This window comes from Serratia bockelmannii (genome assembly GCF_008011855.1).
Lineage (GTDB): Bacteria > Pseudomonadota > Gammaproteobacteria > Enterobacterales > Enterobacteriaceae > Serratia > Serratia bockelmannii.
This window is the reverse complement of the sequence record NZ_VOUX01000006.1, coordinates 1-56143: the sequence shown is the minus strand read 5'-3', so window position 1 is coordinate 56143 and position 56143 is coordinate 1. Positions and strand designations below refer to the sequence as shown.

Annotated in this window: 58 protein-coding genes, 2 tRNA genes and 1 other RNA gene (1 of these 61 cut by a window edge); 32 read left to right on the top strand and 29 right to left on the bottom strand. The window is 58.6% G+C overall.

All coding sequences use genetic code 11. From position 1 onward, the window contains the following. The 5 genes from FOT55_RS10415 to FOT55_RS10395 all read left to right on the top strand — a co-directional run. Positions 1-281 carry the 3' end of a glutathione S-transferase gene (locus FOT55_RS10415; protein ID WP_025304792.1) on the top strand. Its footprint begins 325 nt before the window's first position, so 281 of the gene's 606 nt are visible here — the last part of the coding sequence; its start codon lies off the left edge, out of view; its stop codon occupies positions 279-281. Between the two features lie 69 nt (positions 282-350). Further along, positions 351-1745, top strand: coding sequence for an L-seryl-tRNA(Sec) selenium transferase (gene selA / locus FOT55_RS10410; protein WP_147823448.1), 1395 nt, complete (start codon positions 351-353; stop codon positions 1743-1745). Next, positions 1742-3583, top strand: a complete 1842-nt coding sequence (gene selB, locus FOT55_RS10405) for a selenocysteine-specific translation elongation factor (RefSeq protein ID WP_147823447.1) — start codon at positions 1742-1744, stop codon at positions 3581-3583. Before selA ends, selB begins: the two co-directional genes overlap by 4 nt. Before the next feature lie 82 nt (positions 3584-3665). Continuing rightward, positions 3666-3926, top strand: coding sequence for a CopG family ribbon-helix-helix protein (locus tag FOT55_RS10400; protein ID WP_047025978.1), 261 nt, complete (start codon positions 3666-3668; stop codon positions 3924-3926). Further along, positions 3926-4201, top strand: a complete 276-nt coding sequence (locus FOT55_RS10395) for a type II toxin-antitoxin system RelE/ParE family toxin (protein ID WP_033636570.1) — start codon at positions 3926-3928, stop codon at positions 4199-4201. Before FOT55_RS10400 ends, FOT55_RS10395 begins: the two co-directional genes overlap by 1 nt. 11 nt (positions 4202-4212) lie before the next feature. Here the strand turns inward: FOT55_RS10395 and FOT55_RS10390 are convergent, their stop codons facing one another. Next, a complete protein-coding gene (locus tag FOT55_RS10390; protein ID WP_043140784.1) occupies positions 4213-5124 on the bottom strand; it encodes a LysR family transcriptional regulator in 912 nt (303 codons plus the stop codon). 121 nt (positions 5125-5245) lie between these two features. On the opposite strand from FOT55_RS10390, the gene FOT55_RS10385 reads away from it, so the two are divergent. Beyond that, on the top strand, positions 5246-5872 hold the full coding sequence (locus FOT55_RS10385) for a LysE family translocator (RefSeq protein ID WP_147823446.1): 627 nt from the start codon (positions 5246-5248) through the stop codon (positions 5870-5872). A 55-nt stretch (positions 5873-5927) separates the two neighbouring features. On the opposite strand, the gene FOT55_RS10380 is transcribed toward FOT55_RS10385, so the two are convergent. Further along, entirely contained in the window at positions 5928-7175 is a 1248-nt protein-coding gene (locus FOT55_RS10380; RefSeq protein ID WP_147823445.1) for an MFS transporter, read from the bottom strand. 217 nt (positions 7176-7392) lie between these two features. On the opposite strand from FOT55_RS10380, the gene FOT55_RS10375 reads away from it, so the two are divergent. Then, a complete protein-coding gene (locus FOT55_RS10375; protein ID WP_141996941.1) occupies positions 7393-8385 on the top strand; it encodes an acyltransferase in 993 nt (330 codons plus the stop codon). Here FOT55_RS10375 and FOT55_RS10370 read toward each other — a convergent pair. The 3 genes from FOT55_RS10370 to FOT55_RS10360 all read right to left on the bottom strand — a co-directional run bounded on the left by FOT55_RS10370 (position 8380) and on the right by FOT55_RS10360 (position 11346). Next, positions 8380-9303: a GlxA family transcriptional regulator gene (locus tag FOT55_RS10370; RefSeq protein ID WP_141996943.1), complete on the bottom strand. Its 924-nt coding sequence runs from the start codon at positions 9301-9303 to the stop codon at positions 8380-8382. The two genes, FOT55_RS10375 and FOT55_RS10370, sit on opposite strands and share 6 nt — an antisense overlap. A gap of 2 nt (positions 9304-9305) precedes the next feature. Then, positions 9306-9857, bottom strand: a complete 552-nt coding sequence (locus tag FOT55_RS10365; protein ID WP_141996944.1) for an isochorismatase family protein — start codon at positions 9855-9857, stop codon at positions 9306-9308. A gap of 100 nt (positions 9858-9957) precedes the next feature. After that, on the bottom strand, positions 9958-11346 hold the full coding sequence (locus FOT55_RS10360; protein ID WP_147823444.1) for an amidohydrolase family protein: 1389 nt from the start codon (positions 11344-11346) through the stop codon (positions 9958-9960). A 207-nt stretch (positions 11347-11553) separates the two neighbouring features. On the opposite strand from FOT55_RS10360, the gene FOT55_RS10355 reads away from it, so the two are divergent. Then, complete coding sequence (locus FOT55_RS10355) at positions 11554-12174, top strand: nucleotidyltransferase domain-containing protein (protein ID WP_147823468.1); 621 nt, start codon at positions 11554-11556, stop codon at positions 12172-12174. Then, entirely contained in the window at positions 12125-12565 is a 441-nt protein-coding gene (locus tag FOT55_RS10350; protein WP_127146958.1) for a DNA-binding protein, read from the top strand. The genes FOT55_RS10355 and FOT55_RS10350 overlap by 50 nt, the downstream gene beginning before the upstream one ends. 6 nt (positions 12566-12571) lie before the next feature. Here the strand turns inward: FOT55_RS10350 and FOT55_RS10345 are convergent, their stop codons facing one another. After that, positions 12572-13426: a LysR family transcriptional regulator gene (locus FOT55_RS10345; protein ID WP_060434874.1), complete on the bottom strand. Its 855-nt coding sequence runs from the start codon at positions 13424-13426 to the stop codon at positions 12572-12574. A gap of 126 nt (positions 13427-13552) precedes the next feature. Here FOT55_RS10345 and FOT55_RS10340 point away from each other — a divergent pair, with 126 nt between their 5' ends. The 3 genes from FOT55_RS10340 (at position 13553) to FOT55_RS10330 (ending at position 16363) form a co-directional block, all read left to right on the top strand. Beyond that, positions 13553-14752, top strand: a complete 1200-nt coding sequence (locus tag FOT55_RS10340; RefSeq protein WP_141971772.1) for a cyanate transporter — start codon at positions 13553-13555, stop codon at positions 14750-14752. A gap of 75 nt (positions 14753-14827) precedes the next feature. Then, positions 14828-16171 (top strand): esterase-like activity of phytase family protein, encoded by a 1344-nt coding sequence (locus FOT55_RS10335; RefSeq protein ID WP_025304806.1) that lies wholly within the window; start codon positions 14828-14830, stop codon positions 16169-16171. Between the two features lie 97 nt (positions 16172-16268). After that, a tRNA-Sec gene (locus FOT55_RS10330) sits at positions 16269-16363 on the top strand. A gap of 147 nt (positions 16364-16510) precedes the next feature. Here FOT55_RS10330 and FOT55_RS10325 read toward each other — a convergent pair. Beyond that, positions 16511-16849 carry a colicin E1 family microcin immunity protein gene (locus FOT55_RS10325; RefSeq protein WP_033645080.1) on the bottom strand — a complete coding sequence of 113 codons (339 nt, stop codon included), beginning with the start codon at positions 16847-16849 and terminating at the stop codon, positions 16511-16513. Between the two features lie 198 nt (positions 16850-17047). Beyond that, entirely contained in the window at positions 17048-17950 is a 903-nt protein-coding gene (locus FOT55_RS10320; protein ID WP_016929547.1) for a LysR family transcriptional regulator, read from the bottom strand. Between the two features lie 140 nt (positions 17951-18090). Between FOT55_RS10320 and FOT55_RS10315 the strand changes: the two genes are divergently transcribed. The 5 genes from FOT55_RS10315 to FOT55_RS10295 are packed head-to-tail and all read left to right on the top strand — an operon-like array spanning position 18091 to position 23372. After that, positions 18091-19626 carry an MFS transporter gene (locus FOT55_RS10315; protein WP_016929546.1) on the top strand — a complete coding sequence of 512 codons (1536 nt, stop codon included), beginning with the start codon at positions 18091-18093 and terminating at the stop codon, positions 19624-19626. Positions 19627-19667: 41 nt separating this feature from the next. Further along, complete coding sequence (locus FOT55_RS10310; protein WP_060434858.1) at positions 19668-20711, top strand: HlyD family secretion protein; 1044 nt, start codon at positions 19668-19670, stop codon at positions 20709-20711. Continuing rightward, on the top strand, positions 20708-22153 hold the full coding sequence (locus FOT55_RS10305; RefSeq protein ID WP_025304816.1) for an efflux transporter outer membrane subunit: 1446 nt from the start codon (positions 20708-20710) through the stop codon (positions 22151-22153). Before FOT55_RS10310 ends, FOT55_RS10305 begins: the two co-directional genes overlap by 4 nt. Further along, positions 22134-22907, top strand: coding sequence for a siderophore-interacting protein (locus tag FOT55_RS10300; RefSeq protein WP_025304817.1), 774 nt, complete (start codon positions 22134-22136; stop codon positions 22905-22907). Before FOT55_RS10305 ends, FOT55_RS10300 begins: the two co-directional genes overlap by 20 nt. A gap of 21 nt (positions 22908-22928) precedes the next feature. Continuing rightward, on the top strand, positions 22929-23372 hold the full coding sequence (locus FOT55_RS10295; RefSeq protein ID WP_025304818.1) for a universal stress protein: 444 nt from the start codon (positions 22929-22931) through the stop codon (positions 23370-23372). Between the two features lie 14 nt (positions 23373-23386). Here FOT55_RS10295 and FOT55_RS10290 read toward each other — a convergent pair whose 3' ends face one another. The 17 genes from FOT55_RS10290 to FOT55_RS10210 form a co-directional block, all read right to left on the bottom strand. Next, positions 23387-24016: an OmpA family protein gene (locus FOT55_RS10290; RefSeq protein WP_060434853.1), complete on the bottom strand. Its 630-nt coding sequence runs from the start codon at positions 24014-24016 to the stop codon at positions 23387-23389. Continuing rightward, positions 24009-24434 carry a hypothetical protein gene (locus FOT55_RS10285; protein WP_147823443.1) on the bottom strand — a complete coding sequence of 142 codons (426 nt, stop codon included), beginning with the start codon at positions 24432-24434 and terminating at the stop codon, positions 24009-24011. Before FOT55_RS10285 ends, FOT55_RS10290 begins: the two co-directional genes overlap by 8 nt. A gap of 255 nt (positions 24435-24689) precedes the next feature. Then, positions 24690-25676 carry a hypothetical protein gene (locus tag FOT55_RS10280; RefSeq protein ID WP_147823442.1) on the bottom strand — a complete coding sequence of 329 codons (987 nt, stop codon included), beginning with the start codon at positions 25674-25676 and terminating at the stop codon, positions 24690-24692. 12 nt (positions 25677-25688) lie between these two features. Next, the gene (gene tadF, locus FOT55_RS10275; RefSeq protein ID WP_147823441.1) at positions 25689-26216 is read right to left on the bottom strand and encodes a tight adherence pilus pseudopilin TadF; all 528 of its coding nucleotides are present in this window, start codon (positions 26214-26216) and stop codon (positions 25689-25691) included. Then, on the bottom strand, positions 26200-26604 hold the full coding sequence (locus FOT55_RS10270) for a hypothetical protein (RefSeq protein ID WP_043140890.1): 405 nt from the start codon (positions 26602-26604) through the stop codon (positions 26200-26202). The genes tadF and FOT55_RS10270 overlap by 17 nt, the downstream gene beginning before the upstream one ends. A gap of 59 nt (positions 26605-26663) precedes the next feature. After that, positions 26664-27422: a tetratricopeptide repeat protein gene (locus FOT55_RS10265; protein ID WP_043140893.1), complete on the bottom strand. Its 759-nt coding sequence runs from the start codon at positions 27420-27422 to the stop codon at positions 26664-26666. Further along, positions 27422-28333 carry a type II secretion system F family protein gene (locus tag FOT55_RS10260; protein ID WP_043140897.1) on the bottom strand — a complete coding sequence of 304 codons (912 nt, stop codon included), beginning with the start codon at positions 28331-28333 and terminating at the stop codon, positions 27422-27424. Before FOT55_RS10260 ends, FOT55_RS10265 begins: the two co-directional genes overlap by 1 nt. Beyond that, positions 28330-29235: a type II secretion system F family protein gene (locus FOT55_RS10255; RefSeq protein WP_049205748.1), complete on the bottom strand. Its 906-nt coding sequence runs from the start codon at positions 29233-29235 to the stop codon at positions 28330-28332. Before FOT55_RS10255 ends, FOT55_RS10260 begins: the two co-directional genes overlap by 4 nt. Further along, a complete protein-coding gene (locus tag FOT55_RS10250; protein ID WP_043140903.1) occupies positions 29228-30481 on the bottom strand; it encodes a CpaF family protein in 1254 nt (417 codons plus the stop codon). The genes FOT55_RS10255 and FOT55_RS10250 overlap by 8 nt, the downstream gene beginning before the upstream one ends. A 4-nt stretch (positions 30482-30485) precedes the next feature. Beyond that, positions 30486-31628 carry a hypothetical protein gene (locus FOT55_RS10245; protein WP_147823440.1) on the bottom strand — a complete coding sequence of 381 codons (1143 nt, stop codon included), beginning with the start codon at positions 31626-31628 and terminating at the stop codon, positions 30486-30488. Continuing rightward, positions 31628-32092 (bottom strand): hypothetical protein, encoded by a 465-nt coding sequence (locus FOT55_RS10240; protein WP_043140909.1) that lies wholly within the window; start codon positions 32090-32092, stop codon positions 31628-31630. Before FOT55_RS10240 ends, FOT55_RS10245 begins: the two co-directional genes overlap by 1 nt. Continuing rightward, positions 32079-33350, bottom strand: coding sequence for a type II and III secretion system protein family protein (locus FOT55_RS10235; protein WP_142105465.1), 1272 nt, complete (start codon positions 33348-33350; stop codon positions 32079-32081). Before FOT55_RS10235 ends, FOT55_RS10240 begins: the two co-directional genes overlap by 14 nt. After that, positions 33331-34290 carry a hypothetical protein gene (locus FOT55_RS10230; protein WP_060448365.1) on the bottom strand — a complete coding sequence of 320 codons (960 nt, stop codon included), beginning with the start codon at positions 34288-34290 and terminating at the stop codon, positions 33331-33333. Before FOT55_RS10230 ends, FOT55_RS10235 begins: the two co-directional genes overlap by 20 nt. Before the next feature lie 12 nt (positions 34291-34302). After that, positions 34303-34746 carry a prepilin peptidase gene (locus tag FOT55_RS10225; protein WP_238476103.1) on the bottom strand — a complete coding sequence of 148 codons (444 nt, stop codon included), beginning with the start codon at positions 34744-34746 and terminating at the stop codon, positions 34303-34305. Between the two features lie 56 nt (positions 34747-34802). After that, positions 34803-35033, bottom strand: coding sequence for a Flp family type IVb pilin (locus FOT55_RS10220; RefSeq protein WP_049205753.1), 231 nt, complete (start codon positions 35031-35033; stop codon positions 34803-34805). Between the two features lie 145 nt (positions 35034-35178). After that, positions 35179-35691 (bottom strand): hypothetical protein, encoded by a 513-nt coding sequence (locus FOT55_RS10215; protein WP_147823438.1) that lies wholly within the window; start codon positions 35689-35691, stop codon positions 35179-35181. Further along, a complete protein-coding gene (locus FOT55_RS10210) occupies positions 35633-36358 on the bottom strand; it encodes a winged helix-turn-helix domain-containing protein (protein WP_049205755.1) in 726 nt (241 codons plus the stop codon). The genes FOT55_RS10215 and FOT55_RS10210 overlap by 59 nt, the downstream gene beginning before the upstream one ends. A 410-nt stretch (positions 36359-36768) precedes the next feature. Between FOT55_RS10210 and FOT55_RS10205 the strand changes: the two genes are divergently transcribed. Beyond that, positions 36769-37281 carry an Mpo1 family 2-hydroxy fatty acid dioxygenase gene (locus FOT55_RS10205; RefSeq protein WP_049205736.1) on the top strand — a complete coding sequence of 171 codons (513 nt, stop codon included), beginning with the start codon at positions 36769-36771 and terminating at the stop codon, positions 37279-37281. 1 nt (position 37282) lies between these two features. Further along, a complete protein-coding gene (locus FOT55_RS10200) occupies positions 37283-38026 on the top strand; it encodes a nucleotidyltransferase domain-containing protein (RefSeq protein ID WP_099816924.1) in 744 nt (247 codons plus the stop codon). A 31-nt stretch (positions 38027-38057) separates the two neighbouring features. Here FOT55_RS10200 and FOT55_RS10195 read toward each other — a convergent pair whose 3' ends face one another. After that, positions 38058-39158, bottom strand: coding sequence for an alkene reductase (locus tag FOT55_RS10195; RefSeq protein ID WP_043142322.1), 1101 nt, complete (start codon positions 39156-39158; stop codon positions 38058-38060). Between the two features lie 379 nt (positions 39159-39537). Here FOT55_RS10195 and FOT55_RS10190 point away from each other — a divergent pair, with 379 nt between their 5' ends. Next, a complete protein-coding gene (locus tag FOT55_RS10190) occupies positions 39538-40704 on the top strand; it encodes an MFS transporter (protein WP_025304822.1) in 1167 nt (388 codons plus the stop codon). Between the two features lie 33 nt (positions 40705-40737). Here FOT55_RS10190 and FOT55_RS10185 read toward each other — a convergent pair whose 3' ends face one another. Both FOT55_RS10185 and FOT55_RS10180 read right to left on the bottom strand, forming a co-directional pair. Then, a complete protein-coding gene (locus tag FOT55_RS10185) occupies positions 40738-41487 on the bottom strand; it encodes an NAD-dependent epimerase/dehydratase family protein (protein WP_043142321.1) in 750 nt (249 codons plus the stop codon). A 93-nt stretch (positions 41488-41580) separates the two neighbouring features. Next, positions 41581-42444 (bottom strand): LysR family transcriptional regulator, encoded by an 864-nt coding sequence (locus FOT55_RS10180; RefSeq protein WP_147823437.1) that lies wholly within the window; start codon positions 42442-42444, stop codon positions 41581-41583. Between the two features lie 114 nt (positions 42445-42558). Between FOT55_RS10180 and FOT55_RS10175 the strand changes: the two genes are divergently transcribed. From FOT55_RS10175 to FOT55_RS10160, 4 genes are all read left to right on the top strand, one after another. After that, positions 42559-43317 (top strand): SDR family NAD(P)-dependent oxidoreductase, encoded by a 759-nt coding sequence (locus FOT55_RS10175; RefSeq protein WP_043142316.1) that lies wholly within the window; start codon positions 42559-42561, stop codon positions 43315-43317. A gap of 260 nt (positions 43318-43577) precedes the next feature. Continuing rightward, a complete protein-coding gene (gene bglF / locus FOT55_RS10170) occupies positions 43578-45440 on the top strand; it encodes a PTS beta-glucoside transporter subunit IIABC (protein ID WP_141996987.1) in 1863 nt (620 codons plus the stop codon). Positions 45441-45454: 14 nt separating this feature from the next. Further along, the gene (locus tag FOT55_RS10165; RefSeq protein ID WP_060434833.1) at positions 45455-46858 is read left to right on the top strand and encodes a glycoside hydrolase family 1 protein; all 1404 of its coding nucleotides are present in this window, start codon (positions 45455-45457) and stop codon (positions 46856-46858) included. A 145-nt stretch (positions 46859-47003) separates the two neighbouring features. Next, positions 47004-48374, top strand: a complete 1371-nt coding sequence (locus FOT55_RS10160) for a carbohydrate porin (RefSeq protein WP_406883159.1) — start codon at positions 47004-47006, stop codon at positions 48372-48374. On the opposite strand, the gene FOT55_RS10155 is transcribed toward FOT55_RS10160, so the two are convergent. After that, positions 48375-48974, bottom strand: a complete 600-nt coding sequence (locus tag FOT55_RS10155) for an HD domain-containing protein (protein ID WP_025304829.1) — start codon at positions 48972-48974, stop codon at positions 48375-48377. A 96-nt stretch (positions 48975-49070) separates the two neighbouring features. On the opposite strand from FOT55_RS10155, the gene FOT55_RS10150 reads away from it, so the two are divergent. From FOT55_RS10150 to FOT55_RS10115, 8 genes are all read left to right on the top strand, one after another. Continuing rightward, positions 49071-49535, top strand: a complete 465-nt coding sequence (locus FOT55_RS10150; protein ID WP_025304830.1) for a MarR family winged helix-turn-helix transcriptional regulator — start codon at positions 49071-49073, stop codon at positions 49533-49535. A 160-nt stretch (positions 49536-49695) separates the two neighbouring features. Further along, positions 49696-50121: an organic hydroperoxide resistance protein gene (locus FOT55_RS10145; protein WP_004934114.1), complete on the top strand. Its 426-nt coding sequence runs from the start codon at positions 49696-49698 to the stop codon at positions 50119-50121. Between the two features lie 225 nt (positions 50122-50346). Further along, positions 50347-52041 carry a kdo(2)-lipid A phosphoethanolamine 7''-transferase gene (eptB, locus tag FOT55_RS10140; protein WP_060434831.1) on the top strand — a complete coding sequence of 565 codons (1695 nt, stop codon included), beginning with the start codon at positions 50347-50349 and terminating at the stop codon, positions 52039-52041. A gap of 123 nt (positions 52042-52164) precedes the next feature. Further along, positions 52165-52755: a transcriptional regulator UhpA gene (uhpA, locus tag FOT55_RS10135; protein ID WP_025304832.1), complete on the top strand. Its 591-nt coding sequence runs from the start codon at positions 52165-52167 to the stop codon at positions 52753-52755. Further along, a complete protein-coding gene (uhpB, locus tag FOT55_RS10130; protein WP_147823436.1) occupies positions 52752-54296 on the top strand; it encodes a signal transduction histidine-protein kinase/phosphatase UhpB in 1545 nt (514 codons plus the stop codon). Before uhpA ends, uhpB begins: the two co-directional genes overlap by 4 nt. Positions 54297-54391: 95 nt before the next feature. Then, positions 54392-55723 carry an MFS transporter gene (uhpC, locus tag FOT55_RS10125; protein WP_049209000.1) on the top strand — a complete coding sequence of 444 codons (1332 nt, stop codon included), beginning with the start codon at positions 54392-54394 and terminating at the stop codon, positions 55721-55723. Positions 55724-55843: 120 nt separating this feature from the next. Further along, positions 55844-55920: transfer RNA gene (locus FOT55_RS10120), tRNA-Pro, on the top strand. A 36-nt stretch (positions 55921-55956) separates the two neighbouring features. Further along, positions 55957-56085, top strand: a non-coding RNA gene (locus FOT55_RS10115) — RtT sRNA. The last annotated feature ends 58 nt before the right edge of the window (positions 56086-56143 follow it).

Below are 56143 nucleotides of genomic sequence, written 5' to 3'. Positions count from 1 at the left end.
GCGAAAGCCGGCGCGCGCCGGAAAAGCAGGACGAAAACTGGATGCTGCGCCAGCGTGACAAGCTGACGCAGGGCCTGGACGCATTGGAGGCGCTGGCGCAGGAAAAAACGTGGCTCAATGCCGAGCGGCTGACGCTGGCGGATATCGCCACCGGCTGCGCGTTGGGCTACCTCAATTTCCGCCACATTCTGCCCAACTGGTGCGTCCAACGTCCGGCGCTGGTCAAGCTGGCCGAACGCCTGTTCGCCCGCGAAAGTTTCGCCCGCACGGCACCGCCCTGAACGTTCTTTTCTCCCCGCCGCGGCGGGGTTTTGCTATGCCGATACGTCTAAATTGAAAACCGAGCGACCATGAGCACTGAATCCCACCTTCTTTACAGTCAACTGCCCGCCATCGACCGTCTGCTGCGTGAACCCGCGATTGAACCGCTGGTGGCTCAGCATGGCCAGACGCTGATCGGCGAACTGTTGCGCCGGCTGCAGGCCCAGGCGCGCGACGCTATCAAGCAACAGCAACATTTACCGGACTGGTGTGGCGACTGGCCGCAGGCGCTGCGGGCGGAACTGGCCCGGCAGCAACGCCCGGCTTTGCTGCCGGTGTTCAACCTCAGCGGCACCGTGCTGCACACCAACCTTGGGCGCGCCCTGCTGGCGCAGCCGGTGAAGGACGCGGTCAGCGCGGTGATGGGGGAGGCGGTGACGCTGGAGTACGATCTGGACGGTGCCGGGCGCGGTCATCGCGATCGGGCGGTGGCGAGTCTGCTGTGCCGGCTGACCGGCGCGGAGGACGCCTGCATCGTCAATAACAACGCGGCGGCGGTATTGCTGATGCTGGCGGCGATCGCCCCCGGCAAAGAGGTGGTGGTGTCGCGCGGCGAACTGGTGGAGATCGGCGGCGCGTTCCGCATACCCGACGTGATGCGCCAGGCGGGCTGCCAACTGGTGGAGGTCGGCACCACCAACCGCACCCATCTGAAAGATTACCGCCAGGCCATCAGCGAGCAGACCGGCCTGTTGATGAAAGTGCACACCAGCAACTACAGCATTCAGGGCTTTACCGCGGCGGTCGACGAGGCTGCACTGGCGCAGCTCGGGGCCGAACAGGGCGTGCCGACCGCCACCGATCTGGGCAGCGGCTCGCTGATCGATATGGCGCAGTACGGCCTGCCCGCCGAACCGATGCCGCAGCGGCTGCTGGCCGCCGGCGTCGATCTGGTGACGTTCTCCGGCGATAAGCTGCTGGGCGGCCCGCAGGCCGGTATCATCGTCGGCAAAAAGGCGCTGATCGCTCGCCTGCAGCAGCATCCGCTCAAGCGCGCGCTGCGCGTCGGCAAGCTGACGCTGGCGGCCCTGGAGGCCACGCTGCAGCTCTATCTGCAGCCGGAAAAACTGGCTGAGCAGCTGCCGACGCTGCGGTTGCTGACCCGCCCGCAGCAGGAGATGCAACAGGCGGCCGAGCGGCTGCTGGCGGCGCTGAGACCACGGTTCACCGCCGATTTCGACCTGCGCGCCGAACCGTGCTGGTCGCAGATTGGCAGTGGTTCGCTGCCGGTGGATCGCCTGCCCAGCTATGCGCTGACCTTCACGCCGCGCGACGGCCGCGGCGCCACGTTGGAAGCGTTGGCTGAGCGCTGGCGCCGCCTGCCGCAGCCGGTGATCGGCCGCCTCGGCGACGGCCGGCTGTGGCTGGATCTGCGCTGTCTGGAACAGGAAGGGGCGCTGATCGAGGCGCTGAGCGCATCATGATCATCGCCACAGCCGGCCATGTCGATCATGGCAAAACCACCCTGCTGCAGGCGATCTCCGGGATCAACGCGGATCGCCTGCCGGAAGAGAAGCGCCGCGGCATGACCATCGATCTGGGCTACGCCTACTGGCCGCAGCCGGACGGCCGGGTGCTGGGCTTTATCGACGTGCCCGGCCACGAGAAATTCCTCGCCAATATGCTGGCGGGCGTCGGCGGCATCGACCATGCGTTGCTGGTGGTGGCCTGCGACGACGGCGTGATGGCGCAGACCCGCGAGCATTTGGCGATCCTGCGCCTGAGCGGGCGCCCGGCGCTGACGGTGGCGCTGACCAAGGCCGATCGGGTGGACGCGGCGCGTGTCGACGAGGTGCGCAGTCAGGTGCGCGACGAGCTGGCGCGCCAGGGCTGGCCCGATGCGCCATTGTTTGTCACCGCGGCGGCGGCGGGCGAGGGCATCGACGCGCTGCGCGCGCATTTGCTGGCGCTGTCGCCCGGCGAGCATGCGCTGACGCGCCGTTTTCGTCTGGCGGTAGACCGTGCGTTCAGCGTCAAAGGGGCGGGGCTGGTGGTGACCGGCACTGCGCTCGGCGGCCGGGTGCAGGTTGGGGATACGCTGTGGCTGACCGGCGCCGACGCGCCGGTGCGGGTACGTGGCCTGCACGCCCAAAATCAGACCGTGGAACAGGCGCAGGCCGGGCAACGCATCGCGCTGAACATCAGCGGCGATGTCGATAAAGATCGGATCGTGCGCGGCGATTGGCTGCTGGCGCAGCGCCCGCCGGAGGCGGCGGAACGCATTCTGGTGGCGCTGGATACGGATCGGCCGATCCGCCATTGGCAGCCGCTGCATCTGCACCATGCCGCCAGCCACATCACCGGGCGCATTTCGCTGCTGAACGACGGACTGGCGGAACTGATCCTCGATCGCCCGCTGTGGCTGGCGGAAAACGATCGGCTGGTGCTGCGCGATATCGGCGCGCGGCAAACGCTGGGCGCGGCCCGGGTGCTCAGGCTGAATGCGCCCAAGCGCGGCAAGCGTCAGCCGGACTATCTGGCATGGCTGCAGGCCTTGGCGCAGGCGCAGGACGACGCGCGGGCGCTGGCGCTTGAGCTGCCGCACGGCGCGTTGTCGCTGGTGGCGTTCGCCTGGGCGCGTCAGTTGACCGACGACGGCCTGGCGGCACTGCTGGCGAACCGCGATCTGCTGATCGTCGGTGACCGAGCGCTGGCGCAGGAGCAGGTGCAACAGGCGGAGAGCCGCCTGCTACAGGTGCTGGCGGAGTACCACCAACAGCACGCCGACCAGCTGGGGTTAGGACGCGCCCGCCTGCGGCGCATGGCGCTGCCTCAGCAGCCGGAAGCGCTGGTGTTTATGATGATCGATCGGCTGCTGAAGGCCGGCGCGCTGCGCAATACGCGCGGCTGGCTGCACTTGCCGGAACACGGCCTGGCGTTCAGCGCCGACGAGGCGCCGCTGTGGGCGCGCATCGAACCGCTGTTCGGCGACGAGCCGTGGTGGGTGCGCGATCTGGCGAGCGAACTGGGCGAGGAAGAGAGCCGGGTACGGGCGCTGCTGCGCAAGGCGGCTCAGCTGGGCCATGTGACGGCGGTGGTGGTGGATCGCTACTACCTCAGCCGACGCATCGATCAATTCGCGGCGCTGATCCGCGAGCTGGATGCGGAGCGCGGGGGCGCCAACGCCGCCGATTTCCGCGATCGGCTCGGCGTCGGGCGCAAGCTGGCGATCCAGGTGCTGGAGTTCTTCGATCGCAGCGGCTTTACCCGCCGCAAGGGCAACGAGCATCTGCTGCGCGACGGCGGGTTGTTCGGCAACTGATTGCGTGTTTTTTGTTCTCTGATGGCGGTATAATCAGCTTTAATCACTTTGATTGATGTTGATTGTACTGAGGAGCAAGACGATGAATACGAAAGTCATCACCGCTCATGTGCCGCTGCCTTTGGCTGAAAAGGTGGATGAAATGGCCGCCAAACTTGACCGTTCACGGGGATGGATAGTGAAGCAAGCCCTCGCCGCCTGGCTTGAGCAAGAGGAAGAGCGCCGTCGATTAACACTGGCGGCGCTGGCCGATGTCGAACAGCAAAACGTTATCGATCATGAGTCGGTAGAAGCCTGGGCGGCCAGCCTGGACAGTGACGAGCCGCTGCCGGTACCACGCTGATGGAGTTAAAATGGACGAGTAAGGCGCTATCGGATTTGGCGCGTTTGTTTGAGTTTCTTGCCTTGGCTAACCGCACTGCGGCAGCGAATTCGGTGAAGGCCTTGGTCGCCGCGCCTAAAGCGTTGCTCGATAATCCCCGCCTGGGTGAAAGACTGGATGAGTTTTTACCGCAGGAAGTGAGGCGTATTCTGGTCGGCCGTTATGAGATACGTTACCAGGTGCAGCCGGCAACGATTTATGTTCTGCGTATTTGGCATACCCGCGAAGAGCGATAGGCCGAATTCCCCTACCCGATAAACCTGACGGCGGCCCGGCTGACGTCGGGCGTTTGGGCGGTGAGAAACGCCTGTAAACGTTCGATCAGCGGCCGTTTTGCCGATTCTTCCGGCCAAACCAGATAGTAACCGTCGCCGGTGCGCACGGCGGCGTCACAAGGCAGCGCCAATAACCCCTCCTCAATCGTCCGCAGGCTCAGCGCCAGATCGCCGATCGAAACGCCGTGCCCGGCGATGGCCGCCGCGTTGCCCTGTTCCAGCGAATCAAATACCTGGCCACGTGTGAGATCGATCGGGGCTGCGATGCCGCTTTTTTGCAGCCAGCGCCGCCAGTCGCGCCGATCGGGCGAAGGATGGATCAGCGGGCAGGTGGCGAGATCGCGCTGCGCGTCGGCGAGCAGCGCGGGGGCGCAAATTGGGATCAGCCATTCGTCGAACAGCTTGGCGGCGGCGGTATTGGCGCCGAAATGGCCGTTGCCGAGCAGGATGGCGCAGTCGTAGGGTTCGCTGAAAAAATCCACGCTGTCGATGTCCATCCACACGCTGGCTGCCTGCACCTCGAACGCCTGCGCCGTTTGCCGGAATCGGCTCAGGCAGTCCAGCAGCCAGCGTAGGGTCAGGGTGGAGGGCGCCTTCATCCGCAGAAGATCGCGGTGGCTTCTGAACAGCTCGCAGGCTTGTTCGATGCGGCCAAACCCTTGCTGCAGCTCGGCGGCGAAGATTTTTCCCTGCGGGGTGACCTCGATGCGTGGGCCGTTGCGCTGGAACAGCCGACAGCCGAAGTGCTGCTCCAGCGTTTTGATGTGCTTGCTGACGGCGCTGGGGGTGAGATGCAGCTCGTCGGCGGCCAGCGTGAACGAGCCGGTGCGGGCGGCGCTCTCGAAGGCGCGCAGGGCGTAAAGCGGCGGAAGGGAACTGGCCATCGCGGCGTCTCTAAGAATGAGTCTGGCTCACAGTAAACGACAGGATTACTCCTTTTTCAAGGCGGGGGCTACGGCATCATAATGATCCGACGCCAACCGCCTGAATGTGAGTGAAATAAAGATGAACCTGTCGTTGCTGGCGGCGTATTTCGCCGCCATTTTCTTGCTGATCGCCACGCCAGGGCCGGTGGTGATGATGGTCGCCAACACCGCGGCGCGCTTTGGCGCCCGGCGCGCGCTGTTGACCGCGCTGGGCAGCAATGGGGCCTCTTTGTTGCTGATCGGTATTGCCGCGCTGGTTGTCACTGGGCTGTTCGCGGTGGATATGCGCTTGCTGCAGTGGATAGGCCTGCTGGGCTGCCTGTTTATCGGCCGCATGGCGATCGTCTCGCTGTATGAGGATTTATCCGCACGAACCCCCGATGCGCAGCCCGTTGCACCGTCGCAAAAACGCTCGGCGATCGCAAACGGTTTTCTGGTAGGCATCGCCAATCCCAAGGACATCATCTTCTTCGTCGCCTTTTTTCCGCAGTTTATCGCCGTCACCCCTTCGGTCGGCGCCAGCCTGACGCTGCTGACCGCGCTGTGGGTGCTGGCGGATTTCGCCATCTTGCTGGCCTATATCACCCTGCTGTCGGGAAAGGCGCTGCAGCGCGCGCGGCGGGCGATCTCTGTCCTGTCGGCGTTGCTGCTGTTGGGGGTGGCGGTAGTGGGAGCAGGGTATGCGCTGTGGGAGCTGCTCGGCTGAAGCCGCATAAAAAAAACGCCGGTCGGGAAACCGGACCGGCGTTTTATCGTCGCGCTTAAGCCGCGCCGTTCGGCTGCGGCGTGGGGTCGCCGCCGCGGCGTTTGCCGATAAACAGCGCCACCAGCGTCAGCCAGCACAGGCCGCTGATGAGGTTGAACAGGTTGAACAGCCCACTGCCGCCCCAGACGTAGGCGACCTTGGCCAGCTCGATGCCGACGGTGAACACCATCATGCTCAGCATGCCCATGGTGGCGGACACGGTGCCTTTGCTGACGTTGCTGGAGAACAGCGTCAGGCGGTACAGGCCGGCGTTGGCGAGGCCGATGCCGAAGGCGTACAGGCTCAGGCCGGCGGTCATCCACAGGTAGGCGTGGCTGGAGAACTGGGTCGCCAGCGCGGCGATCAGCAGCCCCAGCAACATCGGGCCTGCGCCCAGCTTGATCAGGCGCTCCACGCTGTTTTTGCCGGTCAGGCGCGCCAGCGTCAGGTTGCCGAGGATCAGCGCGCCGAACACCGGGATTTGCAGCAGGCCGTAGTCCAGCGTCGACAGCGACTCACCGCTGATCAGGATCACCGGCGACTGGGCGATCCAGGCCAGCAGCGGCAGGCTGGCGAAACCGATCGCCAGCGCGCCGCACAGGAAGCGGCGGTTGCCCAGCACCTGGCGGTAGTCGCGCCACAGATTGGCGGCGGAAAATGCCTCGCCCTGCAGCGTGGCGGTTTCCGGCATGGCTTTCCACAGGCCGTAGAAGGCGATGGCCGCCAGCGCGGCGAACAGCACGAACATGCTCTGCCACGGCGCGACGTGGATCAGCGCCGCGCCGGCCAGCGGCCCGAGCAGCGGGGCGATCAGCGCCACGTTGGCCATCAGGGCGGTGATTTTGATGCACACCGATTCTTCAAACGACTCCTGGATGGTGGCGTAGCCGACCGCGCCGATAAAGCACAGGCCGATGCCCTGCAGGAAACGCATGGCGATGAACTGCTCGATGTTGGTGACCAGCAGGATCGCCAGGCAGGAGACGATAAAGAACGCCACCCCGGCCAGCATCACCGGGCGACGGCCGCGGCGATCCGACAGCGGCCCGAGCAGCCACTGCAGGAAGATGCCGCCGGCCAGATAGGCGGTCATCGAGGTAGGCACCCACTCTTCGCCGGCGTTGAAATCCGCCACGACGGCCAGCATGCCCGGCTGAATCATATCGTTGCCGATATAGGTGGCGAACTCGAAAAGCACCAGACAAAGAGGGAATAAAAGCGCCTGTCGGCCCAAACGTGCCGCAGGTGGTAATGTCGTTTTCATATTATTGTACTGATAGTAAAAGAGAAAAAGGAACTGTCAGGGCGGGAAGCGCAAACTGAGCGAGTTATGGCGGCTATTTTGCCGCCAATTGTTCACCTTCGCAATCATAAGGTGTTGTTTAAGTGCATTCTGATATTTCGCTTTTGGGTTGTCGCCGAACGCCGTGCCCGATAACCTCTTCTTAACATATCAATATGACACAAGATCGGGCGAGCGTTTGAGCGAGAAAATCGGCTGGATAGACAACCTGCGGGCGATGGCGTGCATGATGGTGGTGATGATCCACGCCACCACCTATTACGTCACCAACGGCGCGGCGATAGGGCTGCACAACTGGGATATCGCCAACGTGCTGAACTCGCTGTCGCGCGTATCGGTGCCGCTGTTCTTTATGATTTCCGGCTACCTGTTCTTCGGCGAAAAGAGCGCCGGCCGCCGGCATTTCACCCGCATCATCTGCTGCATTCTGTTCTACAGCGCCATCGCGCTGATCTATATCGCGGCCTTTACCAAGATCGGTTTCTGGCCATCGCTGCGCGGCATGTTGCAAAAGCCGGTGTTCTATCATCTGTGGTTTTTCTACGCCATCGCGGTGATTTACCTGCTGTCGCCGCTGATCAGCGTCAAACCGGTGTCGCGCTACGCCCTGGCCGCCGCGCTGGTGGTGTTGGCGGTGATCGCCAACCCGAATACCGACAAGCTGACCTTCGGCAACGCGCACCTGCTGCCGGTTAACCTGTATATCTACGGCGATACCTTCTACTACCTGCTGTATGCGCTGGCCGGGCGGGCGATTGGCATGATGGAGGCGCGCGGGCGCGCCGTGGGCTGGCTGGCGGCATTGGGATTTGCGCTGTGCGTGGCGCTGATCGCTCGCGGCACCAAACACCAATTGTTCATCAACGGCAACTTCGCCGATACCTACTACATCTACAGCGGCCCGCTGGTATTTATGGCGGCGGTGGCGCTGCTGGTGTGGGTGAAACACTGTTTGCCGCAGCCGATCGGCTGGCTGAGCGCGTTCTCCCGCCATTCGCTGGCGATCTACGGTTTTCACGCCCTGATCGTCAACGTGATGCGCAGCCGGCACCTGGACTTCACCGGCCACCCGCTGCTGGATATCTTCTGGGTGTTCGGCGTGGCGCTGGGGCTCAGCCTGCTGCTGTCTGTCGGCCTGCAGCGGCTGGATACCCGCCGGCTGGTGTCATAGCGGCGAGTGCTGGCGCTGCTGGGCGCGGCGCAGCTGCCGCCCGGAAGAAAAACCGGCCGCCAGCGCGGCCTTCTCCAAGCCATACCCTTGCTGCAGGCGCTGTTGCGCCACCGCCAGCCGCAGCTGCTCATGATATTCCCGCACGCTGATGCCGACGTGGCTGCGAAACAGCCGCGCCAGGTGGCGGCTGCTGACGTGCGCCTTCTCCGCTATCTGCGGCACCGACCAGTCGGCCTCCGGCTCGGCGGCCATCACGTCCTGCGCGCGGTGCACCGCCGGGTGCAGGTGGTTGCGGTAGCGCAGCCAGGGCGACAGCTGCGGATCGTCCCCGGCGCGGCGGAAATAGACCACCATATCGCGGGCGACGTCGCGCGCCCGGCCGGAACCGCAGTGGCGGTGGACCAGGTGCAGCGCCAAATCGATGCCGGTGGTGATGCCCGCGCTGGTGTAGACGCCGCGATCTTCGACGAAGATACGGTTCTCTTTCACCTGCGCTGCCGGCGCCTGCCGGCGGATACGTTCGATGACGTCGTGGTGGGTAGTGCACTGATAGCCGTCGAGCAGCCCGGCCTGCGCCGCCAGCAGCGCGCCGGAACAGATGCACACCAGGGTGATGCGCTGCCGCTGCAGGTCGGGCCGCAGCGTCGCCAGCCAGCGGCGCGCCTGCTCGGCCTCTTCCCCGGCGAAATAGCGCTGCGAATCGCCGACGCCCGGCAGCACCAGGATGGCGCCGTCTTCCAGGCGCTCGGGCAACGGCTGCAGGCCGCTCAGCGTCATGCCGATGGAGCAGACGATCTGCGGCGCCGGGCTGAGATAACGCAGGGTGAACTGCCCGGCGAGGCGCAGGGTTTCCGCCGGGCCGCTGACGTCCAGCGACAACACGTTGGGCAACAGCAGAAAATAGACGGCCTGCGACATGGTTACTCCTGTGCGAGTTGCGCCAGCGCCTCATCCACGCTGGCGATGCGGGCAAAACGATCGACCAGTACGGTTTCAGTATGCCGTTTCAACTGCGCGGGGGTAAAGACTTCGCCGTCGGGATGGCGCATCGGGAAGGTCAGCGTCGCCTCGGTGACGAAAGTCACCCGATAACCGAGATCGGACGCCACCCGGGTGGTGGTTTCGCAGCACTGCTCGGTGCGGATGCCGGAGACGATCAGGTGGTTGATATTCCGTTCGCGCAGCCAGGCGTCGAGGCCGGATTCGGTCAGCGCATTGTGCACATGCTTATGCACGGTGATATCCGCCTGGTGGGTGAGGAACGGCAGGCGCTGCACATGGCCTGAAGCCAGTGAGAATGGCCCCTGCGGCGAAACGTGCAGCACGTCGACCAGCGCCGCGCCGTGCCGTTGGCAGCCCGCGATCAGGCGGGCCAGCGCCTGCTGAAACGCCGGCAGGTCGTCCTCTTGCCAGAATGGACGGTGCTGGAATGATTGCTGGACATCGATGATCAATAACGCGCTCTGTGACATTTTCGGCCCTCCGCCAGTGTGTGTAGCGACCATCTTGCGCCGCTACTGACTCTGGCAGAAGGCCAAAAACGGCCATCATGATGACAACAGCGGACCGACCTTAGGCTTTGCTCACCTGGCCGGCGACCAGGCGCCCCTGATGGAAGGTGGCGTTGCGCGCCGGCAGACGGGCGACCGCCTCGGCGGAGCAGCTGGCGTTGACCAGCACGAACTCGGCGGCATCGCCGGCTTTCGGCCAGGCGCGCTGCCCCTTATCGTCCAGCGGCAACACGCCGCCGGTGGAGATGGCCATGGCGCGCGACAGGTGATACTCGTCGGAACCGCGGTACAGCTGAGCATACAGGTTGGCCTTCTCCAGGATGTCGCCGGTGCCGAACGGCGACCAGTGGTCGATCACGCTGTCGGTGCCGGTCATCACGAACACCCCTTTCTCACTGAGCTGTGGCAGCGGCATCATCAGGCCGCCGATTGGCACCGTGGAGGCGATGGTGATCTGCTGCGCCGCCAGCCGGGTGGCGGTTTCCGCCAGTTCGCCCGGCGTCAGCGTGGTCAGGGCGAAAGCGTGGCTGATGGTGACCTTACCGCGCAGCGCCGGGTTTTTCTCCACGGTGGCGATCATGTAGTTGATGGCGGCGACCCCGGCCGGGCTGGTTTCATGCAGGTGGATATCCACGCCTTTGCCGGTATCGAGGGCGATCTGGAACATGGCGTCCAGCGATTTCTCCATCGCGCCGTCGACGTTGGTCGGATCGAGCCCGCCGACGTACTGCACGCCCATTTGCATCGCTTCGCGCATCAGCGCATCGACCCTGGAGTGCAGCAGGCCGTGCTGCGGGAAAGCGACGATTTCACAGCTGAAGTCCGCCCGGTGGTTTTCCAGCGCGCGCTGCAGGTGCTCCAGGCTTTTCAGGCCGCTGACCGGATCGATATTGCAGTGGCTGCGCGCCACGGTGCTGCCTTTGGACTGCAGCAGGGCGATCAGATTTTCCGCCCGCTGCTGTGAGGTGGGCAGCAGTGTCGGGATCAGCGTCTGCTCCAGCGCGATCATGTCCATGATGGTTTTGCCCTGGCGCGGGCGCGGCGCCTGCCACGGGCCGCTGTAGAAGGTTTTGTCCAGGTGGATGTGCATATCGCGAAACGCCGGCAGCAGCAGCTGGCCCTGCGCCTGATAGCGGGGCACGCCGGCGGGCAGCGCGGCGTTGGCGGCATGAATGGCGGCGATCTTGCCGTCTTTGATCTCAAGCGTATACAGCGCGGTGCGGGTGCCGATCACCGTTTCGCCGTCGTATTCAAAGCCGTCTTCGAGCCGCACCTCACTCAGGCAGTAGTGGCGATCGGTCAGGGTCATCGGCGTTGGCGCACATTGCCCGTCGCCCGGTGACGCGGCCTGCGCCATGCCGCCGGTCAGGCCGATCACCGCGCAGGCGGTGGTGAGTTTGCCGGTTTGGCTGAGGAAGGCTCTGCGGCCCGGTTGCTGAGGGTTTTCCACGTTCGGTTCCTTAATCCAGAGGTGAGGGAGTGAAAACATCCCCCAATTTAGGAGAGGAACCGACCGGTTGGCAGCGACATTTGCCACTGGTGACTATTCGATTTGGTAATGATCGGCGTCTGCCGGCGGAAGGGTGCTCTTGGCTTGCTCTTTCGCAGCTTTAATGGCTACATTTGTAGTCATTAAAGCTACATTGAGGTCAGCGTGATGCACGATCCGATGCTCGAATTACTGTTCAGCGAATACCGTAGAAAAGTGCTAAGCCTGCTGTTTATTGAAGCCGGGCAGGCGTTTCATGTGCGAGAAATTGCGCGGCGCACCGCAACTCAGGCCGGGACTTTACATAAAGAGTTGAGCCGGCTGGCTGAAGGCGGCATCTTGCTCCGGCAGCGGCAGGGCAACCAAATTTGCTATCAGGCTAACGCCGATTGCCTGATTTTTCCCGAGCTGGCGGCGATTTTCCGCAAGACCTGCGGCCCGGCTGCGCGCTTACGGCAGGTGCTGACTGGATTTGGGGAGGACATCGAACGGGCTTTCATCTTTGGTTCCGTCGCCAGTGGCAAAGCGACGGCGGCCAGTGATATCGATGTTCTGATCGTCGGTAAACTGTCTTTTACGGATGTAATTCAGGCGGTTTATCCGCTGCAGGCAACGCTGGGTCGGGAAATTAACCCCAAACTGTACTCGCCGGAAGAGTGGCGAGCGGCTTTGGCCGAGAACTCCGCGTTTATTCAGGACATTATGCAGAAACCCCAACTCTGGATTACGGGAGACAAGGATGACGCTGGACAATCTGGTCGGGCTGGGACTGGAGGTGATAACGCCTGACGCGGGGGCGATTAAAAAATTGCTGGCCGCCGCCGCTCGCAACCGACGCGATGCGGGTATCACTCAGCTCAGCAATGAGAGCCGTTTCGACATGGTATATAAGGCGGTCATGCAAATGGCCAATGCCGCTTTGCAAGCCAAAGGATACCGCACGCTGACCAGCAGGCCTGGCCATCACCAGACCATGATCCAAACGTTGCCGCTCACTGTAGGGTTGCCGCGCGAGGCAATGATCTGCCTGGATGCATTGCGAAAACAGCGCAACGTGGCGGATTATTCCGGCGACTTGGTGACGGACGCGGCGGTACAAGCTTGCCTTGAGCAGACAGAAGCGCTGTGGGTACGGATTATCGACTGGCTGCAGCGCGAACATCCGCAGATAGTGGCGTAAGCGGTCTCATTTCAACCCGCAAAACACCGCCAGCCGCTGGGCCAGCGCCAGCGTGGCGGCGGGGGCGCCGTCGCGGTAGTAGAGCGCCAGTTCGAAGCTGTCTATCGGCGGTAATCCTTCGGCCTCGCCCAGCACCCGGTGCGCGGGCAGACGGCAGCCGGCCGGCAGCAGGGTGACGCCCAGCCCGGCGGCGGAAGCGGCGGTCAGCGCCGCCAGGCTGGCGCTGCTGTAACCGATGCGCCAGCGTTTGCCGAGGGTGTCCAGCGCCTGGCACAGCTCTTCGCGGTACAGGCCGTTGAGCGGAAACACCGCCAGCGGCACCGGCGATTGCTCGATGGCCGGGAAGGCCAGGCTGTCCAGCCACAGCAGCGGTTCCGGCCGCGCGGCGCGCGGCGGTTGCCGGCGGCGCTGTTTCACCAGGATCAGATCCAGCTCTTCACGCGCGTAGGCGCTGTGCAGATCGGCGCTCAGGCCGCTGGCGACGTCCAGCCGCAGGTGCGGGTGCTCACGGCTGAAGTCGGCCAGCAGCTCGGTGGTGGGCACGGCGAAATCTTCCGGCATGCCGATCCGCAGCACGCCGTCGCGCCAGATGCCGGTCAGCGCGTCGTGGGCTTCTTCATTTAGCGCGATAATGCGGCGCGCGTAGCTCAACAGCTTGACGCCTTCTTCGGTCAGCAGCACCTGATGCGAGGAGCGCTCAAACAGCGGCTTGCCCAGCATCTCTTCCAGCCGGCGTACCTGCTGGCTAACGGTGGACTGCGACAAAAACACCCGCTCTGCGGCGCGGGTGAAGCTGTTGCTGTCGCATACGGCGACGAAGCTGAGCAGCAGCTGCGGATTGAACATCGGGTAGCGATTCATTTTCCCACTGTTGGCTATTTTATTATTTAATTTCCCAATACTAGCGGCGTTGCCTACAGTAACGCAATGCTGCGGCGATCGCGCTGTGACGCCGCACTCTTCATTTCGCAGTACCAGGAATATACCTTGTTAAATCATTCTGTTAATTCATCCTCCTCGCGCCGCTGGTTCAACCCCCTGTTGCTGGCGCTGGTGTTGATCGGCCTGAACATGCGGCCGCTGTTGACCTCGATCGGCCCGTTGCTGCCGACGCTGCGCCAGGCTACCGGGCTGAGCTTTGGCGGCGCGGCGCTGCTGACCACGCTGCCGGTGCTGATGATGGGGCTGATGGCGCTGGCGGGCGGCGCCATCAACCGGCTGTTCAGCGAACGCAGCGCCGTGACGCTGAGCCTGCTGGCGATCGGGCTGGGAGCGCTTTGGCGCGAACTGGCCCCCGGTAGCGTGCAACTGCTGATGAGCGCGGTGCTGGGCGGGCTCGGCATCGGGGTGATCCAGGCGGTGATGCCCGGCATCATCAAGCATCATTTCCTCAAAAGCATGGCGCTGGTGGCCGGGCTGTGGTCGGCGGCGCTGATGGGCGGCGGTGGGTTGGGGGCGGCGATCACCCCGTGGCTGATGAGCGTAGGGCACGACTGGCACAGCGCGCTGGCCTGGTGGGCGTTGCCGGCGCTGGTGGCGCTGCTGGCCTGGTGGCCGGTCAGCCGCGGGCTGTCTCGCCTGGGCGCGGCGGGCGAAAACCGCGGGCCAGGACTGCTGCGCAACCGGCGCGCCTGGCTGCTCGGCGCCTATTTCGGCCTGATCAACGGCGGCTATACCAGCCTGATCGCCTGGCTGCCGCCGTATTACATGCAGCTCGGCTGGCAGCCGCAGGCCAGCGGTTCGCTGCTGGCGTTGATGACCTTTGGCCAGGTCGTGGGCGCGCTGCTGCTGCCGGCGCTGGCGCGCAATCATGACCGGCGGCCGCTGCTGTTGCTGGCGCTGATGATGCAACTGATCGGCTTTATCGGCCTGATTTACCTGCCGCAGACGCTGCCGTGGCTGTGGGTGTTGGTTTCCGGGCTGGGGCTGGGCGGCGCGTTCCCGCTGTGCCTGGTGCTGGCGCTCGATCACCTGCACCAGCCGGCGGCGGCCGGGCGACTGGTGGCCTTTATGCAGGGCGTCGGCTTCCTGCTGGCGGGTGTGACGCCCTACCTTTCCGGCCTGCTGCGCGACTACAGCGGCGGCTTCGTGCTGGACTGGCAGATCCACGCGCTGCTGGTGGTGGTGTTGATCGCCATCACCTGGCGCTTCCATCCGCACAGCTACCGACGGGCGTTCGCCGAATAATATTTCTGTCATTGCCGCTCCCTATAGTGACGTTGCTTTTACTTCTGGGCGATAACAACGAAAAGGGACAATGACATGCACAACACCAAAACCCGGCTGGCGCTGCTGGTCGGCTGCATGGCGCTGAGCGCCAACCTGTGGGCCGACGCGCAGCCGGTGCAAGCGACGCTGGCCGGGCATGCGCTGCTGCCGGTAAAATCCGCCGTTTCCACGCCGAAGGACGCGCCGAGCGATCTGCAGCAGAGCGGCAAATACACCAGCGGCAAACGCGTCACCGAGCTGGGCAGCGTGGCGGGCAAATCCGCCGATCGCCTGACCGGCCTCGGCCTGCCGATCGACGGCCAGCCGCTGCAGGGCCACTCCGGCATCAAACACATGCCCGACGGCACCTACTGGGTGCTGACCGACAACGGCTTCGGCAGCAAGGCCAACTCCCCGGACGCCATGCTGTACCTCAACCACTACAAGATCGATTTCAAAGACGGCACGGTCGCGCCGCTGAAGACGGTGTTCCTGCACGATCCGGATAAAAAGGTGCCGTTCCACATCATCAACGAGAGCACCGAGAAGCGTTATCTGACCGGCAGCGATTTCGATCCGGAAAGCTTCCAGTTTGCCGACGATGCCTTATGGATCGGTGAAGAGTTCGGGCCTTACCTGATCAAGGCCGACCTGAACGGCAAAGTGCTGGCGGTGTTCGACACCCAGGTAGACGGCAAGGTGGTGAAATCGCCGGACAACCCGACGCTGACCCTGCCGGGCGCGCCGGACGGCAAGCAGAACTTCCAGGTGGCGCGTTCCAAAGGCTTTGAAGGCATGGCCGCCTCGCCGGACGGCAGCAAGCTGTACCCGCTGCTGGAAGGGGCGCTGTGGGACGGCGAGCAGTTCGAGAACGTCGGCGGCAAACGCTACCTGCGGGTGCTGGAGTTTGACGTGAAACAGCAGGCCTGGACCGGCCGCAGCTGGCAGTACGTGCTGGAAGACAACCAGAACGCCATCGGCGACTTCAACATGATCGACGCCACCCACGGGCTGGTGATCGAGCGCGACAACGGCGAAGGCACGCCGGATAAAGCCTGCGCCGCCGGCGCGCCGACCGACAACTGCTTCAGCCAGGTGGCCAAGTTCAAGCGGGTGTATAAAATCGCCTTCTCGGACGCCAACGTCGGCAAACCGGTCGAAAAACTGGGCTATATCGACCTGATGAACATTCAGGATCCGAACAAGCTGGCGCGCAAGCCGCTGAACGACGGCGTGCTGACCTTCCCGTTCTTCACCATCGAGAACGTGGACGTGGTGGACGCCAACCACATCATCGTCGGTAACGACAACAACTTCCCGTTCTCCTCCAGCCGCCAGCCCAATATGGCGGATGACAACGAGTTCATCCTGCTGGACGTGAAGGATTTCCTGAAGTAGCGCTCCCCGGCCGCCGAATCGCCGGCGGCCGCCATTTCCCGCTTAGCGCAGTGAACAAACTGCGCTATAATCAGCGCCTTGCTTCTCCCTTCTCCAAGGAAGATCCTCGTCCCCGGTGGGGCGGCCGGACTTCAAATCCGGTTGGGGCCGCCAGCGGTCCTGGGCAGGTTCGACTCCTGTGATCTTCCGCCAATCAATATCTCCCAATCTCCTCTGTGATTGTCGGCTCCGGTAGAGTAAGTTTGCTTCTTTCGCTTTGTGATAGCGCAGCTTGCGTGGGTAGAAGAAACGTTCATGAAGAAGGACTATGAGGCAGTAAGCCGTTGACGTAAAAACCGCTTACGCGGCCTTTTTATTTCTGAGAAACAGGGCAAGCAGATACAGGGCGCCCAGCGGCAGGGCCATGACATAACAGAATGCATAATACAGGATCAGCACGCCATTTTTGCCTATGGTATCGGCGAACAGTCCGCGGTGCCAAAATTCTTCACTCGTGAACTGCAGGGCGGCCATTTCAGTGCCTTTTTTAGCACAGGGATACAGTAAAAAGCTCAGGATGGAGAGGATCAACGAAAGTGCGATATTCACCATGTCCTGGAAAGAATAGATGTAATAAAGCGCGATAAAAAAGTAAGTCACGCCCCACACCTGACTTTTCCAATAATACGCTTTGGTCATTTGCGCCTCCCTGGGCATGAGTTCCTTTCTGTTTCGTGCTTGGCGAAATGGAATACCGATGCCATTGCCCGCGTCGCGCGGTTTACCCAAGGCGTCTGAGTATGCGCAGGGCTTCGGCAAAATGCCATATTACCGGCTTATCTGGCAGGCGTATTTGGGTTCTGCAGCGAGCGTCCCTCTCCCCAACACATAGCCCCCTCACTCCCGCTGCAAAAAGAACTGCTTGATGGTCTGCCGCAGCCAGCGGTGCGCCGGATCGCGATCCAGGCGCGGGTGCCAGGCCTGGACGATAAACACCGATTCCAGCTCAAGCGGCAGCTCGATCTCCGCCAACGGCAGGTGGATGTTGCTCACCCCCTGCAGCACGTGGCGCGGCAGCGGCAGGATAAAGTCCGATTTCATGGTCAGCATCATCGCCGAATGAAAGCCCGGCAGGGTCAGGGCGACGTTGCGCTGCAGGCCGAGATCGCGCAGCGCGTCGTCGATCGGCCCCTGCGTGCGTCCGCGGCGAGAAACGCTGATATGCGGGTAATGGGTCAGGGTTTCGGGCGTTACCCGGCCTATGATCGGGTGCCCAGGGCGCACCAGCGCCTGAAAGGTGCTGGTGAACAGGCTCTGCGTCTTGATTTCCGGGTGCCAGTCGCGTGAGGAACCGATCACCAGATCCACTTTGCCGCTGCGCAGCGCGTCATCCTCGCCGTCGCTTTCGGCGATGAATTTCAGGCCGCTCAGCGGCGCCGATTCCCGCAGCGTCTCCAGCAATCCGCCCGCCAGCGCGCCGATAAAGATATCGTTGGCGCGAATGGTGAAGGTTCTGGTCAGCTTGCCGGGTTCGAACGCATCACTCGGTGCGATCAGCGCAGTGGCCTGCTCGATGATGTCGCCGAGCTGGCGTTTCAACTCCAGCGCACGCGGCGTCGGCACCAGATGCTTACCGGCTCTGACCATGATCGGGTCGTCGAACTGCCGGCGGATGCGCCCGAGAATGCGGCTCATTGCCGGCGCGCTCAGATTCATCTTCTCGGCGGCGCCGCTCACGCTCCCTTCTTCCAGCAGCAGATTCAGCGCATAGATCAGGTTGAAATCAATTTTTTGCGGCATGGCCTCTCCGGGGGTGGTGCGCTCAATGGGTTGCGTTTTGTGCAACTAGTTAATTACATCATTTCATTTTAAACAATCGAAATAACTCCGGATACTGCCTACGACAACAAAGATTGAGGCTGAAACAGCAGGAGTGGGGAATGGTTGAGGTGTCTGTTACGCCGCACCACAAAAATCGATGGCTCGCCAGCGCCGGTGAAATCAACGGCCGTACCTGGCTGGGGTTGTTCGGCGTGTTTTTGGCGGTGATGGCCAGCGGCGTGGGGGAAAACGCCAGCAAGTTTGCGCTGGCGGATATACAGGGTGGCATGCTGCTGAGCTTCGATGCCGGCAGCTGGCTGACCACATGCTACGTCACCGGCTTTGTGATCGGTTCCGGGTTCACGCCCTGTTTTTGGCCGACCTTTTCGCTGCGCCGGGTGGCGTTGACGATGTGCGGCATTTACCTGGCCGGTGGACTGTTGACGCCCTGGTTGGGAGATCAGTATGGCGTGCTGCTGGCGGTGCGCAGCCTGCAGGGCTTCGCCGGCGGCGCGTTGCCGCCGATGCTGATGACGGTGGTGCTGCGTTTTATGCCGCCGCTGATCAAGGTGCTGGGGCTGGGTGCCTACGGCTGGGTCTCGGCCTGGAGCGCCACGCTGGGCGCTACCGCCGCCGCCTTCGCCTTTCACTGGGGCTGGAGCGGGTATTTCTACTGGAACCTGCCGCTGATGGCGATCGCCGCCGTGTGCATCGGTTACGGCCTGCCGCAGGATCCGCTGCGGCTGGAGCGCCTGCGGCAGTTCAATTGGCGCGGCCTGTTGCTCGGCGGCATGGCGCTCGGCATGTTGACGGTGGGCATTTCACAGGGGGAGCGCCTCGACTGGCTGAACTCGCCGCTGATCTACGTTTTATTATTGGGCGGCGGCGGATTATTGGCGTTATTTCTGATTAACGAATGGTATCACCCGCTGCCTTTTTTTAATTTGCAGCTATTAAGCAAAAGGAATTTGTCTTTCTCCTTAATTACGCTGGGTGGCGTGCTGTTAATTATGGTGTCGCTGGTTAATATCACGTCGGGATATTTAGCCGCGATTCAGGGTTATCGTCAGGAACAAACCTCCGACTTAATGCTGTGGGTCGCATTGCCGCAATTAATTACGCTGCCGATCGTCGCCATAATTTGCAATACGCCGCGGGTGGATTGCCGCTGGGTGCTGGCGATCAGCCTGCTGTTGATGGCCACCGCCTGCGTGCTGGCGGCTCAGCTGACGCCGGAATGGAACGGCGACACGTTCCGCGTCATCGCGCTGTTGCAGGCGGTCGCTCAACCGATGGCGATCATCCCGTTGCTGATGCAGGCGACCGGCGGGCTGTTGCCGACCGACGGGCCGTTTGCGGCGGCCTGGTTCAACGCGGTGAAAGGTTTCGCCGCCACCGCTGCCGGCGGCGCCATCGCGCTGCTCAGCCGGCAGCGCGGGGATTATCACGCCGGTACGATCGCCGACGGCTTCGGCTCGGCCTACAGCCGCGCATCGGGGTCGGCGGAGCAGCTGGCGCAGCTTGCCGCCCGGCAGGGCCACGTGCTGGCCAGCGCCGATCTTTATCTGTTGGTTGCCGGCCTGGCGTTATTACTGACCGCGCTGATTTTAGTTATGCCGACCCGTATTTATCCGCCGCGTTCGGTCGCTGCCTGACATTTTATCATCAGAAATAAATATTAATTGGAGTCACTTTTATGGCTAACAAGAAAGTCGCCGTCGCCGTATTGGCGGTTGCCGTCATTACGCTGGGGTTATTAATCAATAAGTTCTTTATTAAAGAGACACAGCAGAATACCAACGACGCCTATATTCGCGCCGATATCTCGCGTATTTCTCCGCAGATTGCCGGTGAAATTGCGCAGGTGTTGGTCAGGGACAACCAGTGGGTCAAACAGGGGGAATTGCTGGCGGTGATCGATCCGCGTGAATTCAACGTCGCATTGGCGCAGGCGACGGCGCAGGAGCAATCCGCCCGCGCCCGCCAGGACGACGCCAGGGCCAACCTGACCCGACAGAGCGCGCTGATCGCCGCCGCGCAGGCGGAGCGGCAGGCGGCGCAGGCGGAGCTGGCGTTTGCGCGCCAGGAGCAGAACCGCTACCAGAGAATGGCCAGCAGCGGCGCGGGTTCACAGCAGGCGGCGCAGCAGGCGACAACGCGAGTGCACACGCTTTCCGCCAATGTGGCGCAGGCGGAGGCGACGCTTAAAGCGGCGCGAAACATGGAGCAGGTGCTGCAAGCCAAGCTGGCGGACAGCGATGCCGAGTTGATGCTGGCGCAGGCGAAGAAAGCGATGGCCGAGCTGAACCTGTCTTACACCCGCATCACCGCGCCGATCGGCGGCGTGATCGGCAAGAACAGCCTGCGGGTCGGGGAGTTCGTCAAACCGGGCGATGCGCTGCTGGCCATCGTGCCGCAGGACAAGCTGTACATCATCGCCAACTACCAGGAAACCCAGCTGGAAAACATTGCGCACGGGCAGTCGGTAGACATCCATATCGATACCTTTCCCGGCCAAACGCTGAAAGGGCAGGTGGACAGCATCGCGCCGGCTTCCGGCGTCAGTTTCGCGGCCGTGGCGCCGGAGAACGCCACCGGCAACTTCACCAAGATCGTTCAGCGCATCCCGGTGAAAATTGTATTTGATATCAACAAAGAGCACGCCGCTTTGTTGAGCGCCCTGCGCGTCGGCATGTCTGCGGACGTCAGCATCAATACGCTGGACGGGGGCCTGCAATGAACAGAGCCGTGATCCCGCTGCTGTTGATTGCGCTGAGCGGCTGCCGGGCGGTGGGGCCGGACTACGCTCGGCCGCAGAACGCGCTGCCCGAGAGCTGGGGTGAGCAGGCCGGCGGCGGGGCGCTGCCGGTGGCCTGGTGGTCGATATTCAACGATGCGTCGCTGTCGCAACTGGTGCAGCGCGCGGCGGCCGGCAACCTGGATCTGCAGCTCGCCACGGCGCGCATGCAGCAAAGCCGCGCCTTGCTGGGCGTGACAGAGGCGGCGCTGATGCCGGATCTGAGCCTGGACGGCGCCTATCAGCGCCAGCGCGCCACCTCGGTGGGCAGCATGGATCCGTCCGGCAACGGCGGAGAGGCGGATTATAACCTCTGGCGCGGCGGATCCAGCGCCACCTGGGAGCTGGACATGTGGGGCAAGCTGCGTCGCGCGTCGGAAAGTGCGCGCGCCGGCTTTGCCGCTTCGCAGGAGAACCGGCGCGCACTGCTGACGTCGGTGACGGCGGAGGTGGCGAGCGACTATCTACGCCTGCGCGCCACGCAGCAACAGCTGGCGGTGGCGCAGGAAAACCGCGCCACGGCGCTGCGCACGCTGCAGCTGACGCAAAGTCGTTATCAGAGCGGCGCGGGCAACGAACTGGATGTCGATCAGGCGCAGGTGCAGTTGGCGCAGGTGGATGCCCTGCTGCCGACGCTGTTCGATAGGCAGGAACGCTTGATCAACGCCATCAGCCTGCTGTTGGGCGAGCGGCCGGGCGCGCTGAAAGCGATGTTGGCGCCGACGAAGCCCCTGCCGACGCTGGCGCGCGCGGTGCCGATGGGCGTGCCGTCGGATCTGGCGCTGCGCAGGCCGGATATTCGCGAAGCGGCGGAGCGTTTGCATCAGGCAACCGCCGAGATCGGCATCGCCACCGCCGACTACTATCCGCGCATCACGCTGACCGGCAATGCGGGCTATCAGGCACTGGCATTGGCGGATATGGGCAGTTGGTCCACGCATACCTTCGCCATCGGCCCCGCCCTGTATTTGCCGCTGTTCGACGGGGGGAAAATCACCCAACGGGTGCGCCTGAGCGAATACCGGCAGCAGGAAATGGCCATCGCCTACCAGCAAACGGTGTTGCGCGCCTGGCACGAGATCGACGACGCGCTTTCCGGCTATCGCGCCCAGCAGCGCCGCCAGACGCACCTGACCGAGGCGCTGGCCGCCAACCGACACGCGTTTGCGCTGGCGCGCGACAGCTATCTGAACGGTGCGAGCGATTTTATCCACGTTCTGAGCACGCAGCGTGCGCTGCTGGATCTGCAGTCCGCGCAAATTGTTTCAGAGGAGGAGACGGCGATCGCCGTGGTGAATATCTATCGAGCGCTGGGCGGCGGCTGGGAACACACCTACCCGTCGGCGGCGCCACAGGAGAAGGCTGATGCACAACACGCTGAATAAGATTGTCGACGAGATGCTGGAAAGAGACACCCGCCGCAAACGGGAGGCCCGGGTGAGCGCCGTGCGGCAAGTCACCGCCCGGATCCGCCGCATCACGTTGAGCGGCGACGATGTGGATAAGTTTATCGCCGATCCGCGCGCGCAGGAGCCGGCCAGTTGGGTCAAAGTGTTCTTCCCGTGGCGCGACACGCTGGCCGGACGGGCTTACACCCTGAGCGGCATCGACAAACTCGCCCGCACTTTCGATATCGATATGGTGCTGCACGGCGAAGGCCCGGCGTCGAACTGGGCGCGCGACGCGATGCCGGGCGACAAGCTGGGGTTCGCCGGCCCTTGCTCCGGCGGCTTCCGATTGTTGCCGCAAACTCGCTGGCTGCTGTTGCTGGGCGATGAGACCGCGTTGCCCGCCATGCGCACCATTCTCGCCTCGCTGTCCGACCCGTTGCCGGTGCTGTGGTTCGCCGAAGTGGGCGATGCGCAGGAGATTCAGGATGTCGATTATTCCTTTTTGCAGGTGAACAGCTGGCAAATTCGCACCCGACATTTTGACAGCGTGATGAACAGCCCGCTGGTGCAGGCCGTCAGCCATTGCGAACTGCCGTCCGGCGAAGGGCAGGTATGGCTGGCCTGCGAACACCAGATTGCCGCGTACCTGAAGGCGCGCTTTATCAACGAAATGGGTATCTCCCGCGCTGCGCTGTTTGCCAAGGGGTATTGGAAAAAGGGCGAAGCCAACTTCAAGGGCGCGATTTAACTCAGGCGAGTGAGGATGGTTATGATTGAGAGAGTGTTATTGGCGGTGGACTGCTTTGAACACAGCGGCAATGCCCTGGATTTTATGGCGCGCCTGCAAGGCTGCATCGGCGACGTGATCGTGCTGACGGTGGTAGACAATGCCTTTACGCTCAGCCGCAGCGGCCTGCGTTTTGACAGCGATGAGCGCGAGGAGTACCCCGCCGCTCAACGGGAAGAAGCGCTGGCGGAAAAGCAGGTCGGTCAGGTGACGCGGGCGCTGAAGCAGCAGGGTTTCAATGCCCAGGGCTTGCTGGCAGCGGGGACGCCCATCGAGGTGATCCCGGAACAGATGGCGCTGTTCAACTGCGATTTGCTGATCATCTCGCACCGCCACCTGTCTTCGTTGGGGCGCTGGCTGAACGCCTCCGTCACGCGCGGCCTGCTGGATGAGATTGGCCAACCGGTATTGGTGATCCCGCGCTAAGCCGGAGGGGGATCTCACTGGCGCTGATAGAGATAAATGTCGGCGCGCCGATCGTTGGGGTTGGCGATCGGCCTCTGGCCGCTGCGCGCTGGCCTGGCGCCGAGCGCAATCAGGTGAATGGGGCTGGCCTGAGGTAAGCGCTCGGCGATACGGTAGCCGCGTTGATATGACAGTGCTCGGTTGTGGCTCGCGTTGCCTATTGAGTCTGTGCGGCTGACAATAAATATGCCGTCGTAGTCGGACGTCTGGCTGATGTGCGAGCAGCAACGCGCCAGCGTCGCCTCATCAACCAGGGCGCTACCGCTTGCGAAATGCACCGTGCCGACATGGCTCATGACGATGTTTTCCTTGGTCAGTAGCAAGGCGCCGAGGCTGTTGGCGTCGTAAGCGTTTTCCTGGTGGCACAGTGTGCCCAGGTACTCGTGCAACACGGTGACGAATCGATACTGCACCAGCTGGCTACGGCTCAGCCGTGCGTTGGTGCGGCCGTCGAACCGGAGCAGGCCGGCCTGGCGTTTTGCGTCGCCGAAGCGTTCATATATCGGGCCGGTTTGGCAGCTGGACTGATTGAGCTCGTCGCTGCTTTTAGCATAGGAAAAAGGGGCGCAGAGCAGCATCAGCGCGATCGTTATAACTTTATTCATGTGCGTTAATGTTCCTGGTGGTGGATTCTTGCGAGAAGATAAAGTTGAATTGCTCTTCCAGCGTTGGCGTGGATTCGTTGTTTATATCTTCAAGGTTGATATAGCCCGGATCGGTGAACCACTGGGTAGCGCAGCTCAGCTCTTCGAACTTATCTCGGCCATCCTGATTCTGGGTAACGACGATCAGCTTGGCCGACTTATTATTGATAAAGCCGGTCTTAATGGCTGCGCAGCTCTGTCGGATGCCGGTGACCTCGTCGGGATCGATAACTTCTTTTGTGTCCGACGCAAACAGAATAATGACGTTGCGTGCCATGCCGCGAGAGGCAGAAAACGCGGTGCGCCCCGCCCACAGTAGCCCTTCCAGCGTTTTAATCTTATTGGTGCTAAAGTCGATGCCGGAAAGCGCGCTATTCACATTTTGGGATGAGGTCAGGCCATACTTTACGGTGCTGGCGGGGCAGGTGCCGGCATCGCCAAAATAAACGCCGCGTTTGACCGCGAGGGAGGATAGATATTCCGCACTTTGGTAAGTCGTCTTTGCGGCGCGTTCAAAATCACTCTGCGTAATTGAAAATATTCCAGAGTTAGCAAAATTATCGGTATAATCATCCAGAAGATAATAGTTATCGTACCTTTTTGCGTAATGCTTGGCCAGAGGAAAGTAATCAATTTACTGTTGTTGTTGCTTAAGGTTGTCTATAACTTCTTTCTGTGCATCGACATTTTCTTTGGCAATCTTTATGTTTTCATTAGCCATTGGCAGCATCGCCTCAGCAAGTCTTATCTCTTGTTGATAATAACTTATTTGTTCTGTCAGCTCTTTATATTCCTGAGTGCCGGGATCATGTTGACTAAGCTCATTATTCAAATATATTATCATCTGATTACTATAATCAATCTCTGCGTTTAATCTTCCGAGATATTCCTCGGCCATTCTTAATGTATTTGCAAGTTCAGCCAGGTAATCTTCTTGCGCAAAGAAGCTTTCCCACCAGACAAATGAAAAGGCATCGCTCCGGGCGATCCCGGTATAGCATTTGCCCCCGGAGTTGACGCGAAAAGAGTATGGGATCACCGTCGTTCGGGTAGCCGGCGCTTCGGCATACAGGCGGGATAGTGAGCTCATTAGCGCCGCCCGCGCCTGCATCACGTTTGCACGGTTAAGACTGCTGGCCTCGACGGCGATAATCACGTGTAACGGTCTGAAAACTTTGACGGCGTTATCCGCCGTGGAGATCCTGACCTCTGGGTCGAGGCCAATGGTTTTGTTTATTTCATCGAAGGGAACGTTAGTGTTTTGACTGACGTTGGAAGTGGTCGCGAGCAGTTCGCTGATCCGCTTATTTTCTTTTAGCTCCTGAAGCTTTTCCAGCGTGGTTTCTTGCAGCTCCGCTGAGAAGGCATGGGTTGCCTGATTCATATTGGCGCCTGTCGCTTCGGCTAGCCGCCCAGCATTGGCGGTCACCGTTCCTCTTTCTACCATCGAGGTACGGGTCACGACGGAGGTCAGCCGCATTTCTCGCGTTTTTTCCATGATGGTGGAGGAGTAGTTTTCGACCCAAAAAATAGAGATCACCACCATCATGCCGCCAATCGCCCACAGCGGCATTAATCCACCCTGTTCATCACCTAAAAAACGCTCGAATTTATTCTTCATGATTATTATCTTCTAATGATGATGGCCAATTTGGATGGCACTTTCTGCCAGCAGCGTTTTATTTTTAGAGAATAATCCCGGTTCTGTTTTTTTACAGATGGAAACCCGATACACCGAGTTAGATTTGCCGAATGAGGTTTTGATATCGATGCCATAGTCAGTCAGCCGCTTGGTGAGCTGGCAGCCTTCTTTGCTCCCGGGTAGCTTATACATGCTGTATTGCCCCGTTGCGTAGGCGATTTCCTCAACGAAAACGTCGAAAAACGGCGCTTCTCCGCCGTTCTTGAACTGGCTAAACATTTTAGCGACGTTAACGACGTCGCCTTGGCTTAAATTGGCATTGCCAAACAGGCTGTCACGATGGGAAATAATATTCACCATTTGATCGGCCAGTTTATTAATACTAAACTGTACTGACATGACCAAAGCCTGCTGCATGGTATAAATCAGCAGCACGGACAAGAATAGGGTAACAAAGGTGCCTTCAACGGCGACGCTACCATCCTCATTATCAATAAGCCTGTTAATGGAAGTAATCATTGACGATAAATACCTCGCGATCAAATTGTTGTGGGAAAGACAGTAGGTCGCTTATCCAATCGCTGCTGTATTCACGTTGGATCTGATAGGCGATGTTAATCAGCTTGGTTTTCTTTCCGCACTTTTTGCTGACTTTGATATTGATATCCTCATAGCAGGTTATCTTTGGCTCCGAATAGAGCAGCGCGCTGAAATAAAACTCACTGCCGCTTTTGTTTAAATCGGCCAGGAAGTTTTCATTTATCTTTTCGACATCGTTGTCTAAAAACGAGAGATCGACGCGCTGTGACGCAAACTCTTCGTTGAAATAAATGATTGAGATATCGTTCTGAAACCTCAGCACCTCATAAATCATCATCAATATGATAAAGAGGATCGGCAGCAGCACGCTGGCCTCGATGGTTGAGATACCTCGCTCCTCACTCCCTACTCTAGTGAATAGACTTATCATTTTGCGATTTTCATACCGTTAAGATCGTTGATGATCGTCATGGAATCCTCGCGGGAATAGCGCATGCTGAGCAGCTCAAAGGCGCGGGTCTCTTGGTCACCGCGAATCAGCGCCATGATCAGGTTGGCATACATCTCTTTAGATTCCGTATTGCTATAGCCGGCATACAGCAGAGAAGGGTCTATATCCCCTGTGCTGGCCTTGGCCATGTATTGTGCAATCTTCAGGTTGTCGGCCAGCGCCGGGTCTCCCGGCAGGTAGGTTCTGGCGCGCTTCAGTTCGGCGATGCAGGTTTCATACTTATTCTGCTTACAGTAGGCAATGGCGGCATACATCAGCGATTTGCCGCGCATAGTAGCGCTTTGGGCAAGCGCCATTTTCCCTTCGGCAAAATTCTGTTTATACAGAGAGATAGTTTCCTGATATTGATGTCGCATCAGACTGTTCTTCATTAGTTCGATAATCACCCTTGGGTAATTCTCATCTGCGCGGCTAATTTTTCCCTGAATAATCTCCAGTTCCTGGCCCTCCATATCATATTTATTCATCTTGGAATAGATATCGGCCAGGTAGAAGCGTGTCTCGATATTGTCCGGTTGCGCTTGCAGACTATCTACCGCGATCTCCCTGGCCTTTTCAAAGGCGCCGACGCGGACCGCCAGCTGAGCCGTTTCTCGATCGTTTCTCAACATATCGGGCGTGCCGTTGACGCAGGCAGCAAGAAAGACTATCGAAGTGAGGACTAACTTTTTCATTACGAGATCATCTCCAATGACAGGCTGCCCATGGCGCGTAGCAGGCCAGGAGCAATGATTTCAACAATAACCGGGAACATGATAAAGAGAATGAGCGGTATCCCCATCTTGGCGTTGACGGAGCCAATTTTTTCTTCGGTTTCTATAAAGTGAAACTGGCGGATCTCTTTAGATAACTCTTGCAGACCGGACTGCATGCCAGCGCCGAACTGGGCGGAGTTACGCACGGTTGCGATAAACTCCTTGACCTCGCTTAGGGGAACCTCTTCATAGAGCTTTTCGCAGGCGATGTTTATATCGCTGTATTTCAGCGTGCGTGAAAAGTTCTGCATGCTGTTGCCTAACAGACCGGAGAAGCGATAGAGCACCGGGGAAACGGTTTCTAAAGCGGCCGTCAGCGTCATGCCAGTTTTGATACAGGTGGCGCACAGATCGAGAAAGTAGACGAAGTTGATCCTGAACTTTTTGATCTCGTTCTTATGTTTTCTCTCGAGATAAATCTTTGAGCCAATGTAGTATACGATCATGAAAACAGGAATGACATAGAATGACAGATTACCCAGGCAGGCTAACAGCGTTAGGGACAGAGTTGAAAAGAGAAATATGCTAGAGATATAAATATAAAATAGGGTGCTTTCTTGTAGCGAGTAATATCCTGCCTTATTAATGAGAGCATGGTATTCCGTATGGGACAGGTTGTTTTCAACGTAGAATGATAGCTTTCTCATTAATAAAGAGAACAGGTCTTTAATCCTGTTTTTCAGGCTGAGGTAGTCATCGAGGTTCTCGTGTGAGGAAACGATAAAGTAAAATTTATCATAATACTCTTCTTCTTTCTTGTGGCTCTTTAATCCCCAGATAAACACAATAACGCCGACGATAAAGAGCGAGGTTGAGATAAAGAAAATCACAGTTCAACTCCCTTAATCATGCGTGAAATAATGAAAAACCCGATGCTGACGCTAATGACCACGTAAATCACCACGTAGCGGCCATAAAGCTCATCGAAGAGGTAAACGAAGTTCCAAAAGGCGAACTTATAGAGTACGACCAGCATCAGCAGCGGTAAAAGCGCCAGGATCTTTGCCGCCCCGCGTGCCTCTGAGGTTAACGCCTTGGTTTTTTTCTTAATGACTTGAGCGGCGACCAGGTCATTGGCCAGTGACAGCAGGGTATCTTTCAGACTGCTGCCTTTTTGTATGGAGATACGAATATACGAACTAAAAACAAAGTAGCCTTTATAGGGGTAGATTTTCTCACCCCGGCTGAGTATGTCATCAAAGGACACGCCGTTTTTCAGTTGGAATGAGATGCGGGTAAATTCTCGCTTCATGATATCGCTCAGGTTCTCCGCCGCTGCATCAATGGCCGCGTATATCGTCTGGCCCACGGCCAGGTTGCGGCTGATAAGCCGCAGCGCATAGGGGAACTGTGCTTCGAAATAGTCGCTGAAACGGCTCTGGTAGATGCCGTACAACGCGGCAAACGAAATAGCTACCAGGATCACGGTGCCAAATACATAGGCAAACGACGAGGCGCTGAAGGTCAGGCAGCAGAACCACCAAAACAGGATGTAGCCGCCGCTGACCACCAGAGACATCACCAGGCTTTTGGTGCCAAAAATAAACACGAAGTCGGGTAGGTAAGACTTGCCGATGAGCTTTTTTATTTCCTTGGTTTTCTCTTTCTCAGCCGGCTTCGCTTTACCGAAAAAGTTCTCCCACTTTTTCTTCTTCGCGGCCTTTTGCCTGACGTATGAGAACATCAGCAGCAGAAGCAGCAGGGTGATGAGGAAGCCCGTCAGGTTAGTCATGCAGGATGCCTTTGAGCTCTGGGAGCAGCCCGGCGAACGCGGCCTTTGATTCCAGAATGGAGTAGGCGATATTCTGCTTATGCGCATACTTCGTGACCGTATCCGACTCTTTTCGCCTTTCGAGCAGGAACACGTCCTGGCTTTGAATGACCTCACCCTCCAGCGTGCCGATTTCCGTAATGTTGGTAATCTTCCTCGAGCCGCAGGGCAACCTTGCGCATTGAATAATAATATCAACGGCCTGCGATATTTGGCCGCGAATGGTTTTGGCCGAGATATTGGAGTTCGCCATGGAGAGCATGCTTTCCAGGCGCACCAGCGCGTCTTTTGGCGTATTGGCGTGAATGGTTGAGAGCGAACCTTCGTGGCCGGTGTTCATGGCCTGAAGCATTTCAAAGGTTTCATCGCCACGACACTCGCCCACGATGATCCGGTCTGGGCGCATACGCAACGCGTTGATCACCAGGTCACGAATCGAGACTTCACCGCCGCCGTCAACACCCTTAGGGCGCGACTCCAGGCGCACGACGTGATCTTTTTGCAGCTGCAGCTCGGCGGCATCTTCGATGGTGACGATGCGGTCGCCATCATCGATTTCGTTCGAAATTGCATTGAGCAGGGTGGTTTTCCCTGAACCCGTCCCCCCCGAGATGATGATGTTCGCCTTGGCCCTGACCATCAGGCTCAGGTAGTGCCCCATCGCCTCACTCATCGAGCCAAAGTTGATCAGGTCGATCAGGTCTAATTTATCCTCTTTAAACTTTCGGATGGAGATGGTGCAGCCATCTAGGGCCACGGGCGGAATGATGATGTTGACGCGGCTACCGTCGGCCAGGCGGGCATCGACCATCGGCGAGCTTTCATCTACCCGACGCCCAATCGGCGCAACAATACGCTGCGCGATACGCAGGATCTGCTCATTAGATTTAAACTGAGAATCTTGCTTGATGAGTTTGCCCGCCCGTTCGATGTAGATGGATTTACACCCGTTAACCATGATGTCGTTAACGCTGGGATCGGCCAGCAGATCTTCGATGGGCCCCAGCCCGAAGATGTCGTCATAATAGCTTTTGATCAGCTCATCAAACTTTCTTCTGGTTAATATAATATTTTCCAGATCGAGCGCCGGTATGAGCAGTTCTTCAATTTTCATCAGCGCTTCATGAGTGGCAGAGCTGTCATAGTTTTCTATTTTTATTTGCTCTAACAGCGCGTTTCTGATTTTTTCATAGGTTTTTATATCCATGTCATCACCTAAATATGCTGTCTATAATGTTTTTGCTTTCTTTCTTACGGTTGAAAGCGGTTAACAACCCCCCCAGCAGGTTGGCGTTATTGTTGAAGTCCACCTTGATGCCCAGCTTGGTGTGGATTTCTTTATCCGTGATTTCAGTTGCCAGCTTACCGGCCTGTTTTCGGATGGAGATCAGCTTGTCCCTTCTTTTCTCCCCTTTATCCTGCTTAAAGCCAATTCGGTTCTTGAGATAGTTAAGGTTATAGATAGACTCGATCTGCCCATTGGTCATCAGCACACGGATGTCGCTCTCATTGAGCAAATTAATTCCGCCGTGCAGCGTGAGAAAATAGTAGGGGATATTAATAAAAATAAATCCATAGGAGTTTGCCAGCGATTCGATGAATTTCTCAACGCCGTTGAGGAAGGCGTCAACGTTGTCAACGTGCGCCTCGTCGTTGGCAATGTTGAAGGAAACGTAGTCGAAGTGATCTTTTATTTTCATCACCAGTTTCAGGGACGAGGTGGTATCCAGTTCATTCTCATAGCCCAGCACGTGCTCAACGGTGTTTTTATTGGCCTTTACCCCCAATGCGGCATCAAAGAAAATGTTTGCGATGTCGCAGTTAACAAACAGCATTGAATAGCCTTTCATCATTTCGCTGTTACAGAGATCGTGAAAAACGCGATAATTAATATCGATATCAGGCGAGGTATTGCACAACCCGATCACCAGAGAAGTTCTGGAGCGCACATAGCCGAAGTGTTCCACTATCCCCAGCAGCAGCAGGCGGATCTCACTGGTGCGGGTAAAATAGCTGCTGAACCCCAGCTCGCGAGCCTGCCACGTTGCCTGGATCGAATCCTCGTTGCCGATCAGCATGGAGGGATAGCGACCACGCAGCATCATGGCGATGTCCGCGATTTCAGTCTCGCTGTAGCTCTGGGCATCCAGCACAAAATAATTTTTCCCCGTCAGGGCGTTATTAACAAACTCCAGCAGGTCGCCAGCGGGGATGTGCTTGATCATCGTATCGACGTCGTACAATGAGAGTGGTTCTGAGAGTGATAAAAAATCAGTCTCAGTTTTGGTTAAAACAATCACGCTGGCCTTTTTCTTTTTGGCCTCGTTTTTTCTCTTTAGTTTTTCTATGAACATTAACGTGCTCTCTCAGCGAAATCATTACCATTGGTCGAGCAAACTTCTCGCTCCGAATAGTTATCCAGAGCCTGCTCGTCGGAGCTGTACCAGTTAAAATCAGAGAGCCGGAACCGATAGCAACCTCGCTCGGTTTTATGCCGGTTACCGATGGCAATATAGTTTGCGTCAAGCTGGTTCACGCTCTCTTGCAATACAGCATTAATGCCATACTGTTTCTGTATTTCTTCTTGCAGCCTGATCGCACGGTCATAGTGGTTATCGCTATAAATAATCGCCAAGCTGCTGATGGAGCCGATTTTCTTGCTTAAAACAAAGTTTTCAAGCTTTGCCATCTTGGTGCGGTCGGGGTTGCCGACAAACTTAACGTAATACGCCTTTCTTTCGTCGGGCTGCCTTTCGAACGCGCAGCCGTTTAAGCCCAGGCAGATAAAAATAAGGAGCAGCGAATTAGTTAATGACATAGTCGGCTCCTTTGACAAAGACATCGGTAATGCTGTTATCACTGTGCCCGAGATCGAAAAAGACCTCCCACGGGCTGGAGAATTTGGCGTAGGGGAGCTTGATGTAGTTTCTCTCTACGGGTTTGACATACTCAACGGTGGCGAAGATGACTAATTCACTGCGCCCAGATGTGAACCCGGTTGACTTGAACAAGGCGCCCAGCACTGGAATGTCGGCAAATCCTGGAACTTTATTAACATATTGCGTTTGGCTGTTGTCGATCAGTCCGCCGAGGACGAAGCTCTCTCCATCCCGCATTCGTACTGAGGTCTTCACGTTACGCACGTTAATCGTCGGCAGCTCGGTGTTCTCATATTTATAGTACCCGCCGATCTGAGATGATTCGACGCTCACGTCCATGCTAATCGAGGAGTCCGAATTGATCACCGGTGCAAAGTTCAGCATGACGCCATAGTTTTTCCATTCAACCGTTGAGCCATTTTCACTGCGCTGAAAAATAGGTATCTGCCCGCCGCCGTGAAATGATGCGGTCTTCCCGTTGGTGACCGTGATACTTGGCGTGGTCAGCACGTTAGCCAGGCTGTTTTTCGCCAGGGCGTTGATGGCTACGCCCAGAGAGTCGAAGTTAAACCCCTTAACCAGGCTGCTGTAGATGCCGTTGTTGATAGTCAGATCGTTACTCACGCCGGTGCTGATCTTGCCCCGCCCCCAGTCAATGCCCAGGGTTTCCGTCACGTCCTTCGAGACTTCCGCGACCGTAACCCTGATCTTAATTTGCTGATTTTTTTGGGTTACTAAGGAGTACCTGACCTGATCGCTATCCACGTACTCTTCGATCAGCGACTTGATCCGTGCGCCATCTTCAGTGGAAAATACCGGGCCGCTGACCAGCAGCGAGTCGCTCATGTCGATGACCTTCACGTCTTTAAACCCCTCGCTGATCAGCAAGGTATTCAACATGACGGATTTCTTTTGCAGATCGTTCACGGTGATCAGCAGCGTTTGACTCTCACCGTTGGTACCATTAACGGAGAGATTGGTTTGCCCGCTTTTTTTACCGAAGACATAGATGTGGTTCTCATCGACCACCCGGAAGTCGGCAATTTCCGGTGAGCCAACGACGATTGACTTCACGCTGAAGTCAATCTCAAGATCGGTCGTTTTATTGATGTCCACGTCGAGCGCCGCAGCGTTAAAGCTGGCGGTTAACATCACAATAAGAAAAACCGCCAGCCTGTTAATATTTACGAATTTCACTTTGCGCTCCCCTGATTTCAACCACGCGGCTTTGCCTTTCCGAAATGGGCGCCCCAGAGACAATGTCTGACGGGGTAATCTCTCTTGTGCTGTTATTTATTTTGGCGATGCCCTCATTGATATTGTGAACCTTGGTGGGCGTGATGAAGAACATCCCCATAATTTGCGCCTGAATGACTTTATCCACGTCCTCGGGCTTGAAGTAGGCATAGACGATGGTCGTTGAGGACTTGTCATCGCTGACGGCCCGGTTGCTGTGCACCTCATTCGCCAGCGAATTCTCCCCGCTGGTTGTTTTCATCAGGCTGGAAACCAGCCCCGACTGATCGAACTTTTGCAGCTTATTGAGGTTGCCGTTGCCCATAAAGAACCACACCTTGCTGGCGAACTGTTTGACCCGCGTGTCCTTGTAGTCTTTCCCCGTGGTACCGTTATCGCTGCGCGATTTTTGATAAAGATCGTCCCGGTAGGCTTTGTTATCATTGGAGACCAGGAACAGATCGATAAAACCAAAGTCCGCGATGTTAGGGTTCTTCAGGCTGGCGGTGGTGACAGAAATAGGCAATATCGAATAGCTCGAATCGATTTTCTGCAACAGGTTGCCAAGGTTATCTTTCGAGGCCCGTTCGCCGGAGGCAATATTTTGATATGCCACGCCGCCGGACGCCATTAGTCCGCGAAAGTCCTTTTCGCCAAAAATCGTGTCTAGCCAGGCGGGGGGCGAGCCTGGTGGATATTTTATCTCTTTCTCGGTGAAGTCATCCGTGGTGACGATAGCACCCACATCAATATTATGCTTTGCGGTATAATAGATAAGGCTTTTATTCACTATGAGGTTCTTAGTCTTTTCCTCGTCCTCGTTGCCTTTATCGCTGTATATACCTACTACGCCGGCTAACATGGTTAGCAGTGCGACTATTGCAATAAATTTAAAGCGCACAGATGCTCCTTATCAAACTGCACCGATAAACGTATAGGTACATAAACTGATTAAAATAGGGATGGCGTAGGGTACGCCGCTCCTTACTTTATCATAGCGCTTGATCAGCGAAATTTTTGACAGGGCATATGTCCATAAGATTGCCCATACGCCACCCATAAAAACAGTCAGGTAAATAACGTTAACGTATTGTTCCGGCGGCACCACCAGCATGGTGATGAACAGCAGTTTGGTATCGCCAAACCCCAGTATGTTGCAAGACGAAAGAATAATACCAACCAAGAGCATGGCAAACGGCCATATCAGAATTTGGCCCGAACCAATAATGCCTGGGTGGGAAAAAATATAGCAGTATGCCACCGTAAGTATCATAAAATGCGCTACGTTAGGTATTCTTCTTTCTGTGATATCTTTAAGTGATATGTATAAAGATATGATTATTATCGCTATGAACATATAGGTTTTAAATATAGCCCTCGAAGAGTCGAAGGCTATATGACGAAAGTTTACTATTACTTCAGGATGTTGCCTGAAGCAGTGATCTTCGTGGCCATGGTGTTCCATGCCGCGCTCAGGGATTCAATGAATCCGCCTTTGTCAAAGATGAAGAACAGGGCAGAGGCCATCGCTACACCGATGATGGCGTATTCGATAGCGGTGATGCCACGCTCGTTTTGTTCTGCGTTTTTGACGTTGCGGCAAGCCATAGAGACATACGCTTTCAGAGCTACATTTTTCAACATTTTTTATTCCTTTAAATATATTAGTAGGATGGTTATGACGCTAAAAACTCGCTTTTAATTGAAGCGTGTTGTTTAGGCCGGGGGTATCCTACTCAGTGATAAAAAAAACGTCATATCATATTTAATAATGAAATATAAAATTGCATCATTTATCAGGAAAAATGAGGAAAATCAGTTCATTAATATCATTGTTACCTGTTGGAATATAGAAGTCATCCTTGTTTATAACCAAAAAATATTGTTTGCTGTTCTTGTGCAACAAAACCGATACCAGACGATTGCGACTGTCGGAGCTGAATGCGCTCTCTGTCATATTTCGCTCATGCCAATCCACTTTTGCTGTGGCTATTGAATGCGTTAACAATGCATTGAGTTCCATTTCGGCAGTGATATAACGTAAGTGATTGCCATCACTTTGAATCAATCTGATGTAGGCGGTTTCTCTATCTTTGTTTAAGTATAGGTTTAGCTTTATTTTTTCTTCGCCGTCCAGAAATAATAACCCATGGTAACTATTGCTCATTGATTCTAAAATATATTGTTTATAACTTAGAGTTCCACAGATGAAAAGTAATATGCAAGCAATTAAAAATAATCCCTTAACCTTCATTTTTACAAGTCGTGATTTCTGTAAGGTAGTCTCTTTTTTTATTGTCATTTATATTGCTCTTCATTCGATAACAAACGGTTTTTTTTTCACCGTGAACGTATTCTATGCGATCGCCAGTAGAGTGAATCCTGTATCCATCAAGGTATAAGGTTTCTTCATTTTTATCTTCATTTATTTTTACGGAAAACCAAACGCCTATAATATAGCTGCATATCAATACGGCTATCATCAGCATGCTTCTTTTCACTTTATCACGTTTGGATGTCGCTTTTTCTGATGCAGTTTCGTGAACCTCACGAGTCTTCTTAAATCGGTGAGGAGATATCTCTTCTTTATGTTTTGAATCATTATCCGAATTGCTCCCCAGTTCCGCTGTGCCAGTGCTCGTATTGGGTATTAACTCGGTTTCATCATCAACTTTAATGATGACCTTCTCTGCATTAATCGTATACCCTTTTTTAGGAACGGTAATGATAATTTCACGTGATGCATCACCAATCTTTCTTCTCAATGAATTTATCGTTTGGTTGATGGCGAAATCTGTCACATAACGCCCTTCCCATATATGTATACCGAGATCTTTTCTTGATGATACATTAGGGCTTTGTTCAATAAGAAAATGCCATAGCTTCAATTCTTTATTCCTTAAAATAATCTGCTGATTGTTTTCTGGTATTAAAATAGCCATTCTTTCCCGGTAATAAACGATCATCATGACACCTTCCTTGACTGTGACTTCTTATAATACAATCCTGTTTTTTATTGTAAATACTAATTTAAGTTTTTTTATTTATATTTTATTTTATATTAATCGGTATGTTTGATATGTTTTTAATTTTAATTTTATTATTATTATAAATAATATTTTTTTTAAGATAAAACAAGGCGGGCGGTGTGTTTTATCTTAGAGGATATTTTTTCTTGTTAGTGTTTTTGGATGTTTTATTTTATATTTTATATTATCCATCTACCTCTATTGCTTTCTATAATTCTGGCAGATAGGCGCGGCCTGCTGGATGAGATTGGCCAACCGGTATTGGTGATCCCGCGCTAAGCTATGGGTAAGGGCAGCCGCATGCGGCTGCGCGCGTTCGGCGACGAAGGCCGTACATACCGGAGGTCAACATGCGAAGTCTGGAAGATCAACTTGCCGCTTACGCCGCCTATCATCGTGATGCGCGCAATATCGTCACGCACTTTATCGGCATCCCCCTGATCGTCGTCAGCCTGCTGACGCTGCTCTCCCGGCCGGCATGGGGTGCGGGGTGGCTGCCGTTCTCGCCGGCCTGCGCGGTGGTTATCGTTTCGGCTCTCTATTACCTGCGGCTGAGCCTGCGCCTTGGCGTCATGATGTTGGCGTTGCTGCTGCTGTGCCTCGGGGTCGGCGCCTGGGTGGCGTCGCTGTCGACGGCGGCGTGGCTGAGCGTCGGCATCGGCGGCTTCGTCATCGGCTGGCTGTTTCAGTTTGTCGGGCATTTCTGGGAGGGACGAAAACCGGCGTTTATGGATGACGTGACGGGCCTGATCATCGGCCCGCTGTTCGTGCTGGCGGAAGCTTGCTTCCTGGCCGGCGGGCTGCGCGAACTGCAGCGGAACATCGAAATGCGCTCGGGCAAAGTGCGCAACGGGAGGGCATGAGGTGGCGCTGATTCCCACGGTGGCGGCATTTCCGCTGCAGCGGGCTTTTATCCCGCTGCTGGAAGCGCTGACGGCGGGGCTGCCACGCCAATTCCCGGCACTCATCCACAGCATTTACCTCTACGGCAGCGTCGCGCGTGGCGAAGCCCTTCCCGGCGTGTCCGATCTGGACATCACGCTGTTGCTCAACAAGCCAGCCGATAGTGAGGCGTTACAGCGCCTTGAGGCGTGGCGGCAAGCCTTTCAGCTGGAGCAGCGGATCGTGAGCAAGGTCGACTTTGATATCGGCAGCGTTGATGAGGCGTTGGCGCCGGAGCATCACGATTCCTGGGGATTTTGGCTGAAGCATCACTGCCGCTGCCTGTGGGGCGAAGACCTGTCCGCCGCTTTTCCGCTGTTTCAGCCCGATCGGCGCATCGCGTTGGCGGTCAATGCCGATTTGCCCCGCGTATTGGCGCGTTATCGGGAGCAACTGCTGCAGGCCAGGACGGTATCGGATGAGAGGCGCTTAAAGCGCGAAGCGGCCAGAAAACTGATCCGAGCCACCAATATGCTGCGCGCCGAGGGAAGCCCGTTCTGGCCGATAACGTTAACCGACTATGCCGAACAGCTGTTGGCGCTTTATGCAGAGCAGCGAGATGAAATGGACTATTGGTTAGCGCACGCGGTGGGAGAGGCGAATGACGCGGATTTTAGCGACAGAATGATGCGATTTCTCGACTGGATCGAAGCACAGAAAAAATAACGCCGGCTTGAGCCGGCGTTGTCGGCAATCGTTATCCGATCGTCGGGTAATCGGTGTAGCCTTCCCGGCTGCCGCCGAAGAATTTCTCTTTGATTGGCGCATTCAGCGCCAGCCCGTGTTGCAGGCGGTGGGGCAGATCCGGGTTGGCGATGAACGGGCGACCGAAGCCGATCAGATCCGCCCAGCCTTTGGCCAGCGCTTCTTCAGCGCGTTCACGCGTGTATTTGCCCGAGTAAATCAGCGTGCCGCGGAAAATCAGGCGCAGCGATTCTTTGAACGCTGCCGGCATCACCGGGGCATCATCCCAGTCCGCTTCGGCGATGTGAATGTAAGCGGCGCCGATATCGTTCAGCACGCTGGCCGCTGCCAGATAGGTGGCTTCCGGGGTATCGTCCTGCGAGCCCATCAGGGTGGTCAGCGGCGCCAGGCGCACGCCCAGTTTCTCTTTGCCGATGGCATCCGCTACCGCCTGCGCGACTTCCCGCAGGAAACGCAGGCGATTTTGCAGTGAACCGCCGTATTCGTCGTCGCGCTGGTTTTCCCGCGAGTCGATAAACTGATTGATCAGATAACCATTCGCACCGTGCAGCTCTACGCCGTCGAAACCGGCGGCGATAGCGTTGCGTGCCGCTTGAGCGTAGTCGTTAACGATCGCCGGAATTTCTTCCCGCGTTAAGGCGCGCGGTGCGGAGTGCTGCACCATTTCACCCACGCCATGTTCCGGCCCGCGACCTTCGACATCCACGAACACCTTGACCCCGTCGGCCTGGATGGCGGAGGAGGAGACCGGCGCGGCGTGGCCAGGCTGTAAAATGGTATGCGACACGCGGCCGACGTGCCAAAGCTGCGCGAAGATCTTGCCGCCGGCCTGATGTACGGCGTCGGTCACTTTTTTCCAACCGGCGATGTGTTCCGGGGAGTAAATGCCGGGTGTCCAGGCATAACCCTGGCCCTGCTGGCTGATCTGCGTGCCTTCACTGACGATCAGCCCGGCGCTGGCGCGCTGGGCATAATATTCAGCCATCATGTCGGTGGCGACGTCGCCGGCGCCGGCCCGAGAGCGGGTCATTGGCGGCATGACGATGCGATTGTTCAGCGATAAACCGTTTAAAGAATACGAGTCAAAAAGCATGGCGCTTCCCTCTATGTGAATTAGGTCGTAGGGCATTGATGTTTTACTGAGGCCATTATATTTCGTCGTTTAATTCTAAAAACGCGCACAATAACAAAACACTTTTGCTCTGTGTTCAATAGTTGCGGCGGCCGCCGATGGGTCGGTATGGCGGCTTGCGCAGGTGATGCGAATGAACCCGATGTGCGCTCGGGCGACGGCGGCTATTGCTTGTCGGCGCATTGCTGAGATAGAGTCGGCGGCTGTTTTTCCCCACGATTTTTAACAAAATCGCAAAAGTCTTTTAGCCTACTGCCTGCTTATCTTTGGTGTGATCAATGTCATACTTTTGGCATCTTAACTTTCCCGCGCTTCGGCAGCGGTTAACCGGAGTTGTTGAATGAAAATTAACTTTCCCTTATTAGCCCTGGCGGTGGGGGCGTTCGGCATCGGCACGACCGAGTTTTCCCCGATGGGGTTGCTGCCGACGATCGCCAAAGGGGTGGATGTCTCCATCCCGATGGCCGGCATGTTGATCAGCGCCTACGCCGTTGGCGTGATGGTCGGTGCACCGCTGATGACGCTGCTGCTCTCGCACCGGGCGCGCAGAAGCGCGCTGATCTTCCTGATGGCGATCTTTACCCTGGGTAACGTGCTGTCGGCCATTGCGCCTGACTACACCACCCTGATGCTGTCGCGCATCATCACCAGCCTGAACCACGGCGCGTTCTTTGGTCTCGGTTCCGTGGTAGCTGCCAGCGTGGTGCCGAAGGAGAAACAGGCCAGCGCCGTGGCGACCATGTTTATGGGCTTGACCATCGCCAATATCGGCGGGGTGCCTGCCGCGACCTGGCTGGGTGAAACCATCGGCTGGCGCATGTCGTTCCTGGCCACCGCAGGGTTAGGGGTGATCGCCATGTTGGGGCTGTGGTTCTCGTTACCGAAAGGCAGCGCCGGCGCGCGCCCGGATGTGAAGCGCGAACTGTCGGTATTGGTACGCCCGCAGGTGCTGTCCGCCTTGCTGACGACCGTGCTGGGCGCGGGCGCGATGTTCACGCTCTATACCTATATCTCGCCGGTATTGCAGCACATCACCGATGCGACGCCGCTGTTCGTGACGTCCATGCTGGTGTTGATCGGCGTCGGTTTCTCCATCGGCAACTACCTGGGCGGCAAATTCGCCGACCGTTCCGAGAGCGCGACGCTGAAGGGCTTCTTGCTGCTGTTGGTGGTCATTATGCTGGTGATCCCGTTCCTGGCGCGCAGTGAAATCGGCGCGGCAGTCAGCATGGTGATTTGGGGCGCGGCGACCTTTGCCGTGGTGCCGCCGCTGCAGATGCGCGTGATGCGTGTCGCCAGCGAAGCGCCGGGCCTGTCGTCCTCGGTCAACATCGGTGCCTTTAACCTGGGCAATGCGCTGGGCGCCGCCGCCGGTGGCGCGGTGGTCTCCGCCGGGCTGGGATACAGCTTCGTGCCGGTGATGGGCGCAATTATTGCCGGATTGGCGTTGCTGCTGGTGCTGTTCACCCACCGTCAGGCCGAAAAAGTGGCCTACGCCAGCAACTAAGTTGTACCTGCACGGCGGAACTCTCCGCCGTGCTCACTCAAAGCCCAGCAGGCTGAACGCATCGTCCTGCGGGGCGTAGCCGAGCAGGCGTCGGGTCTCTTCCAGCGATAAACGTTTGTAGCGGTTGTTGGAAACCCCGTGCACCACCGCATATTGCACCCCTTCGACACGAATGCAGCGCTCCAGCAGATCGGCGGCGTCGCGATGGCTGAGAAAAGCGCTCATGTCGCGGGCGCTAAGCTGTTCGCCCCGGCTCAGGGTGGTGAAGTTGGCGATGCGCACCGACAGGGCGGAAAGCCCTTCCTGATGGGCGAAGTAGGCGGCGATGCCTTCGCCGAAGGCCTTGCTGGCGCCGTACAGGTTTTTCGGCTTTGGTGCGTCATCCGGGCGGATTTGATAGTCGAGCGGATAGCCTTCCACCGCCTGCGCGCTGCTGGCGAACACCACCCGGCGGCAGCCGGCGTCTTTCGCCGCGCGGAAGATATTGAAGGTGCCCAGAATGTTGTTGTCCATCAACGAACCGCAGAAGTCGGCATCGGGGGAGGGATCGGCCGCCAGATGCAACACGGTGTCGATATTGGCGCAGGCCGCGCGGCAGGCGTCGAGATCGGCGATGTTGAAGCTGATGACTTCGTCGCCGGGCTGCCGATCGCGCAGCAGGCTGACATCCCGTTCCGCCAACCGTAGCGGGTAGCGATCGCCCATCGCCTGACGAAACGCCGTGGCTACCCGGCCGCCGGCGCCGGTGATCAGAATCCGTCCTACATCAGTACGCAACACCATGGTGACTGCCATCCCTACTCTCGATTAAGCGTTGACCAGTAATAATCCCCTGCGTGACTTTTGTCCAGTATTTATATTAGTCATTCTGATGCTTTATGCCGGTAATGGGCACGTTGTGCCGAGCGTTTCGACCAGGAAATTCATCACCGCACGCACGGCTGCGGTGCGCGCTAAATCGGGATACGTCACCAGCCAAAGCTCACGCGTTGGCGCGGCGTTGGCCGTTGGCAATGCGACCAGATCCGGATCGCCATCGGCGACGAACGTCGGCAAAACGGCGGCGCCCAGCCCTGAACGCGCCGCCTGTTGCAGTGAAAACAGATCGCTGGCCTGAAAGACCACCGGACGCCCCTGCAACAGCTGCACCAACCATTGCTGATGCGGCTGCTGCCGATAGTGATGGTCATAGGCGAGAAAGCGGCGCGCCGCGTCGGGCAGAGCCGCGTGCTCCGGTGCGGCATACAGCGCGTAGCGCATCATGCCGATGCGCTGCGTCAACAGCTCCGGTTGCTGTGGGCGCACCATGCGCACGGCGATGTCGGCTTCGCCGCGATCCAGCTCGGCGAGCGCCGATTCACCCGACAGCGTGACGACGATCTGTGGAAAAGCCTGGTTAAATGCGGCAATGCGCGGCGCGAGAATATGCGCGGCGATCGACGGCGGCGCACTGATGCGCACCCCGGCCTGTGGCGTTGCGCCGGCGCTGCGCGCATGGCGGGCAATAGCCTGGCTTTGCGCCTCGATCTCCGCCGCCAGCCCGGCAATCGCCTGCCCGTCCTGGGTCAAGGGCGTGTTGCGTGGCCGACGCACGATCAAACGCAGGCCGAGCGCCTGTTCCAGCGCCGCTACGCGTCGCCCGACGGTGGCGTGATCGCAACCCAGCTCCCGCGCTGCCGCCGACAAGGAACCGGTACGCGCCAGCGCCACGAAGTGTTTTAAATCCTGCCAGTCAAACATCAGTGAATTCCTGCACGGTATCGACGTAATTTTCAGGAATATTCACACAGAGCGCGCCGTGATTCAATGTGTGAACGTTCCCTTTAAAACCGAAAAATTAGGTTAGGTTTTCTTATGAATCTACAGTTGCAACACCGTACGGCATTGGTCACGGGCGCCAGCGAAGGGATCGGTGCCGGCATGGTCAGGGTATTGGCTGCTCAAGGGGTCAAGGTGGTGGCTACCGCACGACGCGGTGATCGGCTGCAGGCGCTGGCGGATGAGGTTGAACGGCAAGGGGCGGTGCGCCCGTGGGTAGCCGTTGCAGACGTGACCGACCCCGACGCGATAACCCAGCTGGCGGCGCAGGCGCTGCGCCAGGCGGGGACAGTCGATATTCTGATCAACGCGGTCGGTGCGTTTCACCCCACGACGCTGAACGACAGCGATCGCAGCTGGGATGACGCCTTTGCTTTGAACTTCACACCGGCCCGGCGGTTGACTCAGGCGCTGTTGCCGGCCATGCAGGCGCAAGGCTGGGGCCGGGTGATCAATATCAGCGGATCGATGGAGCCGCGCAGCCTGAGCGCCGCCAGCGCCGCCAAGGGCGCGCTGCATCTGTGGGCCAAAGGATTGGCCAGCGACGTGGCTGCGCAGGGGATTACCGTCAATACGTTACAGCCGGGGCGCATCAACAGTGAACAGATCCGCGAGCGCTTATACGCTTGCGATGAAGCGCGCCGGGCGTTCATTGCGCAACATATCCCGATTGGCTACTTCGGCGAACCGGAAGATATGGCCTATCTGGCGGCGTTTCTTTGTTCCCCGCTCGCGCGATATATCACCGGCGCGGTGATCCCGGTAGATGGCGGCATGCATTATTTCGCGCATTGAGGCCGTTTTGCCCTCGCGATCACAGTTCGGCAATTTGCCGGCGCAAAGCCTTGCCCCGGCAAAATCCACGGTGTTAACGTCATAGCTCAACCGATTTAGGGTTGTTACTGCTGCGGCAGGCAAAACCTAAACCTCGCGTTTCTGTTCCCCGATGGGACAGAGGCCGCGAGGTTTAGGTTTTTTTTTGCGCCGCATTTCGCCCCGGCGCCAGGCCAGTGCGGGGAGGGGAGCGGCAGAACGCGAAGTCTAAGGATAACCGTATGAAATATGACACATTAGCCAGTGAGATTTTGGCCGGCGTCGGTGGCCGCGACAATGTGAAAAGCTTGGTGCACTGCGCCACCCGCCTGCGGTTCAAGCTGCGCGACGACAATCGTGCCAACGCGGCAGCGCTGAAGAAAAACCCGGGCGTCATCATGGTGGTGGAGAGCGGCGGCCAGTTCCAGGTGGTGGTGGGCAACCACGTGGCGGAGGTGTTCGACGCGGTCAATCGGGTCGGCGGATTGGCCGAGGGCGCGCCGAGCGACGACGCGGACGGTAAAAAAGACAACCTGCTCAGCCGCTTTATCGATCTGGTGTCCGGCATTTTTACCCCGCTGCTCGGGGTGATGGCCGCTTCGGGGATCCTAAAAGGCTTCCTGGCGCTGAGCCTGGCCTGCGGCTGGCTGCTGGAGAGCGGTGGCACCTTCAAAATGCTGTTCGCCGCCAGCGACTCGCTGTTCTACTTCTTCCCGATCATGCTCGGCTACACCGCCGGGAAAAAATTCGGCGGCAACCCCTTCGTCACCATGGCGATCGGCGGCGCATTGACGCATCCGCTGATGATGGCGGCGTTCGAAGCGGCGCAGCAGCCGGGCGCGGTGCGCGAATATTTCTTCGGCATTCCGCTGACTTTTATCAACTACAGCTCGTCGGTGATCCCTATCATCTTTGCGGCCTGGGTGTCCTGCCGCCTGGAGCCGTTGTTTAACCGGGTGATCCACAGCGCGCTGCGCAATTTCATCACGCCGCTGCTGTGCCTGGCGATCACCGTTCCCTTGACCTTCCTGCTGATCGGCCCGGCGGCAACCTGGCTCAGCCACCTGCTGGCCAACGGCTATCAGAGCATTTACGCCTTTAACCCGATCATCGCCGGCGCCTTTATGGGGGCGATGTGGCAGGTGTGCGTGATCTTCGGCCTGCATTGGGGGCTGGTGCCGTTGATGATCAACAACCTGAGTGTGCTGGGGCGCGACACCATGGTGCCGCTGCTGTTGCCGGCGGTGATGGGGCAGGTCGGCGCCACGCTGGGCGTGATGCTGCGCACCCGCGACGCCAAGCTGCGGGCGCTGTCCGCTTCAGCCATCGGCGCCGGGATCTTCGGCATCACCGAACCGGCGGTGTACGGCGTCACGCTGCCGAACAAACGCCCATTCATCTTCGGCTGCATCGGCGGCGCGCTGGGCGGTGCGGTGATTGGCTACTTCCATACCTCGGTCTACTCGTTCGGCCTGGTGAGCGTATTCACCTTTGCGCAGATTATCCCCGGCGGCGGCATCGACGCCACGGTATGGGGCGCGATCGGCGGCACCCTGCTGTCGTTCGTGTTCGCCGCGCTGGCCAGCTATCTGTTCGGCGTCGCACCGGCGGAAGAGACGGTACAGCCTGAAGCCGCCGCGCCGCTTAACCGCAAACAGGTCATTCTCAGCCCGATCGCCGGCGATATCGTGCCGCTGGATCAGGTGAACGACGCGACCTTCGCCAGCGGCCTGCTGGGGAAAGGGGTGGCGATCGCGCCGCAGCAGGGGCGCGTAGTGGCGCCGGTCAGCGGCAGCGTGGCGTCGCTGTTCAAAACCAAACACGCCATCGGCATCGAATCGGACGACGGCGCGGAGATTCTTATCCACGTCGGCATCGATACCGTGAAGCTCGACGGGGCGCATTTCACCGCCCACGTGCGGGAAGGCGAGCGGGTCGCCCCGGGCGATCTGCTGATCGAGTTCGACCAGGCGGCGATCCATGCCGCCGGCTATGACACCACCACGCCGATCATCATCAGCAACAGCGATGACTACGTGGACGTGTTGACCAGCGGCCTGTCTCCGGTGCAGGAACAGGCGCCGCTGCTGACTTTATTACGCTAATTGAGGAGCAAGCGATGAACGGCAAGTTTCCGCAACATTTTCTGTGGGGCGGCGCGGTAGCGGCGAACCAGGTAGAAGGCGCTTATCAGGCCGACGGCAAGGGGCTGTCGACCTCCGATCTGCAGCCGCAGGGCATCTTCGGCGCCATTACGCCGCGCGCGGCGGGCGACCGCGGCATCAAGGACGTGGCGATCGATTTCTATCATCGTTACCCGGAGGACATCGCGCTGTTCGCCGAAATGGGCTTTAAGTGCCTGCGCACCTCGATCGCCTGGACGCGCATTTTCCCGCAGGGCGACGAAGAGACGCCGAACGAAGCCGGGCTGGCGTTTTATGATCGGCTGTTCGACGAGATGGCGAGATACGGCATTCAGCCGCTGATCACGCTGTCGCACTATGAAATGCCTTACGGCCTGGTGAAGCACTACGGCGGCTGGGGCGATCGCCGCACCATCGATTTCTTCGAGCGCTATGCGCGCACCGTGTTCGAACGCTATAAGCACAAGGTCAAACACTGGCTGACCTTCAACGAAATCAACATGTCGCTGCACGCGCCCTTCACCGGCGTCGGCCTGCCGCAGGAGAGCGACAAGAGCGCCGTCTATCAGGCGATCCACCATCAGCTGGTGGCCAGCGCCAGGGCGGTGAAGGCCTGCCACGAGATCGTGCCGGAGGGCAAAATCGGCAATATGCTGCTGGGTGGCATTCTGTACCCGCTGAGCTGCAAGCCGGAAGATCTGCTGGAAACCCAACGGCAAAACCGCGACTGGCTGTTCTTCGGCGATGTGCAGGCGCGCGGCTATTATCCGGCCTATATGCAGCGCTTTTTCCGTGAAAACGGCATCCAGGTGACGATCACCGAGGAAGATCGGCAAACGCTGCGCGAAACCATCGATTTCATCTCGTTCAGTTACTACATGAGCGGCTGTGTTACCGCCGATCCGGAGCAGTTCGAAACGGCGCGCGGCAACATTCTCGATATGGTGCCGAACCCGCACCTGGCCAGCTCGGAGTGGGGGTGGCAAATCGATCCGATCGGGCTGCGCTATCTGCTCAACGTGCTGTACGACCGCTATCAGAAGCCGCTGTTCATCGTCGAGAACGGGCTGGGCGCCAAAGACCGCGTCGAGGCCGACGGCAGCATCAACGACGACTACCGCATCAATTACCTCAATGACCATCTGGTGCAGGTGGCGGAAGCCATCGACGACGGCGTCGAGGTGATGGGCTACACCAGCTGGGGGCCGATCGATCTGGTCAGCGCCTCGAAGGCCGAAATGTCGAAGCGCTACGGCTTCATTCACGTCGACAGGGACGATGCCGGCAATGGCAGCCTCGAGCGCCGCCGCAAGAAGAGTTTCTACTGGTACCGCGATGTGATCCACAGCAACGGCGCCAGCCTGAAAGACCGACGCTAGCTCTAAGCCCGGCGGCAGGCGCCGGGCATTAACCTTATTCGCTGCTGTTCATGATGGGAAATTCTCTCCCAGGGAATGCTGTTGCCCGCAGTCAGCCGTTATGCGGAGAAATATAATAATGATGAAAAGCTTATTACCTCGTTCCATGACGCTGGCGGCGCTGGCGCTGTGGTGCAGCCAGGCGCAGGCGGAAACGCTGCAAACCGGCAAGGATGTCGAAGCCCCCACCGCCAAATGGGAAGGGGTGGCGCTCGGTTTTGAACCGCCGCAGCCTGGGCTGTTGGGGGATATGTTGGGGATCAGGCCGATCCTGGAGGATCATGGCTTCCACTATAACCTCGGCTACCTCAGCCAGCTGTCGTATAACGCCGGCGGCGGTTACAACCACGATAAACAGGCGTCGTATATCGACCAATTTTCGCTGACCTTCAGCCAGGATTTGCAGGCGCTGACCGGCATTCCGGACGCGGCGATCGAAGGCAATATCGTCAACCGCAACCATGACAACAACCTGACCCGCGATCGGCTGCAGGATCCGCGCGTCGGCCTGACCGATCTGTCGCAAGAGAGCTATGGCGGACAGTCGATTACCCGGCTGGGTTGGTTGACCTTCAGCCGTTCTTTCCTCGACAGCCGGCTGCAGTGGCGCATCGGCATGATGAACAAGGTGCAGGATTTCGATCAGATCATCCCCTGCGATTTTCAGACGCTGACGCTGTGCGGCGGCAAGTCCGCCAACTCGTTGACCTGGTACAACTGGAACGTGCATTACTGGGGCACCACGCTGCAGTACAAGCTGACCGATGGCCTGACGCTCAAGGGCGGGGTGATGGAGCAGAACCCGAGCGCCCCCAGCCGCAGCCACGCCTGGAGTTGGTCCACCAAGGGCAGCAAAGGCTTCCTGTTGCCGATGGAGCTGGAGCTGAAAACCCACGCCGTCAACCAGCTGCCGGGGGTGTATAACCTGGGCGTGCTGTTCACCAACGCGCGCCAGAGCGATCTTTATGAAGGGGTGTCCGGCGGGCCGGGCGCCAGCGATCCGCAGGGCTATCGCAACCACGATCGCACCTGGTTCCTGTATACCGGTTTCAACCAGCAGGTGACGCGCCATGCGGATGACGTCAACCGCGGCTTGAGCGTGTTTTACAGCCTGGGGCTGGGAGATCAGCGCAGTAACTACCTGCACTGGTCTACCTCGACCGGCATTCGCTATCACGGGCTGTTCGATGCGCGGCCGGACGACTGGCTGGGGCTCGGCGTCTCGGTGGTGAAACTGAGCGACCGCTATAAAGACAATCAGCGGTATCTCAACCAGATGAGCGGCATCAGTGATTATCACGATCCGAACTACCGGCCAGTGCCGGGCCACTCGGTGACGGCGGAGCTGTATTACCGCGTTAACGTCACGCCGTGGCTACAGCTGCAGCCGGGCCTGCAGTACTGGCATCACCCGGCGGGCGTCAGCGAGACGCAGGACGCCTGGGTGACGGCGTTGAAAACGGTGGTGACCTTCTGATCAGGCCGCGTCGCTCTCGCGGTAGCGCCGGCGGGCGTGTTCGAACCAGCTGGCCGGCACGTTGTGCGGTGGCTGCTGCAACCTGAGCAGCCCCTGTTCAACGATATGGCTGGCTTGGCGCCACAGCGTCGGGTCGCCTTCGGTCAGCACTTCCAGCAGGCGCTGTTTCTCGATCAGGTAGGTCTGGGCGAAGTGGCTGTCGTAGTCCAGCAGCGAGCGGGTGTTGTCGATTAGATCCGCCAGCTTGATGGTTTTGGCCTGCGGCGACGCGCCGGCGCTGTGGCGCCGATCGCGGTTTTTACGCTCGAAGCGGTTGCCGTCCTCGGCGTGGCTGACGTTGGTCAACATCCGCACCAGTTCCGCCACTTTTGGCCCAAAGTGGCTGTCGATATCGCCGAGGGTGGTGGGTGTGTCTTCCACCGTATCATGCAGCCAGGCGGCCGCCAGCATCTCTTCGGTGTGCGGCACGCTGCGCACCAGCTCCATCACCGCCTGCGGGTGGACGATATACGGATCGTCGGTGTATTTGCGGCGCTGATCGATGGCCGCATGCGCCTTGGTGGCGTAGCGGCGCGCGCGTTCTACAAGCGTGTTCGTCATTTCCTTTCCCTCCGAGCATCCTCTGCATAAAAAAAGGTAGCATACCTCACAAGAAATAGCTTGCGATTACATCGTGCGCTATCTATATTCGTACACATGAAAAGCACCGATACCGAACAACCCAAGGCGAAGAACCTGCTACAGCTCGATCAGCAGCTCTGTTTCGCGCTGTACTCCGCCAATCTGGCGTTGCACAAAGTCTACCGCAAGCTGTTGAGTCAGCTCGAACTCACCTACCCGCAATACCTGGTGATGATGGTGCTGTGGGAACGCGATCGGGTGACGGTATCGGATATCGGCGAGCGGCTGTTCCTCGATTCCGCCACGCTGACGCCGCTGCTGAAGCGGCTGGAAACCGCCGGTTTGCTGGTGCGCTATCGCGCCACCACCGACGAGCGGCAGGTGATCATCGCCCTGACCGAAGCCGGCCGCGCGCTGCGCGAGCGGGCGCAATCGGTGCCCGAGGCGGTGATGTGCGCTACCGACTGCAGCCTGGACGAGATCGTCTCGCTCAAACAGCAGCTGGAAAAGCTGCGCGGCAGCCTGATCGATCAGATTTGACCCACCGCCGCCGGACGCAAGAACGGCACGGGTGGTCTACACTGGTTAATAAGTGTCAAAAATAAGTAGTGCGCGATTTAATCGCAAAAGATAAATATGTGACCGGCTTTACCTCGTGGAAGCCGTAGTCATCTCGCCAACCAGCAAGAAGGAATGAACGATGTCTATTGAGAAAGTGGTTTACCGCGCTCACGCCACCGCAACCGGCGGCCGCGACGGCCGTGCGACCTCCTCCGACGGCGTGTTGGACGTGAAATTGGGCGTGCCGAAAGAGATGGGCGGCGCCGGCGGCGAAGTTACCAATCCCGAGCAGCTGTTCGCTGCCGGTTACTCGGCCTGTTTCCTCGGCGCGTTGAAGTTTGTCGCGGCGAAGGAAAAGGTCAAAATCCCGGCCGAAGCCAAGATCGACGGCACCGTCGGCATCGGTGAGATCCCGAACGGCTTCGGCATCGAAGTGCAGCTGGATATCTCGCTGCCGGGCATCGAGCGCAGCGTGGCGGAAGATCTGGTGAAAAAGGCGCACGTGGTGTGCCCATACTCCAACGCTACCCGTGGAAATATCGATGTGACTCTGAACGTTAAGTAAGATTTTTGCCGAAATATGGAAAAAATGGAGGGTTTGTCCCTCCATTTTCTTGCGTGCCCTGCCTGAAAATCGTTCAAAAAAACGGTAAATTTTGTCCGTTTTGTGAGAATTCTCTTGATTATTACCCGCAAAATAACGCTTATTGCCGGTTGGCTGAACCAGAAGCCGCAATCAGTGTCTGACTGAGTCAGAACCGCTACACCGCCCCCGGAGCCACCGCGTTACATGAACAAAGTTAAATCGCTATCGCAGCAGAATTTATCGTTATTGTTAGCGATCTATATCGGCATCTTTCTCAACCTGTCCGTTTTCTATCGCCGTTTTGATTCGTTGGCGCATGGCATTCAGGGGATTAAGCTTATTTCGGCGGTGACGGAAGTCATCGCTATCGTCCTGTTCACATTCTTCATCATGCGGCTGGTATCGCTCGGCGGCCGGCTGTTTTATCGCATCGTCGCCTCGCTGCTGGTGTTGATTTCGGTGGCTGCCAGCTACTACATGACGTTTTTCAACGTGGTGATTGGCTACGGCATCGTGGTGTCGGTGATGACCACCGACATCGATCTGTCGAAAGAGGTGGTTGGCCTGCACTTTGTGCTGTGGATGGTGGCGCTCAGCGCCTTGCCGCTGCTGCTGATCTGGAAAAACAGCCTGCGTTACACCCTGATCGAACAGCTGAAAACCCCCGGCCATCGCATCAAACCGCTGATGGTGTTGCTGGCGGTGGTGGCGTTGGTCTGGCTGCCGCTGCGCATGCTGGACGATGAGCAAAGCGTGCAAGAGAAGCTCTCCAACGTCGATCTGCCGAGCTACGGCGGCGTGGTAGCGCACTCGTATCTGCCGTCCAACTGGCTGTCGGCGCTGGGGCTGTTTGCCTACACCCGCTATGACGAAAGCCAGGACCAGAGCACGATGTTCGATCCGGGCAAACACTTCACCTATGTACCACCGGCGGATATCGACGATACCTACGTGGTGTTCATCATCGGTGAGACCACGCGCTGGGATCACATGGGCATGCTGGGCTATGAGCGTGATACCACGCCGCGGCTGTCTAAAGAGAAGAATCTGGTGGCGTTCCGCGGCGAGTCGTGTGACACCGCTACCAAGCTGTCGCTGCGCTGCATGTTCGTGCGCGAAGGCGGCACCGAAGACAACCCGCAGCGCACGCTGAAAGAGCAGAACGTGTTCGCGGTGCTGAAGGATCTGGGCTTCTCTTCCGAGCTGTTCGCCATGCAGAGCGAGGTGTGGTTCTACAACAACACCGAGGTGAACAACTATTCGTTCCGCGAGATGATCGCGTCCGAGAAGCGCAACGACGGTAAGGCGGTCGACGATATGCTGCTGGTGGACGAAATGAAGGAGTCGCTGGCGCGTTATCCGAAGGGCAAACACCTGGTGATCCTGCATACCAAAGGCTCGCACTACCTGTACTCGCAGCGCTATCCGCGCAGCTATGCGCGCTATCAGCCGGAGTGCATGGGGGTGGATGATTCGTGCACCAAGGCCCAGTTGATCAACGCCTTCGACAATACGGTGCTGTATACCGACAGCTTTATCAGTAATGTGATCGACCAGGTGCGGGACAAGAAGGCCATCGTGTTCTATGCCGCCGATCACGGCGAATCGATCGGTGAGAATACGCACCTGCACGGCACGCCGCGCGAAATGGCGCCGCCGGAGCAGTTCCGCGTGCCGATGATCGTGTGGGCGTCGGACAAGTTCCTCGAAAACCCGCAGCACCTCAGCGCCTTTGAGCAGCTGCAGGCGCAGCAGCGCATCGGCAAAACGCATCGCCACGTCGAGCTGTTCGACACCATCCTCGGCTGCCTCGGCTACACGTCTCCCGATGGCGGCATCGTGGATAAAAACAACTGGTGCCATCTGCCGCAGGATAAAACGGCGCCTGCCCGCCTGTAACCTCTCCCGCCGGGTGCCTGTCTTGCGCACCCGGTAATTTCACTCAATACATTCTCTTCATCAATTATTCCGGTGTGTGCATACGGTATACTTGCGCACTTCCCCTTCTAACCGGAGATTTCCATGACCCTGCGCGTGGCGTTTATCGACGATCATGACATTGTGCGTTCGGGCTTTGTGCAGCTGCTGTCGCTGGAGGCCGATATTCAGGTGGTGGGCGAGTTCAGCAGCGCGGCGCAGGCGCGCGCCGGCCTGCCGGGGCTGGAGACGGAAATCTGCATTTGCGACATTTCGATGCCGGACGGCAGCGGGCTGGATCTGCTGGCGGACATTCCTTCCGGCATCCGCGTGGTGATGCTGTCGATGCACGATAACCCGGCGCTGGTGGAAATGGCGCTGGAACGCGGCGCCAGCGGTTTCCTCTCCAAGCGTTGCAAACCGGAAGATCTGATCACCGCGGTGCGCACCGTCGCCGGCGGCGGCGTCTACCTGATGCCGGAAATCGCGCAGCAGTTGGCGCGGGTGAAGGTGGATCCATTGACCCGCCGCGAGCGCGAGATCGCGCTATTGCTGGCGCAGGGCCAGGAGGTGCGCGAGATCGCCGCCGCCTTGGGGCTGTCGCCGAAGACGGTGCATGTGCATCGCGCCAACCTGTTCGCCAAGCTGGGCATCACCAACAACGTTGAGCTGGCCAGACGGATGCTGAACCTGTGACGCAGCGTCTGATCACCCAGCTGGCGCTGTTTTTCATCTACGCCGCCAGCTCGTTTTGCCTGTGGGGCATCGGCACCGCGCTGATCGACCCGCCCTGGCAGGCGCTGCTGTTGTTCCCGTTCGGCTTGCGCATGGGCATTTTGCTGCAGAGCCCGTACCGTTTCTGGCCGGGGATCCTGCTGGCCGACCTGCTGCTGATGGCGCTGCTGGCGGACCAGTTCGGTTACGGCCCGGCGCTGTGGGCGTCGGTGGCGGTGCTGGTGCTGACGGTGCTGCTCAGCCTGCTGGCCTCGCCGTGGCTGTTGCGCCATCAGCAGAGCGACAGCGAATGGCGATGGCCGCTGTTGCAGGGCGCGGTGGTGGCCACCGCCGCCTTGCTGCAGGCGCTGGTGTGGCAGCTGGTGAGCGGCGAAGGCGCCCGTGCGCTGCTGCTCGGCCTGACCGGCGGTTTCACCATCGCGCCGACCTGCCTGCTGTTGTGGCACTATCTGGCACGCCAAATCTGGGTGCCGCTGGAGCCGGGGCTGATCCACAAGCCGGTGGAGCTGCGTCTGGGCCACCTGGCCAGCTATCTGCTGCTGTTTGCATTCAGCATCTGGCTGCAGCAGCAGGTGAACGCCGCCGAGCTGCGGCGTTTCGCACCGTTCTGCCTGGCCATTCCTATCGTGTTCATGTCTTATCGCTATGGCTGGCAGGGCGCGTTGTTGGCGACGCTGCTCAACGGCGTGGCGCTGATGGTCAACGAGCCGCCGCAGCCGGAGTCGCACCGCGATCTGCTGCTGTCGCTGTTGGCTCAAAGCCTGACCGGGCTGCTGCTGGGCGCCGGCATTCAGCGCCAGCGCGAACTGAATCAACAGTTGCGGCTGCGGCTGGCGGAGAACCGCCAGCTGGCGCGGGCGCTGGTGACGGCGGAGGAGCAAACCCGGCGCGAGGTGGCGCGCGAGCTGCACGATGAAGTGGGGCAGACCATCACCGTGATCCGCACCCAAGCCAGCATCGTCAAACGCCTGGCGCCGGAACCGGCGGTGATCGGCTGCGCCGACACCATCGATGCGTTGGCGCTGCGGGTCTACGACGGGGTGCACGACGTGCTGACCCAGCTGTGGCCGGCGGCGCTGAACAACCTGCCGCTGTCGGCGGCGGTGGCGGCGATGCTGCGGGAATCGCTGCCGCAGGACGCATCGCTGGTGAGCAGCCTGCAGTGGCAGGTACCGGACGAGCTGCTGGATGAAACGCTGAAAATCACGCTGTACCGGGTGTGTCAGGAAGGGGTGACCAATGTGTGCCGCCACGCCGGCGCCAGCCGCCTGGAGCTGGACGCACGCCTGCAGCCGCGCAAAGGCGCCGCGCCGCTGATCGCCCTGACCATCCGCGACAACGGCGTGGGCTTCGAGGCGGAAAACCATCAGCCGGGGTATGGCCTGCGCGGCATGCAGGAGCGCATCAGCGCCCTCGGCGGCAGCCTGCGGCTCACCTCGGAGCGGGGCGCCTGTTTGAGTGTGATCTTGCCCACAGTTTCACCGGAGCAAGCGCAAAACTAGGAAAAACTCCTAACTGCGTCGGGAATCCGGCGTAAGCCTCCCGCGCGCGCGGGGAGCATCATAGCGGCACTTTATTCAATCCTCTGAGGTTCCACATGTGGTCTTTCCTTAAAAGCCGCTCGGACGCGCCGCAGGTCACCGATCAACGGCAGATCGACGCCAGCTACAAATACTGGCGCATCCAGCTGATGTGCACCATGTACATCGGCTACGCTGCGTTTTACTTCACGCGCAAAAGCTTCAACTTCATCATGCCGGCGATGCTGAGCGATCTGGGTCTGACGATGTCCGACGTCGGTATCCTCGGCACGCTGTTCTACATCACCTACGGCTGCTCGAAATTCATTTCCGGCATGATCAGCGATCGCTCCAACCCGCGTTACTTTATGGGGTTGGGCCTGATCATGACCGGGGTGCTGAATATCTTCTTCGGCCTCAGCTCGTCGCTGCTGATGCTGGGCACGCTGTGGATCCTCAACGCCTTCTTCCAGGGTTGGGGGTGGCCGCCGTGCTCCAAAATCCTCACCAGCTGGTATTCGCGTTCCGAGCGCGGCAGTTGGTGGGCGATCTGGAACACCTCGCACAACGTCGGCGGCGCGCTGATCCCGCTGCTGGTGGGCTTTATCTCGCTGCACTTCAGCTGGCGTTACGGCATGATCATTCCTGGCATCATCGGCGTGGTGCTCGGCCTGCTGATGTGCTGGCGCCTGCGCGACAAGCCATCCACCCTGGGGTTGCCGAGCGTCGGCAAATGGCGTAACGACGCCATGGAGCTGGTGCAGGAATCGGAAGGCCAGGGGCTGAGCAACCGCGAGATCATCAAACGCTACGTGCTGACCAACAAGTACATCTGGCTGTTGGCGGTCTCTTACGTGCTGGTGTACATCGTGCGTACCGCGATCAACGACTGGGGCAACCTCTACCTGACGCAGGAAAAGGGCTATTCGCTGATGACCGCCAACTCGGCCATCTCGCTGTTTGAAGTGGGCGGTTTTATCGGTTCACTGGTGGCCGGTTGGGGCTCCGACAAGCTGTTCCGCGGCAACCGCGGCCCGATGAACCTGATTTTCGCCATCGGTATCTTCCTGTCGGTGGCGGCGCTGTGGCTGATGCCGGGCGTGACCTACCTGCTGCAGGCCTGCTGCTTCTTCGCCATCGGCTTCTTCATCTTCGGCCCGCAGATGCTGATCGGCATGGCGGCGGCGGAGTGCTCGCACAAGGATGCGGCGGGCGCGGCGACCGGTTTCGTCGGCCTGTTCGCCTACCTGGGCGCAGCGCTGTCCGGCTATCCGATTGCGCGAGTGATGGAAGTCTGGCACTGGAACGGCTTCTTCGTGGTGATTTCCATCGCCGCCTGCCTGTCGGCGCTGTTCCTGCTGCCGTTCCTGCGTGCGCAGACGCCGGCGCTGAAACCGGCCAAGGCCTGAGTAAAATTCGCTGCGCAGCCCCCGGCGCAGCGCATTATGGCGCTTTTATCACCACTTGAAATGCAGGCGAAAAAAAGTGATTGACGCCTATAACCGCCAGCAGTAAGATGCGCCCCGCATCGGCGAGTAGCGCAGCTTGGTAGCGCAACTGGTTTGGGACCAGTGGGTCGGAGGTTCGAATCCTCTCTCGCCGACCACCATTCGAAAAACCTGCTTTTTAAAGCAGGTTTTTTTTCGCCCGTAGTTTATGAGGATGAGTACCTCCGCAGGAGGTTCGAGCCTCGCGAAGCGAGACAACGTTGCTTTAGCAACGGCCCGCAGGGCGCGCATCAAAGATGCGCGTAATCCTCTCTCGCCGACCACCATTCGAAAAACCTGCTTTTTAAAGCAGGTTTTTTTTCGCCCGTAGTTTATGAGGAT

Coding starts and splice junctions, on each gene's coding strand:
- FOT55_RS10160 (WP_406883159.1), top strand. CDS start 47,004: ATGACGCTGGCGGCGCTGGCGCTGTGGTGCAGCCAGGCGCAGGCGGAA.
- uhpA (WP_025304832.1), top strand. CDS start 52,165: ATGACCCTGCGCGTGGCGTTTATCGACGATCATGACATTGTGCGTTCG.
- tadF (WP_147823441.1), bottom strand. CDS start 26,216: ATGATTACTTCCATTAACAGGCTTATTGATAATGAGGATGGTAGCGTC.
- FOT55_RS10315 (WP_016929546.1), top strand. CDS start 18,091: ATGGTTGAGGTGTCTGTTACGCCGCACCACAAAAATCGATGGCTCGCC.
- FOT55_RS10300 (WP_025304817.1), top strand. CDS start 22,134: ATGCACAACACGCTGAATAAGATTGTCGACGAGATGCTGGAAAGAGAC.
- FOT55_RS10255 (WP_049205748.1), bottom strand. CDS start 29,235: ATGACTAACCTGACGGGCTTCCTCATCACCCTGCTGCTTCTGCTGCTG.
- FOT55_RS10240 (WP_043140909.1), bottom strand. CDS start 32,092: ATGTCATTAACTAATTCGCTGCTCCTTATTTTTATCTGCCTGGGCTTA.
- FOT55_RS10155 (WP_025304829.1), bottom strand. CDS start 48,974: ATGACGAACACGCTTGTAGAACGCGCGCGCCGCTACGCCACCAAGGCG.
- FOT55_RS10290 (WP_060434853.1), bottom strand. CDS start 24,016: ATGAATAAAGTTATAACGATCGCGCTGATGCTGCTCTGCGCCCCTTTT.
- FOT55_RS10280 (WP_147823442.1), bottom strand. CDS start 25,676: ATGAAGAATAAATTCGAGCGTTTTTTAGGTGATGAACAGGGTGGATTA.
- FOT55_RS10400 (WP_047025978.1), top strand. CDS start 3,666: ATGAATACGAAAGTCATCACCGCTCATGTGCCGCTGCCTTTGGCTGAA.
- FOT55_RS10265 (WP_043140893.1), bottom strand. CDS start 27,422: ATGAAAAAGTTAGTCCTCACTTCGATAGTCTTTCTTGCTGCCTGCGTC.
- FOT55_RS10355 (WP_147823468.1), top strand. CDS start 11,554: ATGCACGATCCGATGCTCGAATTACTGTTCAGCGAATACCGTAGAAAA.
- FOT55_RS10295 (WP_025304818.1), top strand. CDS start 22,929: ATGATTGAGAGAGTGTTATTGGCGGTGGACTGCTTTGAACACAGCGGC.
- uhpC (WP_049209000.1), top strand. CDS start 54,392: ATGTGGTCTTTCCTTAAAAGCCGCTCGGACGCGCCGCAGGTCACCGAT.
- FOT55_RS10195 (WP_043142322.1), bottom strand. CDS start 39,158: ATGCTTTTTGACTCGTATTCTTTAAACGGTTTATCGCTGAACAATCGC.
- FOT55_RS10180 (WP_147823437.1), bottom strand. CDS start 42,444: ATGTTTGACTGGCAGGATTTAAAACACTTCGTGGCGCTGGCGCGTACC.
- selB (WP_147823447.1), top strand. CDS start 1,742: ATGATCATCGCCACAGCCGGCCATGTCGATCATGGCAAAACCACCCTG.
- FOT55_RS10220 (WP_049205753.1), bottom strand. CDS start 35,033: ATGTTGAAAAATGTAGCTCTGAAAGCGTATGTCTCTATGGCTTGCCGC.
- FOT55_RS10390 (WP_043140784.1), bottom strand. CDS start 5,124: ATGGCCAGTTCCCTTCCGCCGCTTTACGCCCTGCGCGCCTTCGAGAGC.
- FOT55_RS10325 (WP_033645080.1), bottom strand. CDS start 16,849: ATGACCAAAGCGTATTATTGGAAAAGTCAGGTGTGGGGCGTGACTTAC.
- FOT55_RS10320 (WP_016929547.1), bottom strand. CDS start 17,950: ATGCCGCAAAAAATTGATTTCAACCTGATCTATGCGCTGAATCTGCTG.
- FOT55_RS10345 (WP_060434874.1), bottom strand. CDS start 13,426: ATGAATCGCTACCCGATGTTCAATCCGCAGCTGCTGCTCAGCTTCGTC.
- FOT55_RS10150 (WP_025304830.1), top strand. CDS start 49,071: ATGAAAAGCACCGATACCGAACAACCCAAGGCGAAGAACCTGCTACAG.
- FOT55_RS10210 (WP_049205755.1), bottom strand. CDS start 36,358: ATGATGATCGTTTATTACCGGGAAAGAATGGCTATTTTAATACCAGAA.
- FOT55_RS10370 (WP_141996943.1), bottom strand. CDS start 9,303: ATGTCGCAGGCCGTCTATTTTCTGCTGTTGCCCAACGTGTTGTCGCTG.
- FOT55_RS10380 (WP_147823445.1), bottom strand. CDS start 7,175: ATGAAAACGACATTACCACCTGCGGCACGTTTGGGCCGACAGGCGCTT.
- FOT55_RS10395 (WP_033636570.1), top strand. CDS start 3,926: ATGGAGTTAAAATGGACGAGTAAGGCGCTATCGGATTTGGCGCGTTTG.
- bglF (WP_141996987.1), top strand. CDS start 43,578: ATGAAATATGACACATTAGCCAGTGAGATTTTGGCCGGCGTCGGTGGC.
- FOT55_RS10175 (WP_043142316.1), top strand. CDS start 42,559: ATGAATCTACAGTTGCAACACCGTACGGCATTGGTCACGGGCGCCAGC.
- FOT55_RS10145 (WP_004934114.1), top strand. CDS start 49,696: ATGTCTATTGAGAAAGTGGTTTACCGCGCTCACGCCACCGCAACCGGC.
- FOT55_RS10215 (WP_147823438.1), bottom strand. CDS start 35,691: ATGACAATAAAAAAAGAGACTACCTTACAGAAATCACGACTTGTAAAA.
- FOT55_RS10245 (WP_147823440.1), bottom strand. CDS start 31,628: ATGTTCATAGAAAAACTAAAGAGAAAAAACGAGGCCAAAAAGAAAAAG.
- FOT55_RS10165 (WP_060434833.1), top strand. CDS start 45,455: ATGAACGGCAAGTTTCCGCAACATTTTCTGTGGGGCGGCGCGGTAGCG.
- FOT55_RS10225 (WP_238476103.1), bottom strand. CDS start 34,746: ATGTTCATAGCGATAATAATCATATCTTTATACATATCACTTAAAGAT.
- FOT55_RS10205 (WP_049205736.1), top strand. CDS start 36,769: ATGCGAAGTCTGGAAGATCAACTTGCCGCTTACGCCGCCTATCATCGT.
- FOT55_RS10335 (WP_025304806.1), top strand. CDS start 14,828: ATGCACAACACCAAAACCCGGCTGGCGCTGCTGGTCGGCTGCATGGCG.
- FOT55_RS10365 (WP_141996944.1), bottom strand. CDS start 9,857: ATGTCACAGAGCGCGTTATTGATCATCGATGTCCAGCAATCATTCCAG.
- FOT55_RS10305 (WP_025304816.1), top strand. CDS start 20,708: ATGAACAGAGCCGTGATCCCGCTGCTGTTGATTGCGCTGAGCGGCTGC.
- FOT55_RS10250 (WP_043140903.1), bottom strand. CDS start 30,481: ATGGATATAAAAACCTATGAAAAAATCAGAAACGCGCTGTTAGAGCAA.
- FOT55_RS10310 (WP_060434858.1), top strand. CDS start 19,668: ATGGCTAACAAGAAAGTCGCCGTCGCCGTATTGGCGGTTGCCGTCATT.
- eptB (WP_060434831.1), top strand. CDS start 50,347: ATGAACAAAGTTAAATCGCTATCGCAGCAGAATTTATCGTTATTGTTA.
- FOT55_RS10385 (WP_147823446.1), top strand. CDS start 5,246: ATGAACCTGTCGTTGCTGGCGGCGTATTTCGCCGCCATTTTCTTGCTG.
- FOT55_RS10350 (WP_127146958.1), top strand. CDS start 12,125: ATGACGCTGGACAATCTGGTCGGGCTGGGACTGGAGGTGATAACGCCT.
- selA (WP_147823448.1), top strand. CDS start 351: ATGAGCACTGAATCCCACCTTCTTTACAGTCAACTGCCCGCCATCGAC.
- FOT55_RS10190 (WP_025304822.1), top strand. CDS start 39,538: ATGAAAATTAACTTTCCCTTATTAGCCCTGGCGGTGGGGGCGTTCGGC.
- FOT55_RS10185 (WP_043142321.1), bottom strand. CDS start 41,487: ATGGTGTTGCGTACTGATGTAGGACGGATTCTGATCACCGGCGCCGGC.